Below are 57,671 nucleotides of genomic sequence, written 5' to 3'. Positions count from 1 at the left end.
GGTCGAGCTCGTCCGGTGCCTTCACCCAGGTCGCAATTCCGATCCGCAGTGCCTCGTCGGCATCGATGATCTCGCCGAAGAAGGCCATTCGCTTCGCCTGCTGAAGCCCTACGACGCGAGGCAGGAGCCACGAGCCGCCGAAATCGACTGACATTCCGCGTCTGGGGAAGATCTCGGAGAAGCGTGCCGTGGTGGAGGCGACAACCAGATCGCATCCGAGCGCGAGATTGCAACCGGCTCCCACCGCGACGCCTTCGACTCTGGCCACAGTCGGTTGCGGCAAGTGATGCAACGCCTCGGCGATGTCACCCATCCAGCGCATCCGGTTCAGAGGGTGTCGCGGCTCCTTCTCACCTGCAAGGTCGGCGCCGGAACAGAAGTCTCCTCCGGCCCCCGTCAGCACGACCACACGAACGGTCTCGTCGGCTCCTGCAATTCGTATCTCGTCTCGAAGTCGAGTGAAAGCGGCCTCGTCGAGTGCATTCTTGCGATGGGGCCGGTTGATCGTCAGGGTGAGTATCGCGCCGCTTCGCGTGACGATCACGGAGTTCGTTGCGGATGCCCGCGAATCAGCGGCGCTGTCTCGTGTAGAACTCATCGGCTTGCGCTCCTCGTTCTCCGCGACCGGTGGCGATCGCTCACCGCCCCACGGCTGCGAACACCTTGTTCGCAGCCGACGCGATCATCGACCGACATACCGAGGCTCGCGCTTCTCGAGGAATGAGCGGACACCCTCACGGTGATCTTCGGTGGTGAACAACGACGCCTGAGTGGCGGTCACCCAGTGTCCGAATTCATGCCAGTCAGGATCCAGTGCGAGTCGAAGGCCGCGCTTGGTCGCGGCGACAGCCAACGGCGGGTTCGCCGCGATCTTCTCCACCAGCTCGAGTGCGACCGGCATCACCTGCTCGTCGTCGACGACTCGGCTGACAAGTCCGATCTGCCGGGCCCTCTCCGCGTCGATCATCTCGCCGGTGAAAAGCAACTCTGCTGCCAGCTCGCGCCCGACGATCTGCGCGAGGCGTCCGAGCCCCGCTACGTCACTGCACAACCCTCGTTTGACGAACAGCTCGCCGAAACGCGCACTCCGTGCCGCGATGCGGATGTCGGCCAGCAGCGCAAGCTCCATCCCCCATCCCACGGCGGTGCCATTCACAGCCGCGATGACCGGAATACCTGTGGCCAACAGGGCCCCCGCGGCCGGAGTGATTTCTTCGTCAAACACCGGGCCCGGACCTGCGCCACCGCCCACCGCTCGGACATCGTCGCCCGAGCAAAAGGATCGGCCGGCACCGGTGATGACCAATACGCGAGCCGTCGCGTTGTGCACGAGTTCGGTCAGCTCGGCGTAGGTCTCGAGCCGTAACGCGTTGTGCACCTCGGGCCGCATCAGCGTGATCACCCCGACGTGGCCTACTTCGTGGTAGGAGATATCTTGCATTTCGCCGTACAACCTTCCCAGCCGGCCGCGCAGGGCGGCACGATGGCGGCGTGCGAAGCCGAGCCGCCGATGTCGGTGACGACCGCCGCGGCGGTTCGGTGGGCGACCTCGGTGGGTCCAGCCGCAGCGGAACGGTCCCGGGCGGTGCTGTCGTCTCGGTCACGTCGAGCTCCCCTCATCCGTTCAGGCTGGTGATCTGGAGCAGGCTTGGGTCCTGAGCCAGTTCGAGTTCCGCAGGATGAGAGGACCGACAAGGCCCGGGGCACAGCGCCGCCGTACCCCGGGCCTTGTCGGTCACGAGGCAGCGACGTCGTACGGTATGGGTCGGTTCTCCTTGGCCCAGAGCTTCTCCATGTCAGACTCCGGCGGCGGCGGCACCAGACCCTGCGTGCGCCAGAGGTCCATGGGGGTCTCGTCGATGTGGATCTCCCAGTCGTAGCCGCGCTCCTTGATGAAGGGTGCGAGCTTCTCCTCGGCCACTGTCATCATCAGTGCGCGAACCTCTGCGGTCTCCATCTGCCGGGCGATGTGATCGAGTCGGATCCGGACGAAGTTGTTGTTCGCCTTTCCCCCGACATACATCGTCTCCTTCGGCATGTCCTTGAACAGGACGACCACGTAGAACGGTGGCAGGTTGACGTAGTCCACGTAGATCGACGTGATCGCCTCGGACAGCTGCTCCTTGTCCTCGGGGGTGAAGGCGTTCTCGGGGGTGAAGATCTCCCAGTACGGCATGGCGGTTCCTCCTCATTGGATTGGTGCGGCGGGACTTGTGCCGCGATAGCGATTGCTTCTGTCGGGCGGTCCGAATGGGCTCATCAAACTGAGGTCTGATGTTGCCCGCACGAAGGTTCTTGATGGACCCGTAGTCGCGGACGGGTCCTACGCCAGGGCGCGCACAAAGTGTTCGCACGCAGCCTTTGACGACGCCTCGAACGCGGCACCGGTATACACGTCGAAGTGACCACAAGGCAGCACGACCAACTGCTTGGGCTGCAGGGCCCGTTCGTAGGCCTCAAAGGCGAGTTCTGCGTATGCACTGATGTCTTGGTCGGCCACGATCATCAGTAGTGGGGTCGGTGAGATTCGGTGGATTCCATCGCCGGGCTCGAACTCGACGATCCGCTCGAGGGAACCGAGAGTCACCTCGTTGCGCCAGGACGGAGCCCTGTCCTGCGCGGTTTTGGTGAAGAACTCCCAGGATTCGACGCTGGACATCAGCGCGGGAGCCATCGGATCGGCGTCCACGGCCGGCATGAGCGTGGGCTCCCCGCCGTGGTAGAGGTTGCGTCGTTCGCCGTCCAGCTGGGCGCGCACCGTTGGCAGGAAGTCGGGACGAACGAGCCGCGTCATCTGGCCGGACCCGCTGATGAAGGGGACCTGAGCGACAACGGCTCGCACCCGGCGATCGACCGCGGCCACGCTCAGCACGAGGCCGCCGCCATGGCTGGATCCCCAGATGCCGACACGGTCGGGGTCGACGTCCTCGCGGCCGGTCGCATACGTGATGGCGTGGCGAAGGTCGCGGGCCTGGGTGATCGAATCGATGTGCTGGCGCGGAGCGCCGTCGCTGGCGCCGAAGTTTCGGTGGTCGTACACCAGAACATTCAGTCCCGCTTGGGAAAAGGACTCGGCGTAGTCGTCGAGATACATTTCCTTGACGGCGGACAGTCCATGGACCATCACCACCACTGGGCCCTTCGACTGGGCCCCTTCCGCGGGAAAGAACCACCCGCGCAAGGTGACATCGTCCGCTGAGAATTCAATATCCTCACGTGGCATTAGAGATCCTTCCGACATTTGTACGCTTATTGAAGAAGTTAGTGACGTGGGACACACCGTTGAAGGGATGCTTGCGCCTAATCTGAGTACACGTCCGCCACGTGCGGTTTCAGGGCCCCGGAAAAGTCGGCCCGTAGCTCCGTGGCGTTGGGAATGTGGATGTGGACACGGACGTATATCGCCGGCCAAAGGCGAGTGATCGCACTGGACGGCAAGACTGTCCGCGGAGCCCGCGATCGGACGGACGACGCCCCCGCCCCGCACCTGGTGGCCGCCTTCGACCACAACGCCGGGGCGGTACTCGGGCAGGTCTGCGTCGACGCGAAGAGCAACGAAATACCCGCTGCTAGAACATTGTTGAACCAGTTCGACCTTGATGGTGTGGTGGTGACCATGGATGCGCTGCACACCCAGACCGACACCGCCACGCTGATCACCGAGGCCGGCGGCGACTACGTGTTCACCGTCAAGGCCAACATGCCGACGTTGCACCGCAATCACAAGGCGCTGCCCTGGAAGGACATCCCTGCTGCCAGGCACACGACGACAGCAAGGGTCGGCGTGTCACCCGCACCATCAAGGTCGCTGCCGTGCCCGACTGGATCGACTTTCCCGGCGCCGCGCAGGTCGCACAGCTGCGGCGCACCGTCACCCTACGAGGCAAGAAGACCGTCGAGGTGGTCTACCTGATCACCTCCGCCGACCACATCGCCGCACCACCGTCGACTCTGGCCTCGTGGGTGCAAGGGCATTGGGGCATCGAGAACAAACTGCACTGGGTGCGCGACGTGACCTTCGGAGAAGACCTATCCCAAGTCCGTACCGGCCAGACCCCACGGATCATGGCCACCTGCCGCAACGTCGCAGTCAGCCTGCTTCGCATCGCGGGGTGGGGCAACATCGCCGCCGGGCTACGCCACTACACCCGACAACCCGATCAGGCGCTCGCACTGGCCTTGACCTGAACAAAGCCGACTATTCCGGGGCCCTGCAGCCCACCCCATGAATCTTTCAGAACAATTGGCTCGTGAAACCGCCGTCGACGGTCAAGGAACTGCCGGTGATCATCGAAGCTTGGTCCGAAGTGAGGAAAAGAGCCGCATCTGCGATATCCTCTGGGGATATCAACCGCCCCTGCTTCTGGTCGATTACCTGAGCGAAACCGCCAGAGGCGAGGCCCATGGTCGACTCCCAAACCGGGACTTCAGAGGCAATGAGCGGTGTATCAACGTAGCCGGGCACCAGGGCGTTAACTCGGACTTTCTGTGCTCTGAGTTCACCTGCAGCTGTTGCAGTGAGGTTGCGAACTGCAGCTTTCGACGCCCCGTAAGCCGCTGCGAGAGGTGTGCCCCCGGTCCCTGAAATGGACGAGAGGGTGAGGATCGATCCGCCACCGGAATTCGCGATAGCCGCCGCGCTGTGCTTGATGGTCAGGAAGACACCGTCAAGGTTGACTGACATGGTGGATCGCCAAACATCGAGCGGCGTCTCCGCGATCGGATGCGATGCGCTGATTATTCCAGCGTTGGCGACCACGTGATGCAAAGCCCCATGCTCTTCGACAGTGCGTTCTATCAGTGCAGAGACGTCCTGCTCGCGGGTCACATCAGCCGGAATTGCGATCGCGCCGGGGATGCGGGAAGCAACTGCCTCGGCGGCTCCGCGGTGTCGGTCGGAGACGACAACCCGAGCGCCTTCCTTCGCGAACCGGTCGGCAATCACGGCGCCGATTCCGCCGCCCGATCCAGTGACGATCACGACCTTGCCTTCGAGAGTTGTAGGCATGGAATCTTCCTTTCGTTCGGCGATGTGGCCGGCTCTCATCAGTCCGGTGCACTCGACCTGAATGTATGCATGACGGTTCGGTTTGGCGCAGTTCGCGGGTAGCGTCGGCACGGCCAAGTCCTCGTTTGGGAAACGGCCCGCTTCGGACGATTAGTGCAGGTGAGCGCCACAACGGACGCGCGTATCGTGCCTGTTGACTGTAAGCACTGAAGCATCCTGATTTGGATAGAAGTGACAGCTCGTTGCAAACCCGTGCCATAGTGCTGTCGGGGTTCAGCAAGAGGCTTGATTGCCTGCGAACTCCGGGGGTGCATCCCTCTAAGCTTTTGAATTCGCGGGTCAGATGGCTGGCGTCTGAATAACCCCACTTCTCGGCGAGAGTCATGAGCGTCGATGAGGTGCGAAGTAGGTCCCTTTTCACTTCAGAAATTCGATGACGTCGTATGTCCGTGGCCATGAGAAAGTTCTCGCGGCCACCACGCGGTAGCGAGTGGCGGTGCTCGAGCCGAACGCCTAGAACTGCACCCATCGCCGCGATGGGCCGGGGCAGGAGCGCCCCGCGTCGAGGCTCGAGGCTTCGCTGTTTCTGCGAGTCCCGAGCTGCGTCGTCGTTCGCTGGGCGCGGGGTCCAGCCCGGGAAGTTACGGCCGGATGTCCGTCGCGGTCGAACCTGCGTCTCGAAGCTGGATCGCGTTCATGGCCGAGAACTGCAGGGTCCAGAGGTTTCCATGCCCCGGGTACTTCGCCGACATGATGCGGACCAGGTCCTCCGCATCGTCCGCAACCTCGTAGGCAGCGGCGAAGTCCTGGATGTAGGACCGTGTTTCGGCGATCATGGAATCGACGGCGTGGTCGTCGCCGTCGGGCCTGCGGTGGCCGGCGACGATCATCCTGGGTGCCAGCTTCTCCACCAGGTCGACGGTCTCGAGCCAGTGTTGCCATTCCTCGGGCGTCGACAGGCCGAGCATCGGGTGGATCTCGTTGTAGATGGAGTCACCGGCCACGACGACATCGATCTCTGGGATGTGCACAATTGTCGTGGGATGGATGTCGGCCTGCTTCACCTCGACGATGTTGAGAGGCGAGCCGTCGACGTAGAGCGTGTTGTCGTCGATCGGGTCGGGGAGCGCATCACTGACGACGCAGGCGTCACCGAACAGCATCGCCCACTGCTGTTGCTGCAGTTCCATGGATTCCTTCATGGCCTCGACCACGTGGGGCAGCGCAACGCACTTCGCGTCCGGGAACCGCTCCATCAGGGGACCGATGCCCAGGTAATGATCGGCATGGGCGTGCGTCACGTAGATCGTCGTGAGTTGCTTCCCGGTGCGCTCGATCAGGTCGCCCAGGTCCCGGACGTCATCCTCGAGGTATTGGGCGTCGATGAGCACAGCTTCGGTCGGACCGCTGATGAGGGTCGCGGTGGTGGGCGAGAAGGTCCCGCTGGGAACATCAGGCCAGTCTCCCGCGGGGATCTCGGGCCAGCGACCGACGTATACGGTCGCTCGGATCGGCGGGGCGGCTGCGGCGGGCGGGCGGGTGTCGGTATTCATGAAGTGCCTCCAGAATGGGAGTGATTGGTCAGTGGCATCGGGTGGGCCTGCGGCCCACCGCGGCTAGTTCAACGGTAGGAGCGCGATATTTCCGGGACGTAGGTCGACCGTGCCGGACACGGGTACACGGCCGCCACGATTCGCTCGGCGTGACGAACCGGCCGCTATGGCCAAGTAGGTCGTCTCCCTCGGTCATGCGCCATGCACCGGTGAGTTCGCAGCACGAGTGGCTGCGTAGCGGGCGAAGGTTTCCAGCAGGGACGGGTCGTCGATCGATCGTGCTTCGGCGACCGCGGCGACGTCGTTCCCTTGCAGGATGCGCTTGACCGGGACTTCGAGCTTCTTGCCCGTTCGGGTGTGCGGGATCGCCCTGACGACGATCACGTCGTCCGGTACGACTCGGGGCGAAACCGCCTCGCGGATCCGCCCGACAATGCGCTCGCGGAGCGCGTCATCGAGCTCGGCGTGATCGGACAGTGCGACGAACAGCGGCATCCAGTACTCGCCGTTCTGCTGCTCCGCCCCGATCACGAGGGCTTCCGCTACCTCCGGGAGTTCTTCGACGACGCGATAGATGTCGGCGGTACCGAACCGGATCCCGTTACGGTTCAGCGTGGAATCGGAGCGTCCGTGGACGATCACGGTGTTTCGTTCGGTGATGGTGACCCAGTCACCATGCCGCCAGACCCCGGGGTAGCTCTCGAAGTAGGTCTCTCGGTAGCGGGCCCCGTCGCCGTCGTTCCAGAATCTGGTCGGCATGGACGGCATCGGCTGGGTGACCACCAGCTCGCCCACGGCATCGCGCAGGCTTCGGCCGTCGGCGTCCCACGAGTCAAGGGCCACGCCCAGGTATGGGGCCGTGATCTCCCCGGCCCGCACCGGCAGGATCGGCACGAAGCCCGCGAATCCGCTGGCGACATCGGTGCCCCCTGTCACCGAGGCGAGCGGCACATCGCGGCCGACGTGATCGGCAACCCAGAAGTGCAGCTCGGGAGCGACCACGGAGCCGGTGGCCCCGAGGGTCCTCAGCCGACGCAGATCGTGGTCGGTGCCGGGTGACCGGCCCGCTCGGGCGCAGGCCTGGAGGTAAGCCGGGCTCGTGCCCAGCACGGTGACCTCGTGCCGGGCTGCGAGCGCCCACAGCGCGTCGTCGGTCGGGTACGACGGACTTCCGTCGTAGCAGACGATCGTCGCGCCGACGAGGAGGCCGCTCACGAGGGAGTTCCAGACCATCCAGCTCGGCGAGGTGTACCACAGGTACGTGTCGGAAGGACCTAGGTCGAGATGGAGAGCCAGGGCTTTGAGGTGCTCGAGCACAACTCCACCGTGGCCGTGAACAAACCCCTTCGGCTTCCCGGTCGTACCCGAGGAGAACAGCACCCAGAGGGGGTGGTCGAACCGCACGTGCGCGGGAGTCATGGCCGGCCCACCCCCTGTGACTGCCTCGACCCAGGGCGTGGTGCCTGCGGGAACACTCGTACCCGAGTGAAGTCGGCCGACGACGAGCACCTCACGCAGCGTCGGCATTCCGGCCTGCAGGGCTGGCAGGGCCGCGAGCCGGTCGACCTCGCGTCCGCCGAAGCGGTAGCCGTCGGCCGTGACGAGGACCACCGGCGCGAGCTGTCCGAGGCGGTCGACAACCGCCTCCGGTTGATAGTCCTGTCCGCAGCACGACCAGGTCGCTCCGACGCTCGCGGTGGCGAGGAAGGCGATGACCGCCTCGGCAATGTTGGGGAGGTATCCGACCACAGAGTCGCCCTCGCCTACCCCCCGAGCGCGCAGCCAGTTCGCCAGCGCGGACACCTGGCGGGCGAGCTCGGTCCAGGAAACCGTCCGCGGCCCGGCCCCGCCTGGTTCGGAGTCGTCGATGATCGCCGGGCGGGACGACGTGGCGTGGCTCAGCACCGTGTCCACATAGTTCAGCCGCCTGCCGGGAAACCATTCGGCAAAGGGCATCTCCCGGGTTGCCAGCACCGGGCCAACGCCGGTCATACACACCCCGAAGTAGTCCTTCATCGACGCCCAGAATTCCTCCGGACTGGTCACCGACCAGTCCCACAAGGACTGGTAGGAGGTGGCCTCGAATCGGCCCGAAGCCTGCAGCCAGTCGATGAAGTCACTGATCCGGGCGTCGGCGATCCGTTCTGCCGAGGGCGACCAGGCCACGTCCCCGGGTCCGATCGAACTCACCTCCACGGTCGCGTCCATTCCGAATTCCATATCTGCACCCTTCTTCACGCGTTGCTAGTCAGAACGGGCATCAGCAGCCGTGGCTTTCCCGATACTCGCTCGGCGAGACCCCGAAGCAGCGGTGGAACTCCCGGCGAAGATGGCTGGGGTCGTAGTAGCACCATCGGTGAGCGATCGTCGCGATGGTCATGTTGGAGTTCACAAGCTCCTCGCGGACCGCGGCCATACGCCGTGCACGCACGACCGCGGTCATGGTGTCCCCGGTCAGCGAGAAGGCCCGGTGGATGGTTCGTGTCGAGACGTTGTGGGCGGCCGCAAGATCCTCGATATGGATCGGACCGCTACGAAGATTGCGCGTGATCCAGTTGTCAATCTGCGCGCGCAAAGCAGCCAAGGCCGATCGACCTGTGACGGAGCCGGTCTCTGCGCGGATGATGCCGGCAGTCAGTGCCACCAGCGCCCCGCGGGTTGCCTCGACCTCTGAAGTATTCATGCCTGGCACCCGGCTCCACGCCTCGTCAAGGACCCTGAGCAGGACGCCAACCAGCGGCCGGTCCTGCTCGAGCACGAGGCAGCCAGGAATGTTCGCGTCGCAACCAGCTGCCAGCAGCGCGGCCCGCGGCAGGGTCAGCGTGCGTTTCCTGACCCGCTCCGGCACCGAGAAGCCGTCACCGTCGTAACCGCCGGTCACCACGACCACTGTCCCGTTCACCAGCGCGGCATCCGTGCCCGCGAAGGAAAGTCGCTCGTCGCCCCAGTCACCTGCCACGACCACGACGACATCGCGCTCAGCGTCACGATCTTTACCCAGCGACAGCACGCTCTGCAGGGGCGGGCAGTCCCAGTCCGCGAGCTGGAGGTCGCCGACGTCTCGCGAACGCAAGCGAGTGGCATTGCCCCGCCTCTTGCGGTGTTGCACCGTCATCGGCCCCGAGACATCGCGGACCGCAGTCTCCCAGCGGGCCCCAGGCCCGGCCGGCTCGAAGTCGAGGACTTCGATTTCGGTGGCTGCGGTCGCGGTCATCGGGGCCTCCCAAAGCGGTGGACTAGGTTTGATGTGCCTGTACAGCCTGCCTGTGGACCACCACGGGGCGCATCGTGTGAAAGACGTATCCCATTACCTATTCGCGCTCCAGCCCGACCACTCCCGGTCGGACGTGAGGGTTAGTCTGGTCGGACCATGGCTTCACGGTCGGCGAACCAGCCGGACAACCTGCCCGCGGATCTGACGAGTTTCGTAGGCCGTCGATCCGAGACCCAGACTGTCCGAAAGCTTCTCTCCGCCGACCGGCTCGTCACGTTGACCGGGGTAGGCGGGGTCGGCAAAACCCGCCTCGCACTGCGGGTTGCCCGCGATATCCGCCGCGCCTTCCCGGATGGGGTTTGCCTGGTCGAACTGGCGTCTCTGAAGGACCCAGACCTGCTGCCGCACACGCTGATAGATGCACTCGGGATTCGCGAGCAGTCAGCCCCCGCCCCGTTGGTCCTCACCGACTACTTGCGCCCCCGACACACCTTGATAGTCCTCGACAACTGCGAGCACATACTCGAGGCAGCCGCGGACCTGGTGGACCGGCTGCTCCGGGCGGCGCCGAAACTGCGGATCCTCGCCACGAGCCGACAAGCGCTGATGATCGCCGGTGAGCATGTGTACCCGGTTCCGACGCTGCCGGTGCCCGACGTCGATGTCCGTCTCACTCCCGGCTCGGCGACGCAGTTCGCGGCTGTCAACCTATTCGCCGCCCGGGGGGCTGCGGTCGTTCCCGGGTTCGAGATCACCCCTGACAATGAACACACGGTCATCCAGCTCTGCCAGCGGCTGGAGGGGATCCCCTTGGCGATCGAACTGGCAGCAGTACGGTTGCGCGTGCTCACGGTCGAGGAGCTCGCGCATCGGCTGGATAGTCGGTTCGAATTGCTTCGCGAGGGCAGTCGTAACTTGCCGGAGCGGCATCAGACTCTTCAGGCACTGATCGACTGGAGCTACGAGCTGTGCACTCCGGCGGAGCAGACGCTGTGGGCGCGTGCATCAGTGTTCGCTGGGGGGTTCGGTCTTGACGCGCTCGAGGCTGTCTGCGCGGACGAGTTGCTTGCCGAGGAGGCCCTTCTCGACACGGTGGCCGGGCTGACCGACAAATCGATCTTGATCCGAGGCGAGCACGGCGGGCGTGTCAGGTTCCACATGTTGGAGACCATCCGGGAGTACGGCCAGGCCCGACTACGAGAGTCCGGCTTTGAAGCGAAGGTGCAGCGCAGGCACCGGGATTGGTACTGGCGGCTGATCGAGAAGGCTGCCGCGGACTGGTTCGGTCCGGGTCAGGAGGAGTGGGCGGCCTTGCTCCGTGTGGAGCATCCGAACGTGCGCTCGGCGCTCGAGTTCTGCCTCGCGCGGCCGGACGAGGTGCGCGTCGGACTGCGGATGGCGGGCCTGCCCTGGTTTCTCTGGGCTGCGCTCGGCTTCATGACCGAAGGCCGCCTGTGGCTTGACCGGGCGTTGGCAATGGATCAAGAACCGAGTCTCGAGCGGGTTTGGGCGCTGGGCACCGCCGCTGACATCGCTGTCTTCCAGGGCGATGAGGCTGCTGCTACTGCACTGATCGCCGCCGTCCACGATCTGGCGGGCCGACTGGGCGACCCACGGGGCCTGGCTTACGCAACCCATATGCTCGGCCTACGCGCACTGGGCAGCGACCCGAGCGCTGCGATTCCACTGTTGGTTGAAGCGCTCGAGCGATATGGGCGCGCCGACGTACCCGCGGACTACCCCAACAGTGTGCGGCCTGCACTGACCATGGCCTACGTGCTGTCGGGCGAGCTTGACAGAGCCGCCGACGTGGTCGAGGAGGCATGCGAACAGTGCAAGCAGGCCGGCGAGCGTTGGCTGTTGTCCTACGCCATGTGGGCGAAGGGGTTCTTGAGGCTCCTCCAGGGCGAGCTCGAGCAGGCCGAAGCCGATCTGTGCGAGGCGCTCCAGCTCAAGCGGTTCACCCAGGACAGTCTGGGCTTGGCCTTCATCCTGGACGTTCTCGCCTGGACCGCCGCGGCGAGCAGCGACTGCGAGCGGGCCGCGGTGCTCCTGGGCGCGTCGGACCAGGTCTGGCAGACCGTTGGGGTCCCTCTATTCGGAGCGAAACACCTGCTCGCGCGACGCGAACAGTTCGAGAACATGGCTCGGCAGGCGATGGGCAACCCTGGCTTCGACACCGCGTTTGCCCGCGGAGGCCAGCTCACCGTCGAGGACATGCTGACCTTCGCGCTCCGGGAGCGCCGCGTCTCCCCCGTCGAGCCCCGACAGGCCGACAGCTTGTTGACACCTCGAGAGCGCGAGGTCGCGGACCTGGTGGCGCAGGGAATGTCGAGCAAGGACGTGGCGGCCAAGCTGGTCATCTCCCGACGCACCGTCGACGTACACGTGGAGCACATCTTCGGGAAACTTGGGTTCAACTCCCGCACTCAGATCGCGACCTGGGTGGCACAACGGCGCGCGCCGGAATCGCCAAATCGGTGATAGCTGGGCGGCGACTGTCGCCGACACGGTGACCTCGCGATCTCGGAGCCAGCAGTTGCGCCTCGGTTAGCGGGCGCGTGAAGCCCAGTCGCCGTGGAGGACCGATCTCCCCGGGCCGGCGTTCCCGGCTGAACTGGGGAACCTAGGTGCAAGGCCTCGATACTACGTTGGCCCGAGTACCTGCATGTCGTGACCAGCTTCACGATGTTTCAGTCCCTTCCTGGAAGCTGATACTCGAACTGGATGGAGAAGGGCGCTTCCATACCCCCAGTGGGCACGATCGTCCTACGGGTCACCCTTCACTCATCCATACCGTGGTGGTGTCCCTGACCACGAATTGTCGCGTCCTCGGCCGACGGCTATACCGTCGTAATCCGGGCCGCCGTATTGCGGTTGGACTCACTCTTGTCACCAGACATAACCGGTTCCCAGCACTTTTCGACTCAGGAGCCCTCATGACCCACACAATCGCGCCCGACGCGGCGCGGCGCCGTTCGCCGCTACGCTCCGTCGTAGTGAGCGGTGTCGGCAACGTACTCGAGTGGTACGAGTGGACCGCTTACGCTGTCTTTGCACCGTTCATCGCCGCGGCAGTGTTCAATGCCGACGATCCTGTCTCCTCCCTGCTCTCCACGCTGGCCGTCTTTGCTGTCGGCTTCCTGATGCGCCCGCTCGGAGGAGTCTTCTTCGGTCGGCTCGCCGACCGCCGCGGACGTAAGTTCGTGCTCATCGCGACGATGCTGATGATGGCCGGCGGAAGCCTGGCGATCGGACTGATGCCGACCTACGACTCCATTGGCACCTGGGCGTCGGTGCTTCTGCTGACCCTGCGACTGATCCAGGGCTTCGCGCACGGTGGCGAATCCGCGACCGTGGCCGTCTACATCACGGAAATGTCCACTCCGCAGCGCCGCGGTATGTGGGGCAGCTTCACCTTCGTCGCCGTCTTCGGTGGAGCCGTGATCGCCTACCTGACCGGCGCGACGGTCACCGGCGCCCTCGACGCTACCGCCGTCTCGAACTGGGCCTGGCGCATTCCGTTCCTGCTCGGCGGCGCCTTCGCGGTTGTCGTCTTGATCCTCCGCCGCCAAATGGATGAGAGTGAGGTGTTCGAAGAGCATGCCGCAGGCGTGTCCTCGGGCGCGACCACTGCGCCGCCGGTCTCCCGCAGGCAGCTTATCCGCGGCATCCTGCTCTGCTTCGCTCTGATGTCCGGTATCAGCGCCGCGCACTACACCTGGCTGTCCTACGCCTCGACTTACGCCATCGTGCAGAAGGGCATGGACGCCAACTCGGCATTCTGGATGTCACTTATTGCCACCGTCATCGCCACTGTCGCCGTGCCCTGGTTCGGCCTGCTGTCGGACAAGATCGGCCGACGTCCCATGCTCATCACCTTCGGTGTCGGCATCGTCGTCCTTCAGTTCCCGCTGATGACCCTGATCAGCGATCGGCCGTGGACGCTCTTGGTCGCCGCCACTGTCGGCCTGATGATTGTCTGCGCAGGAAGTTGTGTCTCCGCCGCCATGCCCGAGATTCTCCCGACGCCGATCCGGGCGATGGCACTCGGTATCGGTTTCTCGAGTGCCTCGGCGATCTTCGGCGGAAGTGCCCCCTACGTGAACCAGCTGCTCAACAGCCTCGACGTCCCATGGGCCGCGAACTTCTACATCATGTCGCTCGCCCTGCTCACCGCGTTCACGGCCTGGCGCCTGATCCCCGAGACCAAGGGCATCGACCTGGCCGCGGCGGGACGCGATGACACCGCCGCCCGTCAGCGGGGGGTTGCGGTAGTACTCGCCGAGAATCGGGCGGATATGCCTGGGTAGGCTCTTCGAGCTGGGGATCTTCGGGTTCTTCTGGGCTAAGGACAACGGGCGATGCGATCGGAGCCGAACCCTGTTGACGGCGTCAAACGTGAAGAACCGGAACAACTCCTCCCAACCGATCGCGTTCAACGGCCGGGTTCGCATAAACGACCAGATGTGCGAGTTCTTGCGAACGGCCCGATCCGTGCCTCGTTCCCGCAGGTCGCGTTTCGCACAACACCTCTCACAACCTCGGCGGTGTGAGAGGGAGTTCTGAGAGAATCGGTAATGGTCCTGACCCCGGAACAGGCCGCAGCCGCGGTCGAACGCCATCCCTGCCAAAAGTGCGAGGCGCCGGCGGGAAGCCCGTGCCGGACACGGGCTGGGAAGACCGCCGCGAAGTACCACATCGCCCGGTTCATCCTCGTGCCGTCGCTGCGCGACGAGCTCACCGTCGCCGTCCCGGGTGACCGGGGCCCTGGCAAGAAGTGGACGAAGGGACCGCAGGCCGTCGCGTCGAAGCCGGAGACGAACGGGGCGCCGATCCGAACCGGGTACGCCCGTTGCAGTTCGGCCCAGCAGGAGCTGCAGAGCCAGCTCGACGCGCTCGCGGCCGCGCACTGCACGCGGGTCTTCTCCGAAAAGATCAGCACCCGCATCAAGATCCGACCCGAGCTGGAGAAGGCACTCACCCTCGCCCACGAGATCAAGACCGCCGCGCCGGACCAGCCGGTGATCCTGACCGTGCACGAGCTCAAACGCCTCGCCCGCAACGCCGCCGAGCTTCTGCCCCTGTCTGCCCAGCTGCTTAGCGGCGGAGTACAACTGGAGCTGCTGACCGGGATCTACGACCCGCACGGCATGCGCTCGATGCTCTTCGCCGTACTCGCCGTCGCCGCCCAACTCGACCGCGACTACATCCGCGAGAAGACCCTTGAAGGCCAGCAGGCCGCCCCGCCCGCGGCAACCACGGCGGGCGGGTGGAAGTGCGCGGCCACAACCTGGAGGTCCACAGGTCTCCGTACGGTGCAGGTCCCCCCTTCGCCACGGGGAAAGCGCAGGTAGCCGTCACGGTCAGCGAGGTGCGGGAACAGCTTCTCCAAACGGGTGATCGCGAAAGACAAGCCAACGAACAAGACCGTTCTGATCACCACCGGTGCGCCCGATGAATCGGGGATGATTTGCGAATTCGGCGTCCACCTGTTTGAGCTGATCCGGCAGTACGGGCCTGGCGATGACTACGAGGTTCCCGAGCACATCGACACCCGTAGTGCTGCACCATTGGGGGCACGAAGATATCCACTTCTTGTACCTCCGTGAAGGGGCCGACAGGTCCGCCGGGCCCTTGATGGGCAGGACGACTCACGTCGCGATCCAGAGGTCGCAGACCGACGCGCGGCCCAACCTCTTCGGCGACTTACTCGAAGACTTCGAAGCCTCCGGCGGTACCGCGGCGGAACAGCTCGAGTTGCACCACCGTCACGCCTTCTCGGTCTCGGCGAGTGCTTGGGCGTTGCGGGCGCATTGCGAGGTGTATTGGGCGCGGACGAGTTCCTCGTATACCTTCGGGCCCTGTCCTGGCCACCGGAGTGTTCCCTCGATCAGAACGTTCTCGCCGCGGTCCAAACAGAGCCGTCGGATCTGATCGATCAGGGCGGTGGATTCGTCGTGGACCAGCGCTGTCAGCTCCCGCGGCGCCAGCGGGGCTCCCTCCGCGAGTTCGGTGCCGAGTAGTTCCGCATAATCGCCGTCGCTGAGTGCTTGTTCGATCAGGTGATCCTTGACCACGTCGGCGTCGAGGCTGCGGTATCCGTCCAGGTCGGGAATGTGGTCGCGGAGCAAAGTGCTCTTGCCGGCTCCGGGTGCACCAGCAGTGAGGATCGCCGAACGTCCCTCGCGCAGTGAGGGTTTCCCACGCCGGATACAGGTCCTCGATGACGTTCGCGCCCGCGTCTCGCCGGAACCGCACCTCTCCCGCCAAGAGGGAGAGCCTGTGCTCCAACGGCTCGAGTACCGTTACGTTCAGGCCATGGTAGGCGAGAAGGTATACGTGGTCGATCGCGTGGTCACAAAACCCGGACGTGCCCGGGAGTTCGTCGACGCGTACGTCACCGAGTATGTACCAGGGGGACGGATACGCGGAATGACCCTGGATCGAATTCTCGTCAGCCCCCCGATCTGGTGGGCGGACGAGCCCAACACCATCACGATCACGTGGGTGGTCGACGGGGTCGACGCCTGGTGGGACATGACCCGGCGGGGCCGCCCCGACCCAGAGCTCGGCCGGTGGTGGTCGCGGATGGACCCGATGATCCTCGACCGAACCCGCTCCATGGCGGCAGCGGCCGAGGACGTCGACGGTGTGTGCGATGTATAACGTCACGAGGGTCGTCCACTTCACCGAGGCAGCCGATGCCATTGCGCGGGACGAGTACGCGAACAATGCTCGTCGAGCCATCCTTGCCGTCGGCGTGAAACGGTTACTCATCGCCCCGACTTTGCCGGGGGTCATCAATGGCGGCGACCTGATCGTGCATCTTCAGCTCACCGACACCGCCAGCTGGCGGAACCGCGCGGACGACATCGACTCCGCACTTTCCCAGCCGATTGCCGACAGAGTCGACGGGGTCGAGTACTCCCCCGGACTCGGCGGTCGGAGGCCCGAACAGCATTCGAGCCGCCTGTACCGCGCACTGCTGCTCCGTGTGGAGTCGGGTACACCGGACTCCGTCGTCCAACGGTTCGAACGGGACCTGCTCCGGATGCCCGAACATATTTCGTCGATCACGGCGTGGCAGCTCAGCAGAGTCGACGCCGCCCTGGGTCCGCAGCGGTGGACTCACGTGTTCGAGCAGGAGTTCACCGACCATGGTGCCGTGACGGGTCAATACCTGAATCATCCGATCCACTGGAGCGTCGTGGACCGGTGGTTCGACCCCGAGTGCACCGACATCATTGTCCGAGACCGGGTGTGCCATACCTTCTGTGAACTCGACGACCTCGTCATCCCCGACCGGTAGCTCCCCCGAAAAGCGCTGTGGTGCGGTCGGACCGGTGACCGGCCGACCGCACCGCAGGTAGCGCAGGTGCTATGCGTTACCGAGTACGTCGCGCATCATTTCCCAGATCTGTTCGCGTGCCGGCGCGGTGAGCGAGAGCAAAGGGAAGGTCAGGAATCCGTGGAAGAGTCCGTCGAACCGGTGGTGCCGGACTCGGACACCGTCCGCGGTGAGTCGCGCCGCGTACGCGTCACCCGATGAGCACGGCGGATCGAGTTCGGCGGTAATCACGACCGCCGGCGGCAGACCGGCGAGTGTCTCCGCCCGGATGGGAACGAGACGCACATCCTCGGTCCCGTTCGGCGCATACTGCTGCCAGTACCACTTCATCGCCTTGGTGGTGTTGTAGTACCCGGTCCCGTAGAGGCGGTACGACTCAGTGTCGAAGTCGTCGTCGATCACCGGATACAGCAGCACCTGCGCGGCGACGGCCGGGCCACCCCGGTCGCGGGCCGCAATCGCGACCGTCGCGGCGAGGTTACCTCCGGCGCTGTCGCCCACCAGTGCGATCCGGGTGGGGTCACCGCCGTATTCGGCGGCGTTCTTCGAGGTCCACTCCAGGGCGGCGTAGACGTCGTCGTGCGCGGCCGGACCGGCATGCTCGGGGGCCAGGCGATAGTCGACCGACACCACGACCACGCCGGCGCCTTGCGCCATGGAGCGGCACAGTTCGTCGTGACTGTCGAGGTCACAGAACACGAACCCGCCACCGTGGGCGAACACCACCACAGGCAGTTCCGGATCGTCGCAGTGCGGCCGGAAAATCCGTAGCGCGAGGTTGCCGTCGGCAGTCTCGATGGTGAGATCGGTGACCTCACGCATGTCCGGTAGGTGTTGCAAGGGTGCGCGCCGATCGCGGATCAGCTCACGCAGTTCGGTGGGCGGCACCGCCGTGATGTCCGGAAACCCCGCATCGAGGGTGGCGAGCATCGCTGCAACTTCGGGATGCAGGGTGGGTCGAACTGCCATGATGGGATCTCCTGGTCGGTCGGCGCGTTCCTGCGGCCACGGTAAGGCGCCGCCGGATCAGCCGGAACCAGGATTCCCGATCAGCGGTCAACCGTCAGCCAACCGGTTCTGATTCGCGAATCTTCATGTCGTCATTGATCGTCGGCTTACTTGTTCTGTTGTCGGTTCACCATCTCGGTGATCCAGACCGGCGCGAAGGGTGAGGTGCAGTTCGGGGGCGTCGGGTAATCCTCGAGCACGTGCAGCCGCTCGCCGATGTCGATGGCGCGGGCGCGGTGCTCGGCGTGCTCGATTCCGATTTGCGCCAAGCAATGATTCATCGCCCACTGCAGGCGATCCGGGGCATCCTTCATCTGCGCTTCGATGATGTCGAGCAATCCTGCGAGGTCGAGGCCCTCGGGTTTCTTCGCCACGCGATCGGTGGTCAACGCCCACCCGGCACTCGCGACCACCGGATCCGGATCGGCGAACCAGGTCAGGCGTAACTCCTCGGCGTGCGGGTTCTTCTTCACGACGTAGTTGACGAGCCAGTCGTGCACCTTGGGTGTGCGCGCCTGACGCAGCATGGCATCCAATTCGTCACGCTCGAACGCCTTCGGGCGGCAGATCAGGATCGCCAGCAGTTCCGCCGCGCTGTCACCGGTCTCCCAGAGCTCGCGGGCGAGTTCCTGCTGGGTCTCGAGCCGCTTGGCAAGTGCGCGCAGTTTGCCGAGGTTCACGCCGTGGTCGTCACCGTGCTTGACGTTCACCTCGCGGGCCCTCGGGTCCTCGAGGTCTGCCAACTCGGCCACCACCTCGACCACCGTTGTGGGGTTCGCCGTCGTCTGAGCCACGTCTCTCTCCTGTCCGTCGCGTGGAAGACACCCTACGTCGAGGGGTCGACACGTTGCTGACCTGCAGTATCGACGGCTTGGTGTTGCCGAGGTTGGTGGCGGCCCAGGTGGCGAGCAGCGTCATGGCGTCGGCCCCCCTCGGGCTTCGAGGTATCGCGTAAGCACGGGTCCGATGACGGCGAGGGACTGCGGCTCGATCATGTCGTTGTGGCCGCAGTCCACCGGGTGCTCGTCGATGTTCCCGGTGACGAGGGGTTGCCATTCCTGTGCCGACCGCGGTCGCGTGGTGGTGTCGTCGGCGGCGGTCGCCGGGAAGATGAGCAGGCTGCCGTCGTACACCTGGGGCACGAAGCGGTGGACGAGGTTTCGGGAGTTCTCGTACCCGGCGTTGATCCGCTCGAGATGCTCGGCTCGCACCCCGGAGTCGGTTCCCCAGGATTCGTTGAGCAGCCGGGCCGCTTCTTCGTAGGTGAGGTCGCCCTCGATGTCGACGACGAGGCCGAGTCCGCGTAGGAGATCGTTCATGTCGAGCTTCCCGAACAGTGGGTCCTCACCGTTGTCGGGATAGCTGTCCATCACGGCCAGCACCCCGACCTCGTCACCGTCGTGTTGAAGCTCGACGGCCATAGCGTGGGCGATCACGCCGCCGAGCGACCAGCCGAGCAGGTCGTACGGGCCCTCGGGCTGGACTGCCTTCATTTCCTCGACGTAGCGGTGCGCAAGTTGCTCGAGAGACGAGTATTCGCCGTCACCGCTGATCGTCGGCAGTTGCAGTCCGTAGACGGGGCGGTCGGCGGGCAGGTGACGGACGAGGCCGGCGTACCCCCAGGAGAGTCCGATGCCGGGGTGCACGCAGAACAGCGGGCGCTCTGTGCCCTCGCTGCGCAACGGAATCAGCACCGCCAGCACATCCTCCACTCCTCCCGCGGCAGTCGGCAGGGCGAGTCGGCGGGCGATCCCCGACGGTGTCGGATCGAGGAACATCCACTGCAACGGGATCTTTCGGTCCAGTCTTTGCTGAAGCGCCCCGGCCACCTTGGTGGCGAGCAGTGAGTTGCCGCTCCTCTCGAAGAAGTTGTCGTCCGCACCTATTCCGTCGACGCCGAGGATCTCGGTGAAGACGTCGACGACCACCGCCTCGAGATCGTTCGCGGGTGGCCGGAACCGGTGCCCGGAGAGGAACTCCGGCGCCGGCAGGGCGGCGCGGTCCAACTTTCCCACCGGGGTCAGCGGAATCTGATCGAGCACGACGATGGCGGCGGGCACCATGTGTGCGGGTAGCCGCTCACCGACGAAGCGGATCAGTTCGGCGGTGTCGACGTTCCCGCCTCCCGCCGGGCGCACATAGGACACGAGGAGTGACTCGCCACTCGGCCCGGACCGGCCGATCGTCACGGCATACCCGACCGCGGGGTGATCGGTGAGAGCGGCGTCGATCTCTCCGGGCTCGATGCGGAAACCGCGGATCTTCACCTGGAAGTCACTGCGGCTCACATACTCCAGCGTTCCGTCCGACCGCCAGCGCACCACGTCACCGGTGCGATACATCCGCTCCCCCGGAGCACCCCAGGGGGCGGCCACGAAACGCGACGCCGTCAACGCAGGCCGTCGGTGATAGCCCGCGGCCAGTGCCCGCCCCGACACGTACAGCTCACCCACCACACCCACCGGAACCGGCCGCAGGCGGGAGTCGAGGACCACCTCCGACACCCCCCGGGTGGGAGCTCCGAGGGTGATCGGCTCACCAGGCACCAGAGCGGCACTGATGTTCGACATGATCGTGGTTTCGGTGGGCCCGTAGGCATTGAACATCCGGCGGCCCGGTGCCCAGCGGGCGACGAGTTCCGGTGGGCACGCCTCTCCGGCAACGACCAGCGTCCGCAAGGATTCGAAGCCGACAGGGTCCATCGATGCCAGCGCCGTGGGGGTGACGAACCCGTGGGACACTCGTTCGCTGCCGAGAAGTTCGGCAAGTTCCGTGCCGCCGTAGATCGTGGGGGGCGCGATCACCAGGGTGGCACCCGCACAGAATGCCATGACCAATTCGAATACCGACGCATCGAAGCTCGGCGACGCGAAGTGCAGCACCCGGGAGTGATCGGTGACGGCAAGCACGTCGCGTTCCTCGGCCGCCAGATTCGCCAGGCCACGGTGGGTGACCGTCACACCCTTCGGCATTCCGGTGGAGCCCGACGTGTAGATCAGGTAGGCGGGATGCCATTCGTGCAGCGGCGCAGTGCGATCAGCATCGGTGACCGGGTCGGGCGACTGTGCGGCTATCCGGTTCTCTTCATCCGGATCGTCGAGCACGAGCCAGGTCACGAGGTCGGGCAGACGATCTCGATGTGCGCGGACCGTGATGCCGGACACCGCGGCGGAGTCGGCGAGCATGTGCTCGATCCGTTCGAGGGGATATCCCGGATCGACGGGCAGGAACGCCGCGCCGGTCCGGGCGACGGACCACACCGACAGCACCGACTCGACCGACCGCGACACGCTCAGGGCCACCGAAGTTCCCGGTCCGACACCCAGCTCGATCAGTCTGCGCGCCAAGCGGTTCGAGGCCTCGTCGAGTTCGCGGTACGACATCGACCGACCCTGATAACGGATCGCTGCTGCAGCCGGGTTGTGCTCGGCTGCCGCAGCCAGCAGGTCCGGCAGCAACAGAGCGAGCGCATCGAGCGGTCCCCGGGCAGGCGTCAGTTCCGCGACCTCGTCAGCGCGAAGTATCTCGATGTCGCCGACGGGGATCCGCGGCTCCGCCGTAACGGCGGTGAGGATACGCACGAACCGCTCCGCGAAGCCCTGTACCGTGCTCGCGTCGAACAGGTCGGTGGCGAAGTCGATGGCACCGTCCATCCCGTCCGCCGCGCCGTCGGCATCGAATTTCTCGGCGAGAATTACCTCGAGGTCGACCTTCACGACGTCGAGGGCAGGGTCGAGGCCCTCCACCCGCAGTCCCGGTAATGTCAGCACGGGGCGCTCGTTGTTCTGGAACTCCAGGGAAACCTGGAAGATCGGTGAATGAGCGGTAGAGCGCACCGGTCCCACCGCGTCCACCACGCGCTCGAAGGGAACGTCGGCATGCGCGAACGCAGCGAGGTCCGCGTCCCGCACCTGCGCGAGGAGACCCGAGAAGGGTTGTCCCGGTTCGACGGTACTGCGCAGGGCGAGCGTGCCGACGAACATCCCCACCAGATCGTCGAGTGCCGCTTCCCCACGTCCGGCGATGGGGGTGCCGATCACGACGTCCCCGGTACCGCCGAGGCGGCCGAGTAGCAAGGCCAGCGCGGCGTGAACGATCATGAACTCCGTCGAGTGATGCAGCCGCGCCGCTGCCCGAATTCGCTCATGCAGCTCGGCGTCCACCACGAACCGCACCCGGTCGCCGATGAACGACTGCTGAGCGGGCCGATGATGATCGGTGGGAAGTTCGAGGAGTTCGGGGAGCCCGGACAGGTTCGACTCCCAGAATGCGAGTTGCCGCGACAGCAACGACTCGGGATCGTCCTCGGAGCCCAGCAGTCGCCGCTGCCACAACGTGTAATCGGCGTACTGGACGGGCAGCGGCGTCCAGGCCGGTGGCAGGCCCCGCACGCGGGATTCGTAGGCGATCATCACGTCGCGCACCAGCGGCGCCATCGAGAATCCGTCCGCCGAGATGTGGTGGACCACCACGGCGAGTACGGAAGTGGCGTCGCCGAGCGAGAACAGGGCGATGCGCAGCGGCGGGGCGGTCGTGACGTCGAAACCGGTCGACACGAATCGCGTCAGTTCCTGCCCGAGCACGGACTCGTCGGTGAGGGCGATCGGCATGAGATCGGGAACCGCCGGTTCGAGTATCTCCTGCACGGGCTCACCGTCCCTGAGCGGGAAACGGGTGCGCAGCGATTCATGCCTGGCCACGACGTCGGTGAGCGCGGAAGCCAGTGCCTCGACGTCGAGTTCGCCGGTGAGCCGCACCAGCATCGGAATGTTGTATGCCGGCGACGACGTATCGAACTGGTTGATGAACCACATGCGCTGCTGCGCGTACGACAGCGGGATGCGGTCGGGACGAGGCCCCGCGGTGAGGGCGGGGCGACCCGACGGGCCTGCGCCCGCGTGTTCGATGCGCGCGGCCAACGCGGCGACCGTCGGCGCCTCGAACAGCACCCGGACGCCGACATCGGCACCAAGGGCACCGCGGAGGCGGGCCACGGCGCGGGTGGCGCTGAGGGAGTTGCCGCCGAGGTCGAAGAAGTTGTCGTCCGCACCTACCCGGTCAATGCCCAGGACCTCGGCGAACGTGTCGGCCACCGTCTCCTCCACCGGATTCGCGGGCGCGCGGTATTCGCCTGCGGCAAGTCCGAAATCGGGTATCGGCAGTGCCCTGCGGTCGAGCTTGCCGACCGCGGTGAGCGGAATCTTCTCCAGCACGGTGATCGACGACGGCACCATGTGGCCGGGCAGACGTTCGGCGAGGTGCCGGCCGATCTCGGCGGTGTCGAGTTGGCGGCCGGGTATCGGCACCACATACGACGCGAGGAGCGTGTCGCCCGCGGGACCGCGATGCGCGACGGTGACCGCAAATCGGACGTCCCGCTCGTCCGTGAGGTTGGCGTCGATCTCGCCGAGCTCGATGCGGAATCCACGAACCTTCACTTGGAAGTCGCGACGGCCCACGTACTCGATGGTCCGGTCGGCAGTCCAGCGCACGATATCGCCGGTTCGATACATGCGTTCGCCGGATCCTGCGGGGTCGGCCACGAAACGTTCGGCGGTGAGCCCGGGACGGCGGTGGTAGCCGCGAGCCAGGCCCGCCCCGGCCACGTACAGCTCTCCCGGGACACCCACGGGCACCGGCTGCAAGCGCGCGTCCAGTACCAGCTCGGTGACCCCGCGGATCGGCCCGCCGATCGTGACGGGCTCACCGGCGACCAGGGGCTCGCTGATGTTCGACATGATCGTGGTCTCGGTCGGCCCGTAACCGTTGTACAGCCGGCGCCCGGGCGCCCACCGGGACACGAGGTCGGGTGGGCAGGCTTCCCCGCCGACGGTGACGTCGGTGAAGTGTTCCAGTCCGGCCGGATCGAGGGACGCGAGCGCCGAGGTGGTTACGAACGCATGGGTGACACGTCTGCGTGCGATGAGGTGGGCGAGTTCGTCACCGCCGAACATGGTGGGCGGTGCGATCACCATCGTCGCTCCGGCTCCGAACGCCAGCAGGTATTCGAACGCGGCCCCGTCGAAACTCGGTGTCGAGAAGTGCAGTGTGCGCGACCCCGGACCGGCGCTGAAGCGGGCGAGTTGTTCGCGCGCGAAGTTGTCGAGGCCGCGATGCGACACCACGACACCCTTGGGCAGGCCGGTGGAACCCGACGTGTAGACGAGGTAGGCGGCGCTGTCGAGTGTGACGGGAGCGGCGCGTTCGTTGTCGGTCACCGGTACCGCGGACGTGGACGCGCACTCGTCGACGAACGACGGTTCGTCGAGAACGAGCCAGGTGGTGTCGCCGGGCAGCCGGGGCCGATGTTCTGCCGTCGTCAGGCCGAGGGCGCATCCGGAATCGGTGAGCATGTGCGCGATGCGCTCGTCGGGATAATTCGGGTCGACCGGGACGAAGACGGCCCCGGCCTTGGCCACCGCCCACAGGCACAGCATCGACTCGACCGAGCGCGGAATACCGACGGCCACAGAGATTTCGGGGCCGGCGCCGCGGGAGAGGAGGACGCGCGCGAGGCGGTTCGACAGTTCGTCGAGCTCCCGGTAGGACACGTCCCGGTCGCCGGACGAGAGCGCCACCGCATCGGGATCCTGCGCGGCCGCGTCCGCGAATAGTTGTGCGAGCGTTCGAGTGGAGACGCCCGGCGCGCCGCGCACCGGCACCAACGTGTCGCGTTCGCGATCGGTGAGCAGCGACAGTCCCGCGAGCGGCACGTCGGGACCGCCGCAGGCTTCGAGTACCCGCACCACCCGCCCCGCGATGCTCTCGACCGCGCGCGCGTCGAAGAGGTCGGGAAGGTACTCGAACTTCAGATGCAGCCTGGCCTCCGCCGAGGCGACGAGACTCAGTGGGTAGTGGGCGGCGTCGGCCGCCTCCACGCCGATTACCCGCAGGCCCGCGATATCGGTGTCTTCCGACATCCCGGCGCGGTCCACCGGATACGACTCGAACACCGTCAGCGTGTCGAACCCCACGCCCGCCCCCGCCACTTCCTGTATCTGCGCGAGACCGGTGTAGTGGTGGTCGAGCATGGCCGCCTGTTCGGCCTGCACCCGCTCGAGGAGCGCGCCCAGCGTGTCGTCAGGGCGCAACGTCACCCGCACCGGCACGGTGTTGATGAACAGGCCGATCATCGTCTCGATGCCGGACAGCTCCGGCGGCCGCCCGGACACGGTCGCGCCGAAGACGACGTCGCCTCGTCCAGTGAGCATCCCGAGCACGATTGCCCAGGCGGTCTGCACGATGCTGTTGAGGGTCAGCCCCCGCGAACGCGCGTACTCGCGCAAGCGGTCGGTCTGGTCCTCGTCGAGGTCGAACACCCACTCCCGCGACACGGTGGAGAGGCGCCGGGCGCGGTCCCCGGGGACGAGCAACGTCGGTTCCTCCACGCCGGCAAGGGCGTTCGCCCACGCCCGGGCCGACGCATCGGGGTCGCGTCCGGTCATCCACGCGAGGTAGTCGCGATAGTCGCGCACCCGCGGCAACGGTGACAGGTCGCCGTCCGTGGCATACAGCGTGAGCAGTTCCCGGATCAGCAACGGCATCGACCAGCCGTCGAGGAGGATGTGATGGTTCGTCGACACCAGCCGGTATCGACCGCCCGGCATGGTCACGAGCAGGAACCGGATCAGCGGGGCCGTCGCCATGTCGAACGGGGTGGTCCGGTCGGCCGCGAGCAGCCGCTCGAGTTCGACGACGGCTCCATCGTCACCGAACGTGCTCAGGTCGATCTCCCGCCACGGCACGGTCACTCCGCGTTCTACGACCTGCACGGCCCGCCCTTCGGTGTCGTGGACGAAGGCGGTGCGCATATTGGGGTGCCGCTCGAGGAGTGCGGCGGCCGCCCGGTGCAGCCGGGACGCGTCCACGTGGCCGTCGAGTTCGAGGCTCAGTTGGACGAGGTAGGCATCCACCGACTCGTCGGCCAGCTCGGCATGGAACAACATGCCCGCCTGCAACGGCGACAGCGGCCACACGTCGATCATCGACGGGTAACGCCGCTCCAGGTCGTCGATCGCACCCTGATCGAGACGGACCAGGTTCAGATCGGACGGGGTGAAACCGCCACCCCCGGACTTCACCTGCGTGGTCAGCGCGGCGAGGGCAGACACCCACAGCTGCGCCAGCTCACCGACATCCGCTGTGGTGAGCACCCCGAGCGGGAACGCCCACGTGGCGGCCAGTTCGGGGCCCGCGCCGGAGTCGGTGGTTCTGGCGTTCACGTCGACCGCAGCAGGCACGGGCAGACCCGTGTGTGCTGCCTCGGCCAGTCCGGCCTCGGAAATCGGGGTCCAATCGCCGTCCCCGGAGGAGGCGGCACCAAGCCTGCCGAGGTAGTTGAAACTCAACTGCGGTGAAGGCAGAGCCGACAGCGGGAGCGCCGTCTCGGGATTGAGATACCGCAGAAGGCCGAAACCGATGCCGTGGTCGGGGATGGCGTGCAGTTGCTCCTTCACGGCCTTGAGCGCGACCGCCGCCGCCGGGCCTCCGGCGAAGGCGTCGTCCACGTCCACCCCGGTGAGGTCGAGCCGGACGGGGAAGATGCTGGTGAACCAGCCCACCGTCCGGGCGAGATCGGCCCCCGGAACCACCTGCTCCTCACGTCCGTGTCCTTCGAGAGTGACGAGAGCGCCCTCGGATTCGATTCCGCGTGCCCGCCGCCATCGCACCAGCGCCAGGGTCAGGGCCGTCAGCAAGCCGTCCCCCACGCTGCCGTGGAAGGCCTGCGGGACCGCGGTCAGCAGCGCCTCGGTCACGTCCACCGGCACCCGTACCTCGACCTCGGCGGTCCGGATGTCGGATGCGGTGAGGGTTCGGGAGCCGAGCAGGGGGTCCGGTGCGCCGAGCATCCCTCGCCACAACGCGAGTTCCTCGGTGCGACTCGGTTCCAGCGCCGCGTCGGCAAGCCCGTGCGCCCACCGGCGCATCGACGTTCCGACGGCGGGCAGGGCCGGCGACACCCCCGACTGCACCTGGGCGCACGCCGTGGCGAGGTCGGGGATCAGGATCCGCCACGACACCCCGTCGACGACGACGTGATGGGCGACGATCAGCAGCCGTCCGGCGGTCCGGGGGGTGGCCGCGCTCTCGAACAACACCACCTGAACCATCACACCCGACTCCGGGTCCAGCCGGTCGGTGGCCGCGTCGAGTTCCCGCGCGGCGATGTCACCGAACGTCTCCTCGGCTCCTCGCTCGGTGTCCGGGAGGTCGAGGGGCACCGTGCGCACGACCGCGGTGGCCCGCATCCAGCCGGTCGGCTGCACCACCATCGACCAACCGTGCTCCGCCCGTTCGCTTCGGGACAGTCGGGCCCGCAATATGTCGTGACGGTCGAGGACCGCCTGCAGGGCCGCCGTCAGCGTGGCCGCGTCCAGGTCGGCGGGGGTGGTGAACAGTGCGGCCTGCGAGTACCGGCGGAAGTCTCCTCCCCTGCCCAGCATCCACTGCACGATCGGCGTGAGGGGAACCTCGCCGACGCCTCCCCCGGGCAACTCGTCGAGGGTGATCGCCTGCTCTCCCGCCGTCGCGATCTCGGCGAGGGCGGCCACGGTTTTGCGCTCGAACACGTCCCGCGGGGTGATGCCCACCCCGGACGCCTTCGCCCGGGTGACGAGCTGGATCGACATGATGGAGTCGCCGCCGACGGCGAAGAACGAGTCGTCGACGCCGACCGACTCGAGACCCAGCACCTCGGCGAACAAATCTGCGAGTATGCGTTCCGTCTCGGTTGCCGGAACACGCCCGATCGACACCTGCCGCCCGAAGTCGGGATCAGGCAGCGCACGCCGGTCGAGCTTTCCGTTCACCGTGAGCGGCAGGCTCTCGAGCACCACCACGGCGGCCGGAACCATGTGCGCGGCCAGCCGGCCGCCCAGCGTTTCGATGATCCACGACGGGTCCAGCGACCGGCTAGCCTCGGGTACGACGTAGCCCACCAATCGTTCACGGCGCGACAACACGACCGACTGCGCCACCCCTTCGCAGGCGAGAAGCGCGGATTCCACCTCACCGAGCTCGATCCGGAAGCCCTTCACTTGAACCTGGAAGTCGTTGCGGCCGAGGTATTCCAGTTGCCCGTCCGCGTTCCACCGACCCAGGTCGCCCGACCGGTACATCCGGGAACCCGGCACGTACGGATCTGCGACGAACCGGGTGGAGGTGAGGGAGAACCGGCCGAGGTATCCGCGCGAGACCTGCGCGCCCGACACGTAGAGCTCCCCCACCACTCCGGGCGGCACCGGGTGGAGTCGCCCGTCGAGCACGTACACGCGCAGTCCCGGGAGTGCCCGCCCGATGACGGACGCCGAGGCCCCGGCGGCGAGCGCCTCGGTCATCGGCAGGTGACTGACATGCACGGTCGTCTCCGTGATGCCGTACATGTTGACCAACGTCGGTGCCGAGTCGTCGTGCCGGCTGTACCAGCGGGTCAGTTGCGCCAGGTCGAGGGCTTCACCGCCGAAGATGACGTAACGCAGCGCCAACTCGGTGCCGCCGGCCACCCGGTCCTCCTCCGCCAGCTGGTAGAAAGCGGTAGGCGTCTGGTTCAGCACCGTCACCCGCTCGTCGCGGAGTAATCGCAGGAACGTGTCGGGTGTCCTCGTCGTGAAGTAGTCGACCACCACGAGCCGTCCGCCGTGGAGGAGGGCACCCCACAACTCCCAGACGGAGAAATCGAACGCAGCAGAGTGGAACATGGTCCACACGTCGGAGGCATCGAACCCGAAGAGCGGCTGAGTCTGTGCAAAGAGGGTGCCGACGTTGCGGTGCGATACCTGAACGCCTTTCGGTTGCCCCGTCGACCCGGAGGTGTAGATGACGTACGCGACGGCATCCGGGTGCAGGGGTCCGGTCCGCTCCGCGTCGGTCACCGGCAGGGCCGACACACCGCCCAATTCGGCCACGGTGTCGGGGCTGTCCACAACAATGGTCGGAAAGCCCTGCGTGCGCACCGATTCGGCTTCTGCCTCGGTGGTCAGCACGCACACCGGTCGTGCGTCGGCGAACAGGAAAGCCAGCCGCTCGGCCGGGTATGTGACGTCGACCGGAACGTACCCTGCGCCCGACTTCACCACCGCAAGCAACGCCACCACGAGTTCGAGGGATCGTGCTGTGGCCACCGCTACCAGCGATTCGGGGCCTGCGCCTCGGGCGATCAGGAGCCGTGCGAGGCGATTCGACCGCGCGTCGAGTTCTCGGTACGTGAGCGAAGCGCCCTCGTACACGACGGCCGTCGCTGCGAGGTTCCGTTCCGCGGCACGGGCGAAGAGCTCCGGCAGTGTCGTCACCGGCTCGGCCGGCTCGGCCGCGGCAGGGGCGGGCAGGAGGCGGTCGCGTTCGCCGGGGTCGAGGATGTCGATGTCCCCGACGGGCGTGTACGCGTCGGAGGTCACCGATTCGAGTAGACGCACGAAGCGCTCCCCGAGACGGAGGACGGATGCGCGATCGAGCACGTCGGTGGCGTATCGGAGACCCGCGCCGATTCCGGCGGGGGCGCCGTCCTCGTCGACGTGTTCGGCGAGGCTCAGTTCGAGGTCGAACTTCGCGACGCCGAGATCGACCTCGAGCGAGTCGACGACGAGGCCGGGCAGCTCGAGGCGGGTGCCGGTGGCGTTGCGGAACTCGATGAGTACCTGGAACAGCGGGGCGTGAGCGGTCGACCGCTCCGGGGTGAGCTGATCGACCAGCCGCTCGAACGGGATGTCGGCGTGCTCGAATGCACCGAGGTCCACCGACCGCACCGCGGTCAGCACCTCGGAGAAAGATGCCCCGCCGTCCACCGGAGTTCGTAGAACCAGGGTGTTGACGAACATGCCCACGACGTCGTCGAGTACCGCCTGCCCCCGGCCGGCGACCGGTGTGCCGATCGGAACGTCGTCCGTTCCGGACAACCTCGACAGCAGCACTGCGAAGGCGGCATGCACCACCATGAATAGCGTCGAATTATGCTCGGAGGCAATCTCGTTCAGCGCTGTGTGCAGCTGCTTGGGCACGGTGAACTCCACGACGTCGCCGCGGTACGAGCGCTGGGGCGGGCGCGGCCGGTCCAGCGGGATCTGCAGCACCTCCGGTATCCCGGACAGGGTGCGGGTCCAGTACCCGAGTTGTCTCGACAGAACAGAGTCGGGGTCCTCCTCGGCGCCGAGAACGCCCCGCTGCCACACGCTGAAGTCGGCGTACTGCACCGGCAGCGGAGTCCACGCGGGTGTCTCCCCCATGGTTCTAGCGGTGTAGGCGAGCATGATGTCGCGGGCCAGCGGCATCATCGAGAACCCGTCGGCCGCGATGTGATGGACGACGATGGCAAGAACGTGTGACTCGGCATCGACCTCGAAAAGAGTCGCCCGGAACGGCACGTCGACGCTCACATCGAAGCCGGTGGCGGCCAGGGCGGCGATCGCGTCCCGCAGATCATGGTCACCGGACACTGTGACCGGGTGCAGGGATGGGGTTGCCCGCCCCGGATCGACGATGACCTGGTGCGGCCCGTCGATCGAACCGGGAAACACGGTGCGCAGGGATTCGTGCCGCTCCACGACGTCACCGACCGACGCGAGCAGGGCAGCACGGTCGAGTACACCGGTCAGTCGCAGTGCGATCGGAATGTTGTACGCCGGCGACGAGGTGTCGAACTGGTTGATGAACCACATGCGCTGCTGCGCCAGCGACAACGGTACCCGCTCGGGACGCGGCCGGGCGGTGAGAGCCTCCGAGGAAACACTCGCGGTGGCCGCCGACTCGATCCGCACGGCGAGGTCTCCCACTACCGGTGCGTCGAACAGGGCGGCCACCCCGACCCCGGCGTCGAGTGCCGCGTTGATGCGTGCGATCGCGCGGGTGGCGCTGAGTGAATCACCGCCCAGTTCGAAGAAGCTGTCGTCGACCCCGACCCGCGCGATTCCGAGGACCTCCGAGAAGACCCGTGCGACAGCCTCTTCGACCGGTGTGGCAGGCGCCCGGAAACCCGTGGACGTCGACGCGAAGTCGGGCGCCGGCAACGCTTTCCGGTCGAGTTTGCCGACGGGTGTCAGGGGGATCTCGTCGAGTACGACGACGGCGGCGGGAACCATGTACTTGGGCAGGATGCGTCCCGCGAACGCGAGTACCTCCGGCGCCACCACTTCGTCACCATCGTGCGGCAGGACATACGACACCAACGCCGTGTCGCCGAGCGGGCCGGGCCTTCCCACGGTGGCGGCGAAGTCGAGATTCGGGTGGGTGGTGAGGACGGAGTCGATCTCCCCGAGCTCGACCCGCTGCCCGCGAATCTTGACCTGGAAGTCGCTGCGTCCGAGATACTCCAGGGTGTGGTCGCGGCGCCACCGCACGACATCACCGGTCCGGTACATCCGGCCGGCGCCGTGGGGATTGGCAACGAACCGTTCGGCGGTGAGCGACGGACGACGGTGGTACCCGCGGGCCAGGGCCGGTCCCGAAATGTACAGTTCGCCCGGCACCCCGGCCGGCACCGGCTGCAGTCGCGGGTCCAGAACGGACAGGGTGATGCCGCGCACCGGGCTGCCGATCGTGACCGGCTCACCCGGCATCATCGGCCGGCTCAACGTGGTGAGAATCGTGGCCTCGGTAGGCCCGTACCCGTTGAACATCGCCCGGCCCACACCCCAGTTGGCCACCAGTTCGTCACCGACCGCATCGCCGGCCACCACGAGCACCTCGAGGTGCTCGATGCCGTCGCGGTCCACCGTGGCGAGTACCGCCGGAGTAATGCACGCGTGGGTGACGCGTTCACGCCGCAGCAGCGCCGCGAGTTCCGCACCGCCGTAGATCCCGGGGGGCGCGATGACCAGCGTCGCCCCGGCGGCGCACGACTGGATCAGCTCGAGGATGGCCACATCGAAACTGGGAGAACAGATGTGGAGGCAGCGCGCCTGACGAGAGATGACGTAGTGCGCGCTCTGTTCGGCGAGAAGATTCGCCAGTCCGCGGTGGGTGACCACGACACCTTTCGGTCGGCCGGTCGAGCCGGACGTATAGATCGCGTACGCGGCGTGGTCGACGACGAGCAGTGAACGGCGATCGACGTCGGTGACGCGAGCGCAGGACGCGGCGGCCAGAGTGTCGTCGACATCCGGGTCGTCGAGCACCAGCCACGGCACCGAATCGGGTAGGCGGTGCCGGTACGCGGAGGTCGTCACCCCGAGCGCCGCACCGGAGTCGGCGAGCATGTGCTCGATGCGGTCGGCGGGATAGTTCGGGTCCACCGGCACGAACGCAGCACCAGCCTTGGCGACCGACCACACCGACAGCACCGACTCCGGTGAGCGCGGAAGGCCGAGTGCCACGAACGTTTCCGGTCCGGCGCCCCGCGCGAGCAGCACGCGAGCCAGGGCGTTGGATCGCTCGTCGAGTTCGCGGTAACTCGTCTCCCGTCCCTCGAAGAGGAGTGCGGCGCCGCCGGGACGCTCGCCGGCCACCTGGGTGAGCAACTCGGGCAGCGTGCGTGGTGCGCCGGACGGTGCGCCGGACACGGCGGTATATTCCTGCAGTTCCGCCTCCGACAGCAGGGTCAGCCGGGCGAGCGGAATGTCGATGTCCGACAGCATGATCTGCAGGACCCGGGCGACCCGGGCCGCCACGGATTCGGCGAACTCGCTGTCGATCGCGGCCGGCTGGTACCGCAGTCGCAGATGCAGTGCCGTGTCCACATGCGCGATCAGGGTGAGCGGATAGTGGGTGGCGTCGATCCCCTCTACCCCCGCGAGCCGCATGCCGTCGATGTCCGTGTTCTCCGACAGCCCCATCCGGTCCACCGGATACGACTCGAACACGGTCAACGTGTCGAAGACGGCACCGTCTCCAGCGGCGCGCTGGATTTCTGTCAGGCCCACGTAGTGGTGGTCGAGGAGGGCGGACTGTTCGGCCTGGAACCGTTCGAGGAGTTCGGCGAGTGTCTCCTCGCGGCGCAGGCGCAGCCGGACGGGCACGGTGTTGATGAACAGGCCGACCATCGACTCGATCCCGGCGATCGCGGGCGGGCGTCCGGACACCGTGGCTCCGAACGTGACGTCCTCGCGGGTGCTCAGTGTCGCGAGTACCAGCCCCCAGGCGACCTGCACGAGCGTGTTGGTCGTGAGACCGCGCGCGCGGGCTAGGGCCTCGAGCACCCGGGTCTTCTCCTCTCCCACGTCCAGGCGCACGTCCTCCGGGTCGGCGAAGCTCGGCTCGCCGCGCGCGGCGGGTGCCACGATGGTCGGCTCGTCCGCGCCGGCGAGTGCGGACACCCAGGCGCCGGTGGACCGTTCGGAATCCTGTGTCGCAATCCAGTGCAGGTAGTCACGGTAGGAGGTGACCGCCGGGAGCGCGGTGGTGTCGCCCGCGGTGGCATACAGGACGAGCAGGTCCTTGATCACCAAGGGCGTCGACCAGCCGTCGAGAAGGATGTGGTGGTGCGTGAGCACCAGTCGGTAACGGCCGGGTGCGGTGTGCAGCAGGGTGAATCGCAGGAGCGGCGCCGCGGACATATCGAACGGGAGTGCGCGGTCCATGGCCATCGCCGCCGCAACTTCCGCGGTGATCCGGGTGCTCGGCTGCCCAGACAGGTCGATGTGTGACCACGGCGCCGTGACGGAGTCGAGGACTACCTGCACCGGTCCCGTGCTGGTCTCGGCGAATGCCACTCGCAGGTTGGAATGCTGGTCGAGCAAGCCTTGCGCGGCGCGGCGCAGGCGCCCGGCATCGACGACGCCGTGCAGGTCGAGCACCAACTGGACCATGTAGGCGTCGACGTGTTCCTCGGACAACTGGGCATGGAACAGCAGGCCCGCCTGCAACGGCGACAGCGGCCAGATGTCCGCGAGTGCGGGATACGTGTTCTCCAGGCCGTCGATGTCCGCCTGCCCGAGGGACACCAGATCGAGGTCGGACGGCGTCAGGCCGCCGGCGTCAGGCCGGTTCGCGTGTTCGGCCAGCAGGGTGAGGGTCCGAACCCAGAGGTCGGCGAGCTCTTCCACGTCCGCACTGCGGAGCACACCGGTCGGGAACGTCCACGTTGCCGTCAGGACGGGGTCGCCGTCGCGGACGGTCGTCGCGGCGTTGACATCCACGACCCACGCCACGGGCATGTCGGGGTTCTGTGTTCCCCCGAGATCGGAGCTGCCCTCGACGGGAAGCCAGGGCACATCACCCGCGCTGGTCGCCACCCGGCCGAGGTAGTTGAAGCTCACCTGCGGCGGCGGGAACCGGCGGAGCATCTCCCCGGTCTCCGGGTACAGGTACCGGAGCAGCCCGAACCCGATCCCGTGGTCGGGGATCGCGAGGAGTTGTTCCTTGACCGTCTTGATCGCGGTTCCGGCAGCGGCACCGCCGACGAGGACGGCATCGACATCGATACCGGTGAGGTCGAGACGTGCGGGAAACAGGCTTGTGAACCAGCCGACGGTCCGGGACAGGTCGGCACCGGGGACGACGTGGTCCTCGCGACCGTGGCCTTCGAGATTGATCAGGACATCGGTCGTGTCGACACCGCGCTGCCGACGCCAGCGGATCATGGCCAGCGCCAGCGCGGTGAGAAGGCCGTCGCCCACGGTGCCGTGGAACGCCGCGGGAAGAGTGGTGAGCAGGGCGCCCGTCACGCTCGGCGGAACCTCGACGGTGATACTGCCCTGTGCAGTGTCGACGTCGATCGCCGGATCCAGCGGCCGGGAACCGAGGAGTGGGTCGGCTCCGTCGAGCATGGCTTGCCACAGCTCGACTTCGTCGCTTCGTCGTTCCGCGGCGTCCACCAGTCCGTGCGCCCATCTCCGCATCGACGTGCCGATGCCCGGCAACGCGGCGGTGAAGCCTTCGGCGATGCGTGCGTGCGCCGCAGCCAGATCGGTGATCAGGATGCGCCACGACACCCCGTCGACCACCAGGTGATGGGCGACCAGCAGCAGACGTCCGAGTCCGTCGGGGCCGTCGAACCACAGCAGCTGCACCATGCTCGCGGTGGCCGGATCCAGCCGGTCCGCCGCCGCATCGAGTTCGGCCGCCGCGATCGCGGCGAACTTCCCGCCGTCGAGCGAAGCGACGGGTACGCGGTGGATCACCGCTTCCGGCGACACGGCCCCCGACGGCAGCACCGTCATCCCCGACTGCCCGCCCAGTCCTTCCTGCCCGTCGTCCCGGGTGAGTCGTGCACGCAGCATGTCGTGCCGATCCAGCACCGCGCCGACGGCACCGACGAGATCCTCGTGGGTGAGCCCGGGGGGCGCCGTCACCAGCACCGCCTGGGAGAAGCGGTTCAGTTTGCCCCCGCTGCGGTCGAGCATCCACGCGACGACGGGCGTCGGCGGTACCGTACCGATACCGCCACCGGGAAGCTCTTCGAGGACAACAGAATCCGGTCGCTCGCGGTGTGCCGCCTCAGCCAGGCCCGCCACGGTGCGGCGCTCGAAGACATCACGCGGTGAAAGGATCAGACCCGCCGCCTTCGCCCGCGCGACCAACTGGATGGACATGATGCTGTCGCCGCCCAGCGCGAAGAACGAGTCCTCCACCCCCACCGAGTCCAGTCCCAGCACGTCTCGGAACAACGCGGCAAGCAGTTCCTCCGTCTCCGTGCCCGGCGCCCGGCCGCCGGTGACGACAGCGCCGAAATCCGGTTCCGGCAATGCCTTCCGGTCGAGCTTTCCGTGGACGGTCAGCGGCAGCGCCTCGATCACCACGATCGCGGCAGGCACCATGTACGACGCCAGGCGCGAACCGGCGAAGTCGAGGAGCACCCCCGTGTCGAGGTCGGCCCCGGGCACCGGAACCACGTACCCGACCAGGCGATCGGCCGACCCTGCACTGTGCCGCACGTCCGCGACGGCGGCCGCCACATCCTCGTGTGCGAGCAACGCCGAGGCCACCTCGCCCAGTTCGATCCGGAAGCCGCGGATCTTCACCTGGAAGTCGGTGCGCCCCAGATACTCCAGTTGCCCGTCCTTCATCCACCGCACGAGGTCACCGGTCCGGTACATTCTGCTGCCGGCCGGCCCGAACGGGTTGGCGACGAAACGTTCGGCGGTGAGGGCGTAGCGGCGGTGATACCCGCGCGCGAGCGCCGGACCGGCAAGATACAACTCACCCGCGATTCCCACCGGCACCGGCTGCAACCGCGCGTCGAGGACGGCCTCACCGAAGCCGAGAGTGGGTGCCCCGATGGTCACCGGCTCACCCGGCACCATCGGGAAACTGATACTCGACACCACCGTCGACTCGGTCGGCCCGTAGGCGTCGAACATGTTCCGGCCCGGCGCCCAGCGTGCCACCAGCTCGGGCGGGCAGGCTTCGCCACCCGTGACCACACAGACCAGGTCGTCGAGCCCGGCCGGATCGACGGAGGCCAGTGCCGCAGGCGTCACGAAGCAGTGGGTGACCCGCTCACGACGCAGCAGGTCCGACAATTCCTCGCCGCCGAATACGGACGGCGACGCGATCACCATCGTGGCGCCCGGTCCCACCACGAGCATCAGCTCGAGAATCGAGGCGTCGAAGCTCGGGGAGGCGAAGTGCAGCGCTCGTGTCGCCGACGTCGTGGCGAACGTGCGCTGCTGCGCCGCAGCGAAATTCGCCAGGCCACGGTGCGTGGTCACCACTCCCTTCGGCCTGCCGGTCGAACCCGACGTGTAGATCAGATACGCCGGGTGATCGACCTGCAGGGCCGATGTCCGGTCGGTATCCGACACCGCCGTCGCCGGGAGAAGCGCCAGCTCCGCCTCCATCCCGGGATCGTCGAGCGCCAGCCACGGGAGCGCACCCGGAAGGGACGGCCGGAGCTCGGCCGTCGTGAGGCCGGCCACGGCGCCGGAGTCGTCGAGCATGTACTCGATGCGCTCGGCGGGATGGTTGGGGTCGACCGGCACGAAGGCGGCGCCGGACTTCGCCACCGCCCACACCGCCGTTACCGACTCGATCGACCTCGACAAAGCCAGCGCGACCACATGTTCCGGACCCACCCCGCGTGCGATCAGGAGTCGCGCGAGCCGGTTCGACCGGTCGTCGAGGTCACGGTAGGTCACGCGCCGCCCCTCGGAGGACAGCGCCTCGGCGGCCGGGTCGACGGCGGCGTCGACCAGCAGTTCGGGCAACGTGCGCGCAGGCACGCCGGGGCCGCCGGTCACCGAGGTCAGGGCGGCCCGTTCCAGTGGGGCGAGCACGTCGACGTCGCCGACACGGACGTCGGGATCGGCCGCGACTGCGGCCAGGATCCGGACCAGGCGCTCCGCGAAGCCGGCCACGGTGCCTTCGTCGAAGATGTCGGTGGCGTACCCGAGCGCGGCGGTGACACCGGCGGGAGCGCCGTCACTGTCGGTGTTCTCGCGCATGCTTACCTGCAGGTCGAAGTTGATCGTGTCGAAGGGGAGGTCCAGCGCTTCGACGTGCAGACCCGGCAGTTCCAGTACGGGCCGCTCGGTGTTCTGGAATTCGAGCATCACCTGGAACAGCGGCGAATACTCCGTCGACCGCGAGGGTCGCAGGCTTTCGACGACCCGCTCGAACGGGACGTCCGCATGGGTGAACGCACCCAGGTCGGTCTCACGTACGCCGGTGAGGAGTTCGGCGAACGTGCGGGCTCCGTCGACGCGGGTGCGGAGCACGAGGGTGTTCACGAACATTCCCACCACGTCGTCGAGCGCGGCCTCGCCTCGTCCCGCGATCGGGGTGCCGACGGCGATGTCGTCCGAGGCGCTCAGCCGCGACAGCAACACCGCCAAGGCCGCGTGCAGGGCCATGAAGACGGTGGAGCCGTGGGTGCGCGCGACCTGCACGATGTCCTTGTGGAGTTCGGGAGGAATCCTGAACTCGACCCGGCCGCCCTGCAGAGAACGGGCAGGCGGACGCGGCCGGTCCGTGGGAAGTTCCAGCACGTCCGGAAGGTCGGCGAGAGTCGTGGTCCAGTAGCCGAGTTGACGTGCGAGCGGCGACGACGGATCGTCCTCGGGACCGAGCCAGTCCCGCTGCCACAGGGTGTAATCGGCGTACTGAACCGGCAGGGGGCGCCAATCCGGTGCAGTCTCATGGCGTCTGGCGGTGTACGCGGCCAGAACGTCGCGAGCAAGAGGCACCATGGAGAAGCCGTCGGCGGCGATATGGTGCACCACGACGGCGAGCACGTGTTCGGCCACGCCCCGCTCGAACAGCCGGGCCCGTAGCGGGGTTTCCACCGTCACGTCGAACCCCGTCGACAGTAACCGGTCGACCTGCTCGCGGAGGTTGTCCAGCCCGGTGGTGGGCTCCGGGTGAAGAATCGGCACCACCTCAGCGGCGGGCAGTATCACCTGCCGCGGCCCCCGATCGGTCAGAGGAAAGACGGTGCGGAGCGACTCGTGCCGCTCGACGACGTCGGTGATCGCCGCCTGCAGGGCAGGTACATCGAGCGTGCCGGCGAGCCGCAGGGCAATGGCCACGTTGTAGGCCGCCGAGGCGGTGTCGAATTGGTTGATGAACCACATCCGCTGCTGCGCAAGCGACACAGGGACCTCGCGCGCCGGATCCCTCGGGGCCAGCGTCGGCCGCGCCCAGTCCACCGCGATCCCCGCCTCGGCACGGGCGGCGAGCCCGGCCACGGTGGGAGCGTCGAACACGTCGCGCACGCCGAGACGGTCCCCGACTGCGCCATTGATGCGCGCCACCAGCCGGGTGGCGGTCAGCGAGTTGCCGCCCAGGTCGAAGAAGTTGTCGTGCGCGCCCACGCGCGCGATGCCGAGAAGGTCGGCGAACACCGCGGCGACGATCTCCTCCACCGGGTTACGGGGAGCGACGAACCCAACCGTCGCCGTGCCGAAGTCCGGTTCCGGCAGCGCTTTACGATCCAGCTTGCCGTTCACGGTCAGAGGCAGCGCGTCGAGAACCACCACTGCCGACGGCACCATGTACGTGGGTACCGACGACCCGACCGCATCGAGTACCGCTGCCGGGTCGACGGCGGCGCCCGCCTCGGGAACGACGTACCCCACCAACCGATCGCCGTCACGGTCGTCGACGCGGACCACGACCACCGCTTGCGCCACCCCGGCACACGCGGCAAGGGCCGCCTCCACTTCGCCGAGTTCGACCCGGAAGCCGCGAAGCTGTACCTGGAAGTCGCTGCGGCCCACGTACTCGAGCCGGCCGTGGGGGCCCCACCGCACGATGTCGCCGGAACGATACATGCGCGCACCTACCCGGTCGCGGGCGAAGGGGTCGGCAACGAAACGGTGTGCCGTCAGCTCGGATCGGCCCACGTACCCGCGGGACACCTGTTCGCCGGACACGTACAACTCGCCGACCACACCGGGCGGCACCGGATGGAGCCGGCCGTCGAGGACATACACCCGCAACCCCGGGAGCCCGCCGCCGATCACCGACCCGGACGCCGCGGACGACAGCGCGCGATCGAGTGCGAGGAAGCTGACGTGCACCGTGGTCTCGGTGATGCCGTACATGTTGACGAGTACGGGTGCACGGTCGTCGTGCCGGGAGTACCACCGGCCGAGTTGACCGATGTCGAGCGCTTCACCACCGAAGATCACGTACCGCAACGACAGAGCCGCCCCGTCGGCGTCCTCGACCGCGCTCGCCGCACGATCCGCCTCCATCAGCTGGTAGAAGGCGGTCGGCGTCTGGTTCAACACCGTCACCCGCTCCCGGTGCAGCAGTTCGAGGAAGGTATCGGGAGACCGTGCGGTGAAGTAGTCGACCACGACCAGCCGGCCACCGTGGACGAGTGCCCCCCACAGTTCCCACACGGAGAAGTCGAAGGCGTACGAATGGAAGAGGGTCCACACATCGGACGAGTCGAACCCGAACAGGTCCCGGGTGTTGGCGAGCAACGCGACCACACAGCGGTGCGATACCTGAACACCCTTCGGGCGTCCGGTCGATCCCGACGTGAAGATGACGTAGGCGACGGCGTCCGCCCGTAGCGGACGCAACCGGTCCGAGTCGGTGACGGGCAGGCCCGAGAAGCTGTTCAGGGCGCGGTGCGTCGCCGGATCGTCGATCACCACCAGCGCGGTGCCGTCCGGCGCCAGGGCCCCGAACTCCGCACTCACCACAGCACACACCGGGTGCGCATCCTCGAACATCGCGGCAACGCGCTCGGCCGGATAGCTGACGTCGACCGGGACGTAGCCGCCGCCGGCCCCGAGCACCGCCAGCAACGCAACAAGCAGGTTCGGTGTCCTGTCCACCATCACGGCGACCAGCGATTCGGTACCGACACCACGCGCAATCAGCAATCGGGCCAACCGATTTGCGCGTTCCTCGAGCTCGGCGTAGGTAATCCTGTCTTCGCCGCACACCACCGCGACGGCCTCCGGGGTCCGGGCCGCCGCGCGTGCGAACAATTCGACGAGGGTAAGCGACCCGGCGCGAATGCCCTCGTGATTCCACTGGTCCAGCACGAGGCCACGCTCGACCGCGCCCATGACGTCGATGTCCCCCACCGTCGTGGCCGGATCCGTCACGACCGCCCGCAGTACGCGGAGGAGCCGTTCCCCGAATCTGATCACCGACGCGCGTTCGAAGACGTCGGTGGCGTACAGGAAACCCGCCGACATGCCTGCCGCAGAGCCCTTGTCGTCGTAATGCTCCGCCAGTGAGAGTTGCAGGTCGAATTTGGCGACACCCGGGTCGACGTCCACCGCTTCGACGGTCAGACCGGGCAGCTCGAGGTGCGCTCGCACCGTGTTCTGGAATTCCAGCAAAACCTGGAACAGCGGTGAATACGACGTCGAACGCACCGGAGCGAGCTCGTCGACGACGCTCTCGAAGGGCACATCGGTATGCCCGAACGCAGCGAGGTCCGTGTCACGGGCCTGGGCGAGCACGTCGATGAAGGACGCGTCCGACCGGACCCGGGTCCGGAGCACCAGCGTGTTGACGAACATCCCCACCAAATCGTCCAGCGCCGCCTCACCGCGCCCTGCGATCGGTGTGCCCACAGCCACGTCGCCCGATCCCGACATGCGCGACAGCAACACGGCGAAGGCCGCGTGCATCACCATGAACAGCGTCGCATTGTGCTCGCGCGCAAGCAGAAGCAGTTGCCGGTGCAGACCTGCGTCGATGGGGAACGACGCGCATCGACCCTGAAGTGACCGTGCGGCGGGCCGGTTCCGGTCGAGCGGCAGATCGGTGACCTCGGGCAGTTCCGCCAACGTATCCCGCCAGTACCCGAGCTGCCGGGACATGAGACTGCCGGAATCCTCGGGGCTACCGAGGAGCGCACGCTGCCACACGCTGTAGTCGGCGTACTGCACCGGCAACGGTTCCCAGTTGGGCCGGGCACCCGCCCGCCGGGCGGAATACGCCACCATGAGATCGCGGGCCAGCGGTGCGAGCGACGCACCGTCGGCCGAGATGTGGTGCACCACCATGACGAGCACGTGTTCGTCCGGGCCGATCCACAGCAGCGCGGCGCGCAGCGGCACGGCCCGGCTGACGTCGAACCCGACGGCGAGGAGCGTCTCGATCCGCTCGTTCAGTGACTCGTCGCCGTCGACCCGCGGGGTGAGGTCGGGAATGACCTGTGCTGCGTCGACGATCTCCTGGTACGGGCCGTCCGCCGACGCGGGGTACTTGGTGCGCAGCGCTTCGTGCCGCTCGATCACGTCACCGACCGCGTCCCTCAGGGTGTCCGAGTCGAGCGGACCGAGGAGCCGTACCGCCATCGGAATGTTGTAGGCCACCGACCCCGTATCGAACTGATTGAGGAACCACATGCGCTGCTGTGCCAGTGACAGCGGAATCCGGTCGGGCCTCTCACCCCCGACGAGAGGCCGGCGATCCGCGAGTTGCATACCCGCACGCCGGATATGCGCGGCCAGCAGTTCGGCGGTGGGTGCATCGAACAGGGCACGCACGCCCACGTCCGATCCCAAAGCGGCATTGATCCGCGCGATCACTCGCGTCGCAACCAGCGAGTTGCCGCCGAGGTCGAAGAAACTGTCGTCGACGCTGATCCGCTCGACACCGAGAATCTCCGTGAAGACCTCGACGATCGATTCCTCCACCGGATCGGCAGGCGCCCGGAACTCCGCGGCGGCGGACAGGAACTTCGGTTCCGGCAACGCTGCCCGGTCTACCTTCCCGACCGGGTTCAACGGGATGTCGTCCAGCACCATGACGACCGCGGGCACCATGTACGCCGGCAACCGATTCCGCACCTGCCGCAACAGCTCAGCGGTCTGGATCGGCCTGCCGGCGGCCGGCACGACGTACGACACCAGCACGGTGTCCCCGGACGGGCCCGGCCGCCCGGTCGTGACCGCGAACCGCACGTCCTGATGCGCCTGCAGTAAGGCGTCGATCTCGCCGAGCTCGATCCGGAATCCTCGGACCTTCACCTGGAAGTCGCTGCGCCGCAAATATTCCAGCGTGTAGTCGGGCCGCCATCGCACTATGTCGCCGGTGCGGTACATCCGCCCGGGGCCGTACGGGTCGGCGACGAACCGCACAGCGGTGAGCGCGGGCCGTCCGTGATAACCCCTGGCCACGCCGGCGCCGGCGATGTACAACTCGCCCGGTGCGCCGACGGGTACCGGATGCAGCCGAGCGTCCAGGACCACCTGCTGGGTGCCGCGGATCGGCCCGCCCAGGGTGATCGGGCCGCCGGGTGTCATCGGCGCACTGATGTTCGCCATCACGGTGGTCTCGGTGGGGCCGTACGCGTTGTGCAACCGGCGGCCCGGCGCCCACCGGGCCACCAGTTCGGGCGGGCAGGCCTCCCCGCCCACGACGACGTCGAGGAAGTCGCCGAGCGAATCCGGCGGAATCGTACTGAGCGCCGCCGTGGTGATGAAGCCGTGCGTGACGCGCTCCGATCGCAGTACATCGGCGATCTCCGTGCCCCCGTAAGTGGTCGGCGGCACGATCACCATCGTCGCCCCCACCCCGAATGCCTGCAGGTACTCGAACACGGACGCGTCGAAACTGGGCGTCGAGAAGTGCAGCGTGCGAGACGATCTGGTGGCGCCGAACCGCTCCCGTTGGTCGACCGAGAAGGAGTCCAGACCACGGTGCGTGACGACCACGCCTTTGGGCTGCCCCGTGGAGCCCGACGTGTAGATCAGGTACGCGGCGCTGTCGAGCGACACCGGCCCCTCGAGGTCTGCCTCGGTCAGCGGCGCGTCGGACCGGGCGGCGCACTCGGACCGGAAATCGGGATCGTCGAGCGCCAGCCAGGGGATCGAGTCGGGCAACCGCTCACGCAGTGCTTCTTCCGTCAGACCGACCACCGCACCGGAGTCGCCGAGCATGTAGTCGATTCGGTCGGCGGGATAGTTCGGGTCCACCGGCACGAATGCCGCACCCGTCTTGGTGACCGCCCAGACCGAGGCCACCGAACGGAACGACCGCGGCAACGCCGTCGCCACGAACGACTCGGGGCCCACCCCACGATCGATCAGCACTCGCGCGACCCGGGTCGACCAGGTGTCCAATTCCCGATAGGACACCTCCTCGCCCTGCTGGTACAGAGCCGTCGCCGCCGGATCGAGCGCCGCAGCGTCTGCCAACAGGGCGGACAGGGTTCGCTCGGACCGGCCGGGTAAACCCCGCACCGGAGTCAGCGCGGCACGTTCCTGGTCGGACAGGATGGCGATGTCGCCGATCGGAACGTCCGGGTCCGCGGCCACCGCGTCGAGGATGCGGCCGAACCGCTCGGCCGCGATGCGAATGGTGTGAGGGTCGAACAGGTCGGCGGCAAAGCCGAATTCGACGGTGACACCCGCCGGTTCACCCGACTCGTCGATCGCCTCGGTGACCGACGCGCACAGATCGAGGCCCGCGACGGGCGCACTGCGCGCGCTGTCCTCCCGGGTGTCGAGGAGCACCTGGAAGATCGGCGCGTACGCATCCGACACCGAGATGTCGAGTTCCCGCACCAGCTGCTGGAACGGGACCTCGGTGTGGGCCGTTGCCTCGGCGGCGACGTCCCGGACCTGATGCAGGAAGTCCCGGAACGACACCTCGCCCGCGTACCGGGTCCGGACCACGACGACATCGGTGCGCTCGCTCACGTCCACCGGGATTCCCACGGCGAGGTCCTCGCTGCCGGTGACCCGGCCGAGCAGAACCGACAGAGCCGCGAGGAACACCGTGCGGGTGGTGGTGCCCGCAGCTGCGGCGAGTCCGGCGACACGTCGGTGCAGCGCACCCGTCAGCATCACGGACACTCGATCACTCGCCTGCGACAGCTGCGCGGGCCGCGGCCGGTCACTGGGCAACGGCAGCAGGTCGGGCAGCCCACCCAGCTGCCTGCGCCAGTACTCCACTTCCGCCGCCTCGCGCAGCAGGCGCTCACCGGTGCGGGCACTGATCCGGTGAACACTGTCCACCCGCGACTGCGGATCGGCGGTGGCGAGTTCCTCGAGCAGCTCCAGGAACTGTCGATGATGCTCCCGCAGCTCGGTGCGCTCGTAACGGCTGGGGTTGGCCCGGAAGTCGACGAAAATCTTGGTCGGGGTCCCGCTCTGGTACACGTTGATCAGCAGGTCTTCCACCGGACCGGACGTGACGATGTGGAAATCCCCCGTCAGGGGGCCCAACGCCACCTCCTGACGGAACAGCATGACGTTCACCATGGGCCCGTACAGCTCCGCCGCCTTGTCACCGGCATCGCGGCGGATGTCGTCGAGACTGCACCGCTGATGCCGCAACGCGCCCACCAGTTCGCGCTGCACCCGTTCGACGAGCTCGCCGACGGCGTCCTCCCCGCGGACACTGACCGGCAACGGCGCCACATTGACCAGCATCCCGCCTGAATTGCGCAGCACCGCTGTGGTCCGCGCCGACACCGGGATGGTCACCAGCACATCGGTCCTGCCGGTACGCCGCGACAGATAGCAGGCGGCAGCGGCGATGAGGGTGGCCGCCGACAGATTGTCGCGGGAATCGAGCACCGCCACCACGGCCTCGGACAGTGCGGCGCTCTCGACCGTGCTGGTAGCCGACACGTGTCCCGTCGTGCGAGCCAGAGTGGTCCCCTCGACCCCGGCCACCCGCTGCGCCCAGTACTCCCGGTCGCTGACGAATCGGTCGGACGTGCGGTACCGGTTGTCGAGGTCGTACAGCTGCCGCAGACTCACCGCGCGGTTCGCATCCGGCGCCCGACCGGCAACCGACGCGGAGTAGCGGTGCGCGATGCGGCGGAGCATCGTCATGGCACCGTATCCGTCGAGCGCCACGTGGTGAATCCGGCTGTACCAGAGGAAGTGCGTGTCACCGATCTGCAGGATCGACGTCTCCACCAGGCGATCGGTGCTGAGGTCTATCGGGGTGACGTAGTCACGTTCCATCCAGTCGTGCGCCGCAGCCTCGGGATTGTCTTCGCCGCGGAAGTCGAGGTAGGCGATCGACGTGTCGGTCGCGTGATCGACGTACTGCAGCGGCTGACCGTCGATGTCGTCGACCTTGAGCAACGGCGACTCGAACTCGCGAGCCGCCTCGACCGTCTCCCGCCGGAGCAGGTCGACGTCGAGGGCGCCCGCGAATTCGACGTACTGGGCGATGAAGATCGGGACCCTGGGTTCGAGTTGCTGAGCGAACCAGGTGGCCCGTTGCGCTGCCGACAGGGGAAACGGTTCCGCGTGACCCGGACCCGAACTGACCGTTTTCTGCGATTTGGCGGGTGCCACTGTCTTTCCCTTCGGAAACGGATCCCCGACAGGATCAGCGCGCGCGGTGAGTCTGCCGAGACAGAGGGAGTCGGGAGCCGGCGCTCTTCTCCCGTCTCCGGAATGGGTACCTCACGTAGTCCAGGGCACACTCGAACTCGACCTCGCCCCGCCCTCACCAGGACGGACACACTATTTACGAGTATCCGCCCCGCGGAGCACCGGCGTCCAGGAAACGGCAGGTTCGGCACCAATGGATACTGAGGCCATGCCCGAGCGACTCGACACCCCAGGGATCGATGCGGCGGACTTCCGGGTCCATGTCGTCACGCAGGCCATTCGTCTCTTCGCCGAGAACGGATACGAGGCCACGACCGTCGAGCAGATCGCGACGGCCGCGGGCGTGTCCCGCCGCACCTTCTTCCGTCAGTTCCGCTCCAAGGAAGACGTGATCTTCGCCGACCACGAATCGTTGCTCCAGCAGGCGGGCGACTACCTGACGTCGGAATCCGACGACCCGTGGGCGGCGGTCTGCAGCACCGCCTGCCTGGTGTTCGACCGGTTTCAGGAAAACCGGGAACTGTCCGAGCGCCGGTATCGGGTGGTGCAGCGCGTCCCGGCGCTGCGCGACCGTGAGATCGTGACCGGCGTGCGGTACGAGCGACTGTTCGTCGACTACCTCCGGAACGTGGTCCCTACCGAGCCGGTGTTGAAGGTGATCGGGTTCGCGGCCGCCGTCACCGCGTGCCACAACCATCTCCTGCGGAACATGATCAAGGGTGATCCGGCGGCCACCGCCGACGCGCTGGAACGCGCCCTGCTCGATGTTCGCCGGACATTCGGGGTCGCCGCGGGCGCGCCATCGCGGGAACAGAATGCGGTGGTTGTCGTGTCGTATCCGCCGGGGACCCCGGTGGACAAGATTACGGATGGCATCGCGACGCAGTTGTCGCAGCGTCATCCCTGAGGCGCCCGTCACTCTTGACTGGCACTCAGTGCCGTGGTTGACTGCACAGTACTAGCAGTACTATGCCCGACGACGAACATTGTGGCACGCGTAGCCGAAGATAGCCCTGGCACGGAGTGCCGCTCGCGTTCGATGCCGTTGCAATCGACAAGGAGCGCCAACATGGCCGGAAATCCGGACTTCGATCTGTTCAAGCTCGCAGAAGAGCACGACGAACTGCGGTCCGCGATCCGCGCGCTCTCCGAGAAGGAGATCGCGCCATACGCGAAGGAGGTGGACGAGGACTCGCGGTTCCCCGAGGAAGCGCTCACCGCTCTCGTGAACTCGGGTTTCAACGCCATCCACGTTCCGGAGCAGTACGACGGCCAGGGCGCCGACTCGGTCGCCACCTGCATCGTGATCGAAGAGGTCGCCCGCGTCTGCGGCTCCTCCTCCCTGATTCCTGCAGTGAACAAACTGGGCACCATGGGCCTGATCCTCAACGGCTCCGAGGAACTCAAGCAGCAGGTGCTGCCGCAGCTGGCTTCCGGTGAGGCGATGGCCTCGTACGCACTCTCCGAGCGCGAAGCCGGGTCGGACGCCGCGAGCATGCGCACCCGCGGGAAGCAGGAGGGTGACGACTGGATCCTCAACGGGTCCAAGTGCTGGATCACCAACGGCGGCAAGTCGAGCTGGTACACCGTCATGGCCGTCACCGACGCCGACAAGGGTGCCAACGGCATCTCCGCGTTCATGGTGCACAAGGACGACGAGGGCTTCGTCGTCGGCCCCAAGGAGAAGAAGCTCGGCATCAAGGGCTCACCCACCGCGGAGCTGTACTTCGAGAACTGCAAGATCCCCGGAGACCGCATCATCGGCGAGCCCGGCACCGGCTTCAAGACGGCGCTGCAGACCCTCGACCACACCCGCCCGACCATCGGCGCCCAGGCCGTCGGCCTCGCGCAGGGCGCTCTCGACGCGGCGATCGCGTACACCAAGGACCGCAAACAGTTCGGCAAGTCGATCAGCGACTTCCAGGCCGTGCAGTTCATGCTCGCCGACATGGCGATGAAGGTCGAGGCCGCGCGCCTCATGGTGTACACCTCCGCCGCCCGCGCGGAGCGTGGCGAGAAGAATCTCGGTTTCATCTCCGCCGCCGCCAAGTGCTTTGCTTCGGACGTCGCCATGGAGGTCACCACGGACGCAGTCCAGCTGTTCGGTGGAGCCGGCTACACCACGGACTTCCCGGTAGAGCGCATGATGCGGGATGCGAAGATCACCCAGATCTACGAAGGCACCAACCAGATCCAGCGCGTCGTCATGTCGCGTGCCCTGTTGAAGTAGGCGGCTACGCCGCCCGTGAGTGGTTAGCGAGTCTCTGGACTCGCTAACCACTCACGGGCATGACTAAGGAGAATCGTGGAACTAGTAGGAGTGATCGGCGGCGGCACCATGGGCGCCGGCATCGCCGAAGTATGTATCAAGGCCGGTAGCTCGGTGTTGATCCTCGAAACCAAGCAGGAGTACGCCGAGGCCGCGCAGGGCCGGATCGAGAAATCGCTGGCTCGGGCGGTGAAGGCGGGCAAGCTCGACCAGGACGCCGCGGACGCCGCCCTCGCCCGCGTGCGCGTCACCCTCGACATCGACGACTTCGCGGACCGCGACCTCGTGATCGAGGCTGCACCGGAGATCGAGTCGCTCAAAGTCGACATCTTCCAGAAGCTCGACAAGATCGTGAAGCCGTCCGGCATCCTGGCGTCGAACACGTCGTCCATCCCGCTGATCAAGATGGCCAACGCCACGCAGCGCCCGGGACAGGTCGTCGGTATCCACTTCTTCAACCCGGTTCCGGTGATGCCGCTGGTCGAGATCGTGGTCAGCCTGGTCACCTCCGAGGAGACCGTCACCGTAGTCACCGACTACGTCAAGAACACCCTGCGCAAGAAGACGGTGCGTGCCGGCGACCGCGCGGGATTCATCGTCAATGCGCTCCTCATCCCGTACCTCACGTCGGCGGTCCGCATGCTCGAGTCGGGCTACGCCACCGCCGAGGACATCGACGAGGCGATGAAGGGCGGCTGCGGCTACCCGATGGGTCCGCTGACCCTCATCGACACCGTGGGCCTCGACATCACGCTCGCCGCGGCGGAGTCGCTGTATGCCGAGTTCGCCGAGCCTCACTACGCCCCGCCGACGCTGCTCAAGCGCAAGGTCGATGCGGGACATCTGGGCAAGAAGAGCGGTAAGGGTTTCTACGACTACAGCTAGTTCCGCGTCTGCGGGAGCCCGTCGCGACGTCGCGGCGGGCTTTCGCCGTTCTTGACCGCGTACCCCATGTAGGAGATGGCGGTGCTGCGTACCTGCCCGAAGTCGAGTCGCCGGCTCAGCTCTCCGTAGGTCAGTGTTCGACCGCCTGCCCGGGCGAGGTCGAGGAGGCGCAGTGGATTTCTCGACCGCGGCCCGAGTCCGACGATCGCCCCGAGTCGCAGCCCGTGCCGCCCCATCACGGATTCCAGTTCCTGCGGCCGCACGCACATGGACCAGTCGTGGATGGGTGTATCGAACATTCTGGTCATACGCCATTCCTGCATGATCTTGATGGCCACCAGTTTGCTGACGAAGGTCCGGTTGATGGTGTCGAACAGGTACAGACCACCCGGCTTCAGCGCCCTGGCCGTCTCGGCGATCACGCCGTCGAGATCGGAGACGTGTTCGAGGACATCGCAGCAGTAGACGACGTCGAACGAGGCGTCGGGCACCGGCAATTTCTCCCCGGCACCGATGCGGTACTCGATGTCCAGATCGGCGTCGGTGGCGTGCTTGCGCGCAGTAGCGATCGACACCTCCGATGGGTCGACCCCGACCACCCGGAAACCAATGTGGGTGAACTCCTCGGCGAGAAATCCGCCGCCGGAGCCGACGTCGAGCGCGCAGAGACCGCGATAGTCGGACCCCAGATGCTCGGTGAGCACCGTGCGGAAGTATGCAAAACGTCCTGGCGTGAGGCTTCCGTGCAGCAAGTTCAGTGGGTTGTCCTCCTCCCACCATGACTCGCCTCGACGGTTGTAGACGTCGTTGTCGATGACCACGGACCACCTTCCCAACCCAGGACGCACGAAGACACGGTCCACCCTTCCCCTGCGCGTCGATCTCTTCAACCCGGCGGGTGTGCGCAATGCTCGTTCCATGACAATCCGGGCCGCACACGTCGGCATGGTGCTCGGTGGGTTCGCCGTCGGCGTGGCGTCGGCCTCGCCGATGCCCACCGAGTACGCGTTCGTGATCGTGGGCTCCCGCGTCGGGACGCTGTTCACCAGCGGCGTCGTCGGCGCAGTCCTCGGCGCGCTCGTCGCCGTGGTGGTGGCCACACGCCTGCGCGCCCGACTCGGCCTGGCGATGTCGGCGGTGTCCGGCCTGACGCTTCTGGCGATCGGCCCGGTGGTCGGGTCTTCACCGTTCGTGCTGTACACCAACGGGATCGGTGTGGGACTGCTGCTGGGCGGCTTGGCGGGTCTGTCCGGCGCGAGCGACCGCGCCCGACTCCAGACCGCCCTCGCGGCGGGCGTGGTCGGCGGGTTGCTCCTGGCGGGACCACTCGACCAGTACCGGCACTCCACCGCTGTGCCGAGGAGGTACGCGGACTACCTACCCGAGCCGCCGCACAGCACGGATCTGCTCGCCCTGGCGTTCCTCGCGGTGACCGCGATCGTGGTCATGGTCGCGCTGCAGTCCGGCGACTTCGACGCGTCGTCGGAGTCCTCGCCCGACCGCCGCACCAGGCCGCTGGTGGTCGGATTGGTCCTGCCGGTGCTCGGACTGCTGCTGTACTGGCAGCTCGTCCGTGCGATCGATGCTCTGGGTACCGGCCCCGCGGTGCAGGATCGGTGGATACTCGGGGTCGCTCTGGTTCCGGTCGTCATCGCCGCGGCAGTGTGGTTGGAGACCCGTACCGGAACAGTGCTTCTCGCGGCGACGGCGTTCATCGCGGCGAGCGACGGCGCGCAGACGGCCTGGTTCACGGATTCGTGGCTGTGGTTACTCGTTCCCGCCGCACTCGTGGCGCTCGGCGCGGCACTCGGCCGGGTACTGCCCCAACCTCTGTTCGGCATCGCGGCGCTCGCCCTCGTGGCGGTGTCGGCGGTCTTCGACACGGCGCCCTGGGACAATGTGTACACCGGTGCCGTGGTGCTTCTTCTGCCGGCCGCCGCCGCGTTCACCCTGACAGCGAGCCTGCCGTCGAGCGCTCCCGTGGTGACCACGTCGCTGGCTGGACCGGCGGCGTTCGCGATTCCCTTGACAGCCGATTTCGGTTGGACCGCCTATGCGCCCCTGAAGGGAGGAGACTCCGCGCTCGAACCGAGCGCGTGGGACGGAATGTCGACCGCGGCTCCGGTGGTCGCAGTGGTGGCGTGTGGGCTGGCGATCGCCTATCTCCAGCGCCGACCGGCCCCATAGCGCCAAGCTGGTTCATGGCACTTCATCGGCGGGCTTTCCTGTTGGCGTGCGTCCTGGCTCTGGGAGCTGCGTGTACGACGACAGATCAGGCGTCGGGCCCGGACACCTCGGCGAGCGCGGCCGCGTCGGGAACAGAATCCGCAGATTCGGCGCAGGCGGACGGGGTGATGACGATCGTGCGCGACGCAATGGCGCAGGCCCACCTACGGGCGGTGATCGTTCGTGTCACGGTGGACGGCAAGGAAATCGTCACCGAGGCCGTCGGCGAGTCGATGACGGGGGTGCCGGCCACCACCGACATGCACTTCCGCAATGGCGCGGTAGCCATCTCGTACGTGTCCACGCTGCTGCTCCAACTCGTCGACGAGAAAAAGGTGAGCCTCGACGACAAGGTGTCGACGTGGCTGCCCGACATTCCCCACACCGACCGCGTGACGCTCCGTCAGCTCGCCCAGATGACCTCGGGCTACGTCGATTATGTGCTCGGCAATACCGACTTCGACAAGGCGATCTACGCCGACCCCTTCCGTAATTGGACCCCCGAAGAACTTCTGGCTTACGCCACCTCCAAGCCACTGCTCTACGAGCCCGGAACCAACTGGAACTACGCCCATACCAATTACGTCATTCTCGGGTTGGCGCTCGAGAAGATCACCGGTCAGCCGATGACGACTCTCATGCAGGACAAGGTGCTCGGACCACTCGGCCTGGACAACACCACGGATCCGGGGACGGCGGCGATCACCGAACCGGTCCTGCACGCATTCTCGTCCGAGCGGCGGGAGGCACTGCAGATTCCGCCCGGCACATCGTTCTACGAGGAATCGACATTCTGGAACCCGTCGTGGACGATCACCCACGGCGCCATCCAGACCTCGAACATCTACGACCTCCACGACACTGCGATAGCCATCGGCACAGGCAAACTCCTGTCCCGTGAGTCGTACGAGGCCATGATCTCGACGGACCTGCGGGGCAAGACGACCACCCTGCCTGGCTGTCCCACGTGTTTCCCGCAATCGGACGACTACACCTACGGGCTCGGGCAGCCCATCGTCGGCAACTGGTTGATGCAGAATCCCCTCTTCAGCGGATACGCGGCGGCCGAGGCGTACTTGCCGTCGAAGAAGATCGCGATCGCCGTGGCCGTCACCTACGACCAAGCCGCGTTCGACGACACCGGTGCGTACAAGAACGAAGCCGATATTCTGTTCCGGAAAATCGGCGCGTATCTCGCTCCCGACGACGCTCCGGGCATCCCGGCCGGAGCCTGACATGGCGGCGGCTCTCCGATTGAACACGCGACAGGGCCGCTGGGTTGTCGTCGCCACCGTCCTCGGCTCCGGCCTTGCCCTTCTGGACGGCACGGTGGTGAATATCGCGTTGCCGCACATCGGCGAGGATCTCGGGTCGGGTGTCGAGGGTTTGCAGTGGACCCTCAGTGGTTACACACTTGCGCTGGCGTCCCTGATTCTGCTGGGCGGGGCCCTCGGCGACCGCTGGGGCCGAAGACGTGTCTTCGTCTGGGGGACAGTGTGGTTCACCGTCGCGTCGGTGCTGTGCGGCCTCGCGCCCGACATCACCTTTCTGGTGGTCGCCCGCATTCTCCAGGGAATCGGAGCCGCGCTGCTGACCCCGGGGAGTCTCGCCTTGATTTCGGCGTCCCTGCACGAGGACGACCGCGGTGCGGCGATCGGACTGTGGTCCGGACTCGGCGGGGTGGCGGGGGCTATCGGGCCGTTGCTCGGCGGGTGGCTGGTGGAAGTGGCGGGGTGGCGATCCGTTTTCTTCCTGAACGTTCCGCTGGCCGCCGTAGTCATCTGGGCGTCTATTCGACACATACCCGAAAGCCGCGACCCTCATCCGCCGGATCATCTGGATGTCCTCGGGTCGGTGTTCGCGGTGTTCGGGCTGGGCGCCCTCACTTACGGACTGATCGAAATGAATCCGATCGCCGGTGTGGGCGGGGTCGTGGCGCTCACCGCGTTCGTCGTGGTGGAACGCCGATCCCCTGATGCCCTCGTGCCACCCGCGCTTTTCAGGTCCCGCATGTTCGTGGCAGCGAACCTGGTGACTTTCGCCGTATACGCGGCGATCGGTGGGGTCTTCTTCCTGTTGGTGATGCAGCTTCAGCTGGTGGCGGGGTATTCACCGGTTGGCGCCGGCCTTGCCACCATGCCGATCACTCTCGCAATGCTGGCCCTCTCCTCCCGCGCCGGTCGCTATTCGCAGAAGCACGGTCCGCGACTGCCGATGACGCTCGGCCCCGCGCTCGCGGCCATTGGCCTCCTCCTCATGACACGGATCGGGTCCGACTCGTCGTACTGGTCCGACGTCCTGCCGGGCGTGATCGTGTTCGGACTCGGGCTGTCGACCATCGTCGCCCCGCTGACCACCGCGGTTCTCGGATCGGTTCCCGTCGAGCAAGCCGGTGTCGCGTCCGGGGTCAACAACGCCGTGGCGCGCACCAGCCAGCTACTCGCCGTGGCCGCGCTGCCGGGTCTCGCCGGGATCGACGCTGCCAGCCTGGCCGAACCCGACAGCTTCTCGCAGGGCTTCCGGATCGCGATGTTCCTGTGCGTCTCCATGCTGGTCGTAGGCGCGATCATCGCAGCCGCCCTCATCCGCACGCCGGCGGCGACGGCACAGGTTCCCCCAGATTCCGTTGCTTGCCAACCACATTGCGACGTCACCGGACCCGCGGTACAACCGACCACTATCCGGTCCGGGACTAGTCCGGCATGACCCGCAGCGTGGCGCCGGGCCCGCGCACCTCCTCGTGCAAGCCCTCCATCTTAGCGTCGAGGTGCCGGGCGTCCAGGGTGAGCGGGAGTCCTTTGCGGGCGGTCTTGCCGAGGACGCTGTCCGCCGATTTCAGGCGCGACTTCACATGTTCGATCGGACTGTGGTCGTGAATGTAGGTGAACTCGTCCTTCAGGATGTTGATCTTGGTCATCATCTCGTCGATCCCGAACTTGTACGACATCAGAAAGCGAATGAACTCGCGCCGTTGGTCGATGAGGGCCTCCGCTTATCGAGGTCGGGCCTCTCGTATTCTGGTCGCGTGGTGACTTCGGGTACCGACCCCGCGAGCGTGCGCGTCGACAGCTGGACCTGGGCGGTCCGGCTGTTCAAGACGCGCTCGGCAGCGGCTGCGGCGTGCCGGTCGGGGCACGTGCGGGTCAACGGCTCCCCGGCCAAGCCTGCGCAGCCGGTGAAGGTGGGCGACGAGGTCCGTATTCGCGCCGCCGGAACCGAGCGCATCGTGGAGGTGACCCGCCCCATCGCCAAGCGAGTCGGTGCTGTCATCGCCGCGGAGTGCTACACCGACAACACACCGCCACCTCCTCCTCTCGAGGTTCTCGCCTCTCTTCCCCGACGCGACCGCGGGGCCGGCCGGCCGACCAAACGCGAACGTCGGGAGATGGATCGGCTCCGTGGGATGACGGACTCAGACCGGGGTGTGGCTGAGGATGTGTAGCGCGCCGGGCACGGCCTCGATCGTCACCGGGAGCGGACCGACGCGGTCACCGTCCGCGTAGGCCGTGATGCCGTCGCACCGCAACCGCACCGTCCGCGAACGGTAGGTCTGCACTTCGGGAAGATCGACATGGGTGCCCTTGTAGACCCGGGGGAACAACCGGACCAGCCGCGCCCGTGATCCGTATCCCACCACGGTGACGTCGAGAAGGCCGTCGGCCTTGTTCGCTCCGGGGCAGATCTGCATTCCGCCGCCGTAGGATCGGCCGTTGCCCACCGCAACCAACGTGGCGTCCACCTGCACGGTGGCGTCGTCCAGTTCGATCGAATAGTCCAGGGGACGAAGCCGCGTGAGCTCCGCCAGCATGGCCAAGTTGTACCGCATCGGCCCCTTGGGCCACGTCATCCGATTGGCCCGATCGGTGACGAGCGAATCGAAACCGCTCGCCACCACCGTGCCCGCCCAGACCACCGCCCCATCCGTGAGCGTGATCCGGGCGAGATCCGACTCCTGGACCTCACCGTCCGCGATCACATCGGCCGCCGCGACCGGATCGCCGACGGGAACCCCGAACTCGCGCGCATGATCGTTTCCGGTACCTGCGGGGATCAGTCCGATCGGTGTTCCCGACCGTGCCGCGGCCTGCAAGCCGATGCTGATCGCACCGTCCCCACCGACGACGACCAGCGCATCGGTGCCGTCATCGATGGCCCGGCGGGCAAGCGTGCGCGCATGATCGGCGTCGGTCCCGATGATCTCGGTGACCGTCACACCGCGTTCACGCAGCCGCCCCACGCCCTTACGTCCGGCGACCGGGGCGTGGCCGTGCCCGGCCAGCGGGTTGATCAGGACCGTGACCCGCTCGACGGTCTTCGTCGTGCTCACGGAATCAACTTTCCGGGATTGAGGATTCCGGCCGGGTCCACCGCATCCTTGATCGCCCGCAGGATGGTGACCCCGAGATCGCCGATCTCCTTACGCATCCACGGGCGGTGGTCGACGCCGACCGCGTGGTGATGCGTGATGGTCCCGCCGGCGGCGACGATCGCGTCACCCGCAGCGGTTTTCGCTTGTCGCCACTGTTCGAGTGGGTCGGCCGCCTGAGCGCAGACCACGGTGAAGTACAGCGAGGCCCCCGTCGGATACGTGTGGGAGATGTGGCACAGCACGAGCGGTGGAGTGCCCTGCTCGGACAGCGCCGAGGTGAGCGCCGTCGTCACCGCCGCACGGAGCGCGGCGAGATTGCCCCAGTGCGTGGAGGTTTCGAGGGTTTCGCAGAGTGCACCGGCGTCGAGCAGGGAGTCGCGTAGATAAGGTGCATCGAAACGTCCGTGCTCCCAGCTGTTCCCGGGATCCGCCCCCAACGACGTGCCTCCGTGCGCCTGCAGCACCGCGCGAGCCTCGGCCACCCGCTCGGCGGTGTGTGCGGCGGTGCCTTCGAACGTGGTGATCGCCAGGCAGCCACCGGCGACGGCCTCGTCACCGATCTTGTCGGTGGTCGCCAGATTCACACCGGTTTCGGCCTCGTCGGACAGTCGCAGCACGGTGGGAACAGCACCTTCCTGCCGCAGGGCGCGCAGAGCGGCAGCGCCCGTCTCGAAGTCGGGGAAGTTCCAGCCCTCACGGACGGTCGACTCGGGAACGGCATGCACCCGCACGCGCACCCGGGTGATCACGCCGAGGGTTCCCTCCGAGCCGACGAACAACTCCCCCAGGTCCGGTCCCGCAGCGGACGCCGGCGCCCGTCCCGTGTCGAGAATGCCGGCCGGAGTGACGACGCGCAGCCCCTCCACCATGTCCTCGAACCGGCCGTAGCCGGCGGACGCCTGCCCCGAGGACCGGGTCGCCGCGAAGCCGCCGATGGTGGCGAACCGGAAGCTCTGCGGGAAGTGCCCCAACGACAAGCCGTGCGCCCCCAACAGCTCTTCGGCACGCGGTCCCGTCACACCGGCGCCCAGGGTCGCGACACCGGACTCGGCATCGAGGTCGAGCAGGGTGTCGAACCTCCGCAGATCGAGCGACACGACGGCGGCGAATCGGTCGCGCACCGGATCGAGACCGCCCACGACGCTCGTGCCTCCCCCGAACGGCACCACGGCGATCGCGTTGTCCGTGCAGTAGCGCAGCACTTCACCGACCTCGTCGTCGGTTCCCGGGGTGATCACCGCGTCGGGCGCATCCTGCGGTTCCGAGCTGCGACGGCGCAGCAGGTCGAGAGTGCTTTTTCCGCCGGCACGCAGGAGGCGATCGGTGTGCGCGGTACTGCAGAACCGCTCCCCGACGATGGTCGCCAGGGCGGCCCGGTCCTTCTCGGACAGAGCGCTGGGAGCGAGGACGACATCCTCCGGGTTCCGCTCCGGAGCCTCGGTGATCGACACCCCCAGCGCCTGCTGCAGCAGGGCTTTGATCCCGTCAGAGAGAACCTTCCGCTTCTCCGGCGCACCCCAGGCATCCCACTGCATCGGGGGTGCCGTCAGGACGGCCTGATCATCCGATCGCTCATTGCTCATGCGTTATAGTGTTACACATTATGTAAGAGTGTAACTAGGCTTCACCGTCGACCGCGCTCCCGCCACACCTGCCGGATGGGTCGTAACACCAGTCCCATCTGCCTGCGGGTCTTGCCGCGGGTCACCAGCACACCGATGATCGCGACCGCCCAGACCGGGTACTGCACCAGCCACGCCACGCGGAACGCCGCGAACGAGTACCCTCCCATCGCGTCGAGGATGAGCCCCATCGCCTGTATGACCAGCAACGAAGCGAGGAAACCGCCGATGTTGACCATCCCCTGCGCGGTACCCATGCTCGTGCTCGGGTTGAACATCCGGGCGTAGTCGAACCCGATCATCGAACCGGGACCGCCCACCGAAACGACCACCACGAGCAGAACCAGCATCCACATCGGCGCCGGGTCCGAAAGAGCGAGGACCGCCGTCCACATCGCGGCGTTGCTGATCATGATCGACAAAACAAGATATGACCGGCGCATGGGGAAACGCCCACTGAGGACGCCGATGATCGGCCCCGCGACGATCGCCGAGATCACCGACAGGGTGAGCAGCGAGCCT

The 57,671-nt window shown here is 66.9% G+C and carries 30 protein-coding genes and 1 pseudogene (2 of these 31 cut by a window edge); 14 read left to right on the top strand and 17 right to left on the bottom strand.

Going from position 1 to position 57,671, the window contains the following annotated elements; genetic code table 11:
• Both HYG77_RS20485 and HYG77_RS20480 read right to left on the bottom strand, forming a co-directional pair.
• Nucleotides 1-598, bottom strand: partial view of an enoyl-CoA hydratase-related protein gene (locus HYG77_RS20485; protein ID WP_208960410.1) — the 5' portion only. 221 nt of this gene lie to the left of the window's left edge; the window shows 598 of its 819 coding nt (coding positions 1-598); it begins with the start codon at nucleotides 596-598; its stop codon lies off the left edge, out of view.
• Between the two features lie 84 nt (nucleotides 599-682).
• Nucleotides 683-1,441 (bottom strand): enoyl-CoA hydratase/isomerase family protein, encoded by a 759-nt coding sequence (locus tag HYG77_RS20480; RefSeq protein ID WP_208960409.1) that lies wholly within the window; start codon nucleotides 1,439-1,441, stop codon nucleotides 683-685.
• Between the two features lie 50 nt (nucleotides 1,442-1,491).
• Here HYG77_RS20480 and HYG77_RS20475 point away from each other — a divergent pair, with 50 nt between their 5' ends.
• Nucleotides 1,492-1,659, top strand: coding sequence for a hypothetical protein (locus tag HYG77_RS20475; RefSeq protein WP_208960408.1), 168 nt, complete (start codon nucleotides 1,492-1,494; stop codon nucleotides 1,657-1,659).
• A 76-nt stretch (nucleotides 1,660-1,735) separates the two neighbouring features.
• Here HYG77_RS20475 and HYG77_RS20470 read toward each other — a convergent pair whose 3' ends face one another.
• Nucleotides 1,736-2,176, bottom strand: coding sequence for a tautomerase family protein (locus HYG77_RS20470; RefSeq protein WP_109333389.1), 441 nt, complete (start codon nucleotides 2,174-2,176; stop codon nucleotides 1,736-1,738).
• 147 nt (nucleotides 2,177-2,323) lie between these two features.
• Complete coding sequence (locus HYG77_RS20465; protein WP_208960407.1) at nucleotides 2,324-3,223, bottom strand: alpha/beta fold hydrolase; 900 nt, start codon at nucleotides 3,221-3,223, stop codon at nucleotides 2,324-2,326.
• A gap of 512 nt (nucleotides 3,224-3,735) precedes the next feature.
• On the opposite strand from HYG77_RS20465, the gene HYG77_RS40970 reads away from it, so the two are divergent.
• Complete coding sequence (locus HYG77_RS40970; RefSeq protein ID WP_348273585.1) at nucleotides 3,736-4,188, top strand: ISAs1 family transposase; 453 nt, start codon at nucleotides 3,736-3,738, stop codon at nucleotides 4,186-4,188.
• 46 nt (nucleotides 4,189-4,234) lie between these two features.
• On the opposite strand, the gene HYG77_RS20450 is transcribed toward HYG77_RS40970, so the two are convergent.
• The 4 genes from HYG77_RS20450 to HYG77_RS20435 all read right to left on the bottom strand — a co-directional run bounded on the left by HYG77_RS20450 (nucleotide 4,235) and on the right by HYG77_RS20435 (nucleotide 9,775).
• Nucleotides 4,235-5,008 carry an SDR family oxidoreductase gene (locus HYG77_RS20450; protein WP_208960405.1) on the bottom strand — a complete coding sequence of 258 codons (774 nt, stop codon included), beginning with the start codon at nucleotides 5,006-5,008 and terminating at the stop codon, nucleotides 4,235-4,237.
• 641 nt (nucleotides 5,009-5,649) lie between these two features.
• Nucleotides 5,650-6,561, bottom strand: coding sequence for an MBL fold metallo-hydrolase (locus HYG77_RS20445; protein ID WP_208960404.1), 912 nt, complete (start codon nucleotides 6,559-6,561; stop codon nucleotides 5,650-5,652).
• Between the two features lie 192 nt (nucleotides 6,562-6,753).
• The gene (locus HYG77_RS20440; protein ID WP_208960403.1) at nucleotides 6,754-8,781 is read right to left on the bottom strand and encodes an acetoacetate--CoA ligase; all 2,028 of its coding nucleotides are present in this window, start codon (nucleotides 8,779-8,781) and stop codon (nucleotides 6,754-6,756) included.
• 40 nt (nucleotides 8,782-8,821) lie between these two features.
• Nucleotides 8,822-9,775 (bottom strand): AraC family transcriptional regulator, encoded by a 954-nt coding sequence (locus tag HYG77_RS20435; RefSeq protein ID WP_208960402.1) that lies wholly within the window; start codon nucleotides 9,773-9,775, stop codon nucleotides 8,822-8,824.
• Nucleotides 9,776-9,931: 156 nt separating this feature from the next.
• Between HYG77_RS20435 and HYG77_RS20430 the strand changes: the two genes are divergently transcribed.
• The 3 genes from HYG77_RS20430 (at nucleotide 9,932) to HYG77_RS20420 (ending at nucleotide 15,132) form a co-directional block, all read left to right on the top strand.
• Entirely contained in the window at nucleotides 9,932-12,259 is a 2,328-nt protein-coding gene (locus HYG77_RS20430) for a LuxR C-terminal-related transcriptional regulator (protein WP_208960401.1), read from the top strand.
• 455 nt (nucleotides 12,260-12,714) lie between these two features.
• The gene (locus HYG77_RS20425; protein WP_208960400.1) at nucleotides 12,715-14,088 is read left to right on the top strand and encodes an MFS transporter; all 1,374 of its coding nucleotides are present in this window, start codon (nucleotides 12,715-12,717) and stop codon (nucleotides 14,086-14,088) included.
• A 267-nt stretch (nucleotides 14,089-14,355) separates the two neighbouring features.
• A complete protein-coding gene (locus HYG77_RS20420; RefSeq protein ID WP_244372979.1) occupies nucleotides 14,356-15,132 on the top strand; it encodes a recombinase family protein in 777 nt (258 codons plus the stop codon).
• Nucleotides 15,133-15,546: 414 nt separating this feature from the next.
• Here the strand turns inward: HYG77_RS20420 and HYG77_RS20415 are convergent, their stop codons facing one another.
• Nucleotides 15,547-15,948 carry a zeta toxin family protein gene (locus HYG77_RS20415; protein WP_280123315.1) on the bottom strand — a complete coding sequence of 134 codons (402 nt, stop codon included), beginning with the start codon at nucleotides 15,946-15,948 and terminating at the stop codon, nucleotides 15,547-15,549.
• A 148-nt stretch (nucleotides 15,949-16,096) separates the two neighbouring features.
• Here HYG77_RS20415 and HYG77_RS20410 point away from each other — a divergent pair, with 148 nt between their 5' ends.
• Both HYG77_RS20410 and HYG77_RS20405 read left to right on the top strand, forming a co-directional pair.
• Nucleotides 16,097-16,444, top strand: coding sequence for a hypothetical protein (locus HYG77_RS20410; protein WP_109335365.1), 348 nt, complete (start codon nucleotides 16,097-16,099; stop codon nucleotides 16,442-16,444).
• The gene (locus HYG77_RS20405; RefSeq protein ID WP_208960399.1) at nucleotides 16,437-17,087 is read left to right on the top strand and encodes a Dabb family protein; all 651 of its coding nucleotides are present in this window, start codon (nucleotides 16,437-16,439) and stop codon (nucleotides 17,085-17,087) included. The genes HYG77_RS20410 and HYG77_RS20405 overlap by 8 nt, the downstream gene beginning before the upstream one ends.
• A gap of 69 nt (nucleotides 17,088-17,156) precedes the next feature.
• On the opposite strand, the gene HYG77_RS20400 is transcribed toward HYG77_RS20405, so the two are convergent.
• From HYG77_RS20400 to HYG77_RS20390, 3 genes are all read right to left on the bottom strand, one after another.
• Nucleotides 17,157-18,095 (bottom strand): alpha/beta hydrolase, encoded by a 939-nt coding sequence (locus HYG77_RS20400; protein ID WP_208960398.1) that lies wholly within the window; start codon nucleotides 18,093-18,095, stop codon nucleotides 17,157-17,159.
• Between the two features lie 146 nt (nucleotides 18,096-18,241).
• The gene (locus HYG77_RS20395) at nucleotides 18,242-18,928 is read right to left on the bottom strand and encodes a DNA alkylation repair protein (RefSeq protein WP_208960397.1); all 687 of its coding nucleotides are present in this window, start codon (nucleotides 18,926-18,928) and stop codon (nucleotides 18,242-18,244) included.
• 120 nt (nucleotides 18,929-19,048) lie between these two features.
• A complete protein-coding gene (locus HYG77_RS20390) occupies nucleotides 19,049-45,739 on the bottom strand; it encodes a non-ribosomal peptide synthase/polyketide synthase (protein ID WP_208960396.1) in 26,691 nt (8,896 codons plus the stop codon).
• Nucleotides 45,740-45,986: 247 nt separating this feature from the next.
• On the opposite strand from HYG77_RS20390, the gene HYG77_RS20385 reads away from it, so the two are divergent.
• From HYG77_RS20385 to HYG77_RS20375, 3 genes are all read left to right on the top strand, one after another.
• Nucleotides 45,987-46,685 carry a TetR family transcriptional regulator gene (locus tag HYG77_RS20385; protein ID WP_208960395.1) on the top strand — a complete coding sequence of 233 codons (699 nt, stop codon included), beginning with the start codon at nucleotides 45,987-45,989 and terminating at the stop codon, nucleotides 46,683-46,685.
• A gap of 162 nt (nucleotides 46,686-46,847) precedes the next feature.
• The gene (locus HYG77_RS20380; RefSeq protein WP_208960394.1) at nucleotides 46,848-48,008 is read left to right on the top strand and encodes an acyl-CoA dehydrogenase; all 1,161 of its coding nucleotides are present in this window, start codon (nucleotides 46,848-46,850) and stop codon (nucleotides 48,006-48,008) included.
• A gap of 75 nt (nucleotides 48,009-48,083) precedes the next feature.
• Nucleotides 48,084-48,932 carry a 3-hydroxybutyryl-CoA dehydrogenase gene (locus HYG77_RS20375; RefSeq protein WP_109333464.1) on the top strand — a complete coding sequence of 283 codons (849 nt, stop codon included), beginning with the start codon at nucleotides 48,084-48,086 and terminating at the stop codon, nucleotides 48,930-48,932.
• On the opposite strand, the gene ubiG is transcribed toward HYG77_RS20375, so the two are convergent.
• Complete coding sequence (gene ubiG / locus HYG77_RS20370; protein ID WP_244372975.1) at nucleotides 48,929-49,753, bottom strand: bifunctional 2-polyprenyl-6-hydroxyphenol methylase/3-demethylubiquinol 3-O-methyltransferase UbiG; 825 nt, start codon at nucleotides 49,751-49,753, stop codon at nucleotides 48,929-48,931. The genes HYG77_RS20375 and ubiG overlap by 4 nt on opposite strands.
• On the opposite strand from ubiG, the gene HYG77_RS20365 reads away from it, so the two are divergent.
• Genes HYG77_RS20365 through HYG77_RS20355 form a run of 3 tightly spaced genes read left to right on the top strand, consistent with a single transcriptional unit; the run spans nucleotide 49,746 to nucleotide 53,864 of the window.
• Nucleotides 49,746-51,119, top strand: coding sequence for a hypothetical protein (locus HYG77_RS20365; RefSeq protein WP_244372973.1), 1,374 nt, complete (start codon nucleotides 49,746-49,748; stop codon nucleotides 51,117-51,119). The two genes, ubiG and HYG77_RS20365, sit on opposite strands and share 8 nt — an antisense overlap.
• Nucleotides 51,120-51,133: 14 nt before the next feature.
• Nucleotides 51,134-52,393: a serine hydrolase domain-containing protein gene (locus HYG77_RS20360; protein ID WP_208960391.1), complete on the top strand. Its 1,260-nt coding sequence runs from the start codon at nucleotides 51,134-51,136 to the stop codon at nucleotides 52,391-52,393.
• A gap of 1 nt (nucleotide 52,394) precedes the next feature.
• Entirely contained in the window at nucleotides 52,395-53,864 is a 1,470-nt protein-coding gene (locus HYG77_RS20355) for an MFS transporter (protein ID WP_208960390.1), read from the top strand.
• A gap of 67 nt (nucleotides 53,865-53,931) precedes the next feature.
• On the opposite strand, the pseudogene HYG77_RS20350 reads toward HYG77_RS20355, so the two are convergent.
• Nucleotides 53,932-54,138, bottom strand: a pseudogene (locus tag HYG77_RS20350) (GTP pyrophosphokinase family protein); the annotation flags it as partial.
• A gap of 45 nt (nucleotides 54,139-54,183) precedes the next feature.
• On the opposite strand from HYG77_RS20350, the gene HYG77_RS20345 reads away from it, so the two are divergent.
• Nucleotides 54,184-54,600, top strand: coding sequence for an RNA-binding S4 domain-containing protein (locus HYG77_RS20345; RefSeq protein WP_159923962.1), 417 nt, complete (start codon nucleotides 54,184-54,186; stop codon nucleotides 54,598-54,600).
• Here the strand turns inward: HYG77_RS20345 and HYG77_RS20340 are convergent.
• The 3 genes from HYG77_RS20340 to HYG77_RS20330 all read right to left on the bottom strand — a co-directional run.
• Nucleotides 54,571-55,485, bottom strand: coding sequence for a diacylglycerol kinase (locus tag HYG77_RS20340; protein ID WP_208960389.1), 915 nt, complete (start codon nucleotides 55,483-55,485; stop codon nucleotides 54,571-54,573). The genes HYG77_RS20345 and HYG77_RS20340 overlap by 30 nt on opposite strands.
• Nucleotides 55,482-57,062, bottom strand: coding sequence for an FAD-binding oxidoreductase (locus HYG77_RS20335; protein ID WP_208963456.1), 1,581 nt, complete (start codon nucleotides 57,060-57,062; stop codon nucleotides 55,482-55,484). Before HYG77_RS20335 ends, HYG77_RS20340 begins: the two co-directional genes overlap by 4 nt.
• 89 nt (nucleotides 57,063-57,151) lie before the next feature.
• Nucleotides 57,152-57,671, bottom strand: partial view of an MFS transporter gene (locus HYG77_RS20330; RefSeq protein WP_208960388.1) — the 3' portion only. It continues 749 nt past the right edge of the window; only the last 520 of its 1,269 coding nucleotides appear in the window; its start codon lies beyond the right edge, outside the window; its stop codon occupies nucleotides 57,152-57,154.

Source organism: Rhodococcus sp. ZPP (assembly GCF_017656075.1).
GTDB lineage: Bacteria > Actinomycetota > Actinomycetes > Mycobacteriales > Mycobacteriaceae > Rhodococcus_F > Rhodococcus_F oxybenzonivorans.
The sequence above is the reverse complement of the archived record's forward strand: the minus strand, read 5'-3'. Positions and strand labels throughout refer to the sequence as shown.

Bases quoted from the DNA above. Each gene is read 5' to 3' on its own strand.
- HYG77_RS20480 (WP_208960409.1), bottom strand. From the start codon at position 1,441: ATGCAAGATATCTCCTACCACGAAGTAGGCCACGTCGGGGTGATCACG.
- HYG77_RS20470 (WP_109333389.1), bottom strand. From the start codon at position 2,176: ATGCCGTACTGGGAGATCTTCACCCCCGAGAACGCCTTCACCCCCGAG.
- HYG77_RS20465 (WP_208960407.1), bottom strand. From the start codon at position 3,223: ATGCCACGTGAGGATATTGAATTCTCAGCGGACGATGTCACCTTGCGC.
- HYG77_RS20450 (WP_208960405.1), bottom strand. From the start codon at position 5,008: ATGCCTACAACTCTCGAAGGCAAGGTCGTGATCGTCACTGGATCGGGC.
- HYG77_RS20445 (WP_208960404.1), bottom strand. From the start codon at position 6,561: ATGAATACCGACACCCGCCCGCCCGCCGCAGCCGCCCCGCCGATCCGA.
- HYG77_RS20440 (WP_208960403.1), bottom strand. From the start codon at position 8,781: ATGGAATTCGGAATGGACGCGACCGTGGAGGTGAGTTCGATCGGACCC.
- HYG77_RS20435 (WP_208960402.1), bottom strand. From the start codon at position 9,775: ATGACCGCGACCGCAGCCACCGAAATCGAAGTCCTCGACTTCGAGCCG.
- HYG77_RS20430 (WP_208960401.1), top strand. From the start codon at position 9,932: ATGGCTTCACGGTCGGCGAACCAGCCGGACAACCTGCCCGCGGATCTG.
- HYG77_RS20425 (WP_208960400.1), top strand. From the start codon at position 12,715: ATGACCCACACAATCGCGCCCGACGCGGCGCGGCGCCGTTCGCCGCTA.
- HYG77_RS20420 (WP_244372979.1), top strand. From the start codon at position 14,356: ATGGTCCTGACCCCGGAACAGGCCGCAGCCGCGGTCGAACGCCATCCC.
- HYG77_RS20410 (WP_109335365.1), top strand. From the start codon at position 16,097: ATGGTAGGCGAGAAGGTATACGTGGTCGATCGCGTGGTCACAAAACCC.
- HYG77_RS20405 (WP_208960399.1), top strand. From the start codon at position 16,437: ATGTATAACGTCACGAGGGTCGTCCACTTCACCGAGGCAGCCGATGCC.
- HYG77_RS20400 (WP_208960398.1), bottom strand. From the start codon at position 18,095: ATGGCAGTTCGACCCACCCTGCATCCCGAAGTTGCAGCGATGCTCGCC.
- HYG77_RS20385 (WP_208960395.1), top strand. From the start codon at position 45,987: ATGCCCGAGCGACTCGACACCCCAGGGATCGATGCGGCGGACTTCCGG.
- HYG77_RS20380 (WP_208960394.1), top strand. From the start codon at position 46,848: ATGGCCGGAAATCCGGACTTCGATCTGTTCAAGCTCGCAGAAGAGCAC.
- HYG77_RS20365 (WP_244372973.1), top strand. From the start codon at position 49,746: ATGACCACGGACCACCTTCCCAACCCAGGACGCACGAAGACACGGTCC.
- HYG77_RS20360 (WP_208960391.1), top strand. From the start codon at position 51,134: ATGGCACTTCATCGGCGGGCTTTCCTGTTGGCGTGCGTCCTGGCTCTG.
- HYG77_RS20355 (WP_208960390.1), top strand. From the start codon at position 52,395: ATGGCGGCGGCTCTCCGATTGAACACGCGACAGGGCCGCTGGGTTGTC.
- HYG77_RS20335 (WP_208963456.1), bottom strand. From the start codon at position 57,062: ATGCAGTGGGATGCCTGGGGTGCGCCGGAGAAGCGGAAGGTTCTCTCT.